Here is a 56,834-nt window from a genome sequence, read left to right on the forward strand (position 1 = left end):
AGTATGCGGAAGTAGTTCAGTGGTAGAACACCACCTTGCCATGGTGGGGGTCGCGGGTTCGAATCCCGTCTTCCGCTTATGTAGTAATGATGGCACGAAGGATACACCTGTTCCCATTCCGAACACAGAAGTTAAGCTTCGTAACGCCGAGAGTAGTTAGAGGAACGCCTCTTGCGAGGGTAGGAAATTGCTATATAGATTTAAGGAGCAGATATGCTCCTTTTTTTAATACCATAATATTTTAATTAGTAAATAATAAATATGCAAAAATATATTTTCATATTCATTAAAAAAATCTTTAAAATATTAAGGATATTGACCTTTTTATTAAGGTAACTTATAATTATATATGTCGTTATTTTTAATTTTATTCAAAATTAATTATAAAAAAGACAAAGTGATGTATAAAAAGTTACATCACTTAAGTTTGGAGGAATTTAATTTATGAATTCAGAATCAATGGACAAAGCTTTCTTTGGTCATCCTCGTGGATTATCAACTTTGTTCTTTACTGAAATGTGGGAACGGTTTAGTTACTATGGTATGCGTGCCATTTTACTATTCTATATGTACTATTCCGTATCCGATGGTGGTCTAGGAATTGATAAGACCACAGCTGCTTCTATCATGGCTATATATGGATCGCTTGTATACTTATCTAGTGTTATTGGTGGTTTCATAAGTGATAGAATTTTAGGAAGTCGCCGTACAGTATTTATCGGTGGTGTATTAATAATGCTAGGTCATATTGCGTTATCAACACCATATGGTAAGGGAGCTTTGCTCTTATCAATTATCTTGATTGTTTTGGGTACTGGCTTATTAAAACCTAATGTATCAGAAATGGTTGGTAGTTTGTATTCTTCAAATGACCCTCGTAGAGATGCTGGGTTTAATATTTTTGTTTTTGGTATTAACGTTGGTGCCTTGGTTTCACCAATTGTTGTTGGGCAATTAGGATTTAACGTTAACTTCCATTTAGGTTTTTCTTTAGCAGCTATTGGTATGTTCTTTGGTTTATTACAATATTGGTTAGATGGTAGAAAATACTTATCAAAAGATAGTTTATATCCTACAGATCCAATTGAATCTGATGAATTAAAAGGTTTACTTACAAAAACAGTTATTGGTATTGCTGCAATTGCATTAATATTAATAATTATGAATTTATTGAATGCACTAAATATTACTAATATTATCAATTTAATTTCTATTATTGCTGTATTAATTCCAATTTACTATTTTGTGTTAATGCTAAGTAGTAGAAAAATAACTAAGGTAGAACGTTCACGTGTATTGGCATATATACCTTTATTCATTGCCTCAGTTTTATTCTGGTCAATTGAAGAACAAGGTTCAGTTGTTTTAGCTTTATTTGCTGGTGAACAAACAAGATTATCATTGTTTGGATTCCACTTTGCACCTAGTTTATTCCAAAGTATGAATCCATTATTCATTATCATCTACGTACCATTCTTTGCATGGTTATGGGTAAAATTAGGAAGCAAACAACCATCATCACCAATGAAATTCTCAATAGGTTTATTCTTCGCAGGGTTATCATTTATGTGGATGATGTTACCAGGAATGTTATTTGGAACTGATAAGTTAGTTAGCCCATTCTGGTTGATTATTAGTTGGGCTTTAGTAATCATTGGTGAAATGAATATCTCACCAATTGGATTATCAGTAACTACTAAATTGGCACCTAAAGCATTCCAATCACAAATGATGAGTATGTGGTTCTTAGGTGATGCTGCAGCACAAGCTATCAATGCACAAATAGTTAAATTGTATAGTCATGGTACAGAAGTTATGTATTATGGTGTAGTTGGTGCTATTACAATTGCATTTGGTATTATTTTGTTATTCTTTGTACCTAAGATTGAAAAGTTAATGTCAGGTGTTTTATAAAATTAGTTTAGAAGAGTCTAGTAAATATGCTAGACTCTTTTTTACTGGAATAAAAAATTATTATTTTTTTTGAATATTCTCTTGCTTTTTTATCAAAAAACATGTATGATAATTAAGTCGGATATGTGATGTACATATTCAAGAAATATGGAAGGGTAGCGAAGTCTGGCTAAACGCGGCGGACTGTAAATCCGCTCCTTCGGGTTCGGTGGTTCGAATCCACTCCCTTCCACCATATTGGGGTATAGCCAAGCGGTAAGGCAACGGGTTTTGATCCCGTGATGCGCTGGTTCGAATCCAGCTACCCCAATTCTAGCGCAGATCATGTTGATGATTTGCGTTTTTTTATTACATTTATTATTACTGTAAAGCAAAGGATGGTTGAGATTATGAAGATTGGTTTCATAGGTGTAGGGAATATGGCAAAGGCCATAATTGAAGGTCTAATGAGTAAGGGTGTAGAAGCAAGGAATATTTTTATTCATAGTGCACATAAATCCAATTATGAAGTATATAGTCAAGAAACTGGAGTATCTGCTTGTGAAAGTAATAGTGAAGTTATTGAAAAATCAGATGTTGTTTTCTTAGCAGTAAAACCAATTGTAGTAGAAAAAGTATTAAAGGAAGTAAAAGATTCAGTTCTAACTCACAACCCAGTCCTAGTATCTGTTGTAACAGGTGTATCTGTAGCTGAGTTAGAGGATACACTAGGAAGTAAAGATGTAAAAATAGTAAGAACAATGCCTAACGTTAATGTAGAGATAGGTGAAGGAATGACAGCTTTACATAAGAATGATAATGTAAGTGATGAAGATTACCAACTTGTAAGAGAATTATTCGAAAAGATAGGTAAAGTTGCGGAAATTGAAGAAAAAGACTTTAGTACATTTGTAGCTTTAGCTGGAAGTTCTCCAGCCTTTGTATACTTCTTTATTGATAGTTTAGCACGTTCAGGTGTTAAATATGGATTAAATAAGCAAAAAGCAACTCAAATTGCTGCACAAGCTGTTTTAGGAAGTGCATTAAAAGTGTTGAAATCAGATAAAACACCATGGGAATTAGTAGATGATGTTTCCTCTCCTGGTGGAACAACAGTAGCTGGATTATTAGCAATGGAAGAAGCTGGGTTTATGACTTCTATTGTTAAAGGAGTAGATGCAACAATTTCAAAAGATAAAGGATAGAGAGGGGGATATAAGATGGTATCACCTGTTTATATACAGATTCATAATCAAATAAAAAAAGATATAGAAGCTGGCAAGTGGAAAATAGGAGAAAAGATTCCATCAGAAAGAGAATTAGCTGAAAATTTTTCTGTTAGTAGAATGACTTTACGTCAAGCTATTCAAACTTTAGTGGACGAAGGAATCCTTGAGAGAAAAATTGGCTCAGGAACTTTTGTAGCAAGAAAAAAAGTTCAGGAAAAAATGTCTGGAATTACGAGTTTTACAGAAATTACAGAAGCTCAAGGAAAAGTACCAACTAGTAAAACCGTCTCTTATTTAATTACTATTCCCTCACTAAGTGAAAGTGAAAAATTGAATTTAGATGATAATCAGAAAGTCTTAAGGATGGAAAGAATTAGATTTGCTGATGATGTGCCTATTTGTTTTGAAGTGGCCACAGTACCATTAGAATTGGTAAAGGATTATGACAAAACTCAGATTACTTCATCTTTATATAGAACTCTAGAAGAAAATGGGTTAATTATTGGTCATGCTCAACAAACGGTATCTGCTATGTTAGCTTCAGAAAGAATAGCGGACTTTTTACAATTAAAGAAAGGTGATGCTATTTTAAGGTTAAGACAAGTTTCTTTCTTACAAGATGGAAGTCCTTTTGAGTATGTACGTACCCAATATGCAGGTGATAGGTACGAATTTTATTTAGAAAAATAGTGTAGCAATAAAATAATGGCTTAGAATCAATGTTGTGAGTAACATGATTTTAAGCCATTTTTAGTATACTAACTTATTTTTTTAAGAATTTTTCTCTGTATATGAGTAACATGTATTTAGGTAGAGCCATCATTCTAATTATTCGTTGAGGTTCTTGAAGAAGACGATAAAACCATTCTAAATGATGTTTTTGCCAAAAAATTGGTGCACGTTTTGAGTATCCGGCTAGGACATCGAAACTACCACCGACTCCCATCCAAATAGAATCAGAAATATGGCGATACTTGTTAATAAAAAATTCTTGCTTAGGAAATCCTAGTGCTACAAAAATAATATCTGGGTTACTATTCTTTATTGTTTCGACAATATAGCTATCATCTTTAAAATAACCATCATTGATTCCAGCAATATGGATTCCTGGGTAAGTTTCCTTAATTTTTGAAGATAATGTCTGTGCAACTTCAGGTTTAGCACCTAAAAAATAAATTTTCTTATGTTCTTGATTTGCCCAAGAAAGTAGTGAAAGCATAGTATCATAACCTGTAACTCTTTCAGGAAGAGGCTTTTTAAGAATTTTAGCTCCTTTAATAATTCCAATGCCATCAGCAACAACATAGTCTGCAGAATTTATAATACTAGCATATTCTTTATCTTTTCTAGCAGCAAGTACAATCTCAGGATTAGCAGTAACTACAAAACGATTCAAGTGAAGATTAGAGTCAGTTTTTAATTGATCTACAAACTGCTTGTTAGTTATTGACAGAAAATTAATTCCTAAGATATTTACGAGTTTTGATTTATTAAACATAGAATCCTCTTTCAAATAGAATTTAAATTAATTATACAATATTTTTAGACGATATTTACTAAAAGTGATAAAATAAAAGTTAAATTACTAATTCGTACATTTTGTATGAAAATATAACCCAGTTCATAGTAACTGAGGAGGACATAGAGTTATGAAAAAAACATTACCAGATGATAGTTATACTTTACATACTGATTTGTATCAATTGAATATGATTGAGACATATTGGAGAAAGGGTATTGACCAGAAAAAAGCAATTTTTGAAGTTTTCTTTAGAGATTTGCCTTTTGATAATGGTTATGCTATTTTTGCTGGTTTGGAACGACTTGTTTCCTATATCAATAAGTTGAAATTTACTGAGACAGATTTGGAATACTTACGGGATGAAGTTGGTTACAAAGATGATTTTATTGATTATCTTAGAAATTTCAAATTTACTGCTACAATTCGTTCTGTTGTTGAAGGAGAAGTCGTTTTTAACAAAGAACCATTAATTCAAGTTGAGGGTCCTTTGGTAGATTGTCAGTTAGTTGAGACTGCTATTTTAAATATTGTAAATTATCAAACTTTGATAGCAACTAAAGCTGCTAGAATTCGTTCTGTAGTTGGAAATGATGCTTTAATGGAATTTGGTACTAGACGTGCTCAAGAACTAGACGCAGCCATCTGGGGAACAAGAGCAGCTTATATTGGTGGTTTTGATGCTACAAGTAATGTACGTGCAGGAAAGATTTTTGGTATTCCTGCTAGTGGTACCCATGCTCATGCACTCGTACAAGCATATCGTAATGATTATGAAGCATTTAAAGCATATGCAACTACACATAAAGATTGTGTATTCTTAGTAGATACATATGATACATTGAAGAGTGGTGTTCCAAATGCTATCAGAGTCGCTAAAGAAATGGGCGATAAGATTAATTTCTTAGGTGTAAGAATAGACTCTGGTGACATGGCTTATATATCTAAACGTGTGCGCGAACAATTAGATGAAGCAGGATTTAAAGATGCTAAAATATATGCTTCAAATGACCTAGATGAAAAAACAATCATGAACTTGAAAATGCAAGGTGCTAAGATTAGTGTTTGGGGTGTAGGTACTAAGTTAATAACAGCTTATGACCAACCAGCCTTAGGTGCGGTATATAAGATGGTAGCCATTGAAGATGAAAATGGTGAAATGGAAGATACTATTAAGATTTCAAGTAATGCTAGCAAGGTTTCTACACCTGGTCGTAAGCAAGTATGGAGAATTAATAAGAAGGCTGATGGAAAGTCTGAAGGAGATTACGTTGCTTTATGGTATGAAGATCCACGTAATGAAGAAGAATTATACATGTTCCATCCTCAATATACTTACATTAACAAGAAAGTCAAAGATTTTACTGCAAGACCTTTATTAAAAGATATTTTTGTTGATGGTGAACAAGTATATGACTTGCCATCCTTGAATGAAATTAAACAATATGCCCATGAAAGATTGGATAGTTTGTGGGAAGAATATCGTCGAGAATTGAATCCACAAGAATATCCTGTTGATTTATCTAAAGATTGTTATGATAATAAGATGAAGATAATCCATGATATTCATGAAAAAATTAATAGTGGTAAAATTTAAAAGAGAAGAAGGTTTAATTATGCGCCCTTTACAAGAGAGAATTATCAATGAATTGAAAGTAAAGCCAGAAATTAATGCGGAAGAAGAAATTCGTCGTTCAGTAGATTTTCTAAAAGATTATTTGAAAAAACATCCATTTCTAAAAGCATTAGTGTTGGGAATATCTGGTGGACAAGATTCTACCTTAGCTGGAAAGTTATCTCAAATGGCGATTTCTGAATTGCGTGAAGAAACAGGCGACGATGTTTATCAATTTATTGCTGTACGATTACCTTATGGAGATCAAGCTGATGAACAAGATGCTATGGATGCAATTGAATTTATGCAAGCTGATAAGACTGTTAGAGTAAATATAAAACAAGCAGCTGATGCAATGGTTCAAAGTATCGAAGAAAATGGACTTGAAATTAGTGACTTTAATAAGGGTAATATTAAGGCACGTGAAAGAATGATTGCTCAATATGGAATTGCTGGTGCTGTTTCAGGAGCAGTGGTAGGTACAGATCATGCAGCTGAAGCAATTACAGGTTTCTATACTAAGTATGGTGATGGTGGTGCAGATATTACTCCACTTTGGCGTTTAGATAAACGTCAAGGAAGAGCGATGTTAGAATTATTGAATGCACCTGAACATTTATACAAGAAAGTTCCAACTGCTGATTTGGAAGAAGATAGACCAGCCTTACCTGATGAAGTTGCCTTAGGTGTTACTTATAACGATATTGATGATTATCTAGAAGGTAAAGAAGTAGCTAATAATGTAGCAGAAAAAATTGAAAATTGGTTCTTAAAAACAGAACATAAACGTCATATGCCAATTAATGTATACGATACATTTTGGAAATAGATGTTTTTTAAAAGTTAGGTAAGTTCTAAGACAAGCCTAACTTTTTTATTATGAGAAAGGAAAGTATCGATGGATAAAAAAGTTTTAAAATTAACTAATGCTGAATTAAAGTATAATCCTAAAAAAATAGAAAAAGTAATTGAATTGCTAGAAGAAGGAAATACTATTCCTTTTATAGCTAGATATAGAAAAGAACTAACTGGAAGTTTAGATGAAGTCCAATTAAGAGAAATCCAAGTAACTTATCAAAGAAATGAAAAGATAGAAACACGTAAGAGTGAAGTTCTTAAGAAAATTTCAGAACAGAATAAACTTACAGAAGATATAAGAAATAAAATAAATAATGCAAGTACTCTTCAAGAGGTCGAAGATATTTATTTACCTTATAAGAAGAAAAGAAAAACTAAAGCACAAAAGGCAGTTGCAAATGGATTAGAACCATTAGCTAAGTGGTTATTGAGAGTAAATAGCGATGTGCCAATGGTAGAAGCTAAGAAGTATCTTAATAAAGAAGTACCTAATGAAGAAGTTGCCTTAAATGGTGCTGTTGATATTTTAGCAGAAGCATTTGGTGAAGAAGCACAATTAAGAGATTGGGTTCGAAAGCAAATGTCTAGAAAAGGAGTATTAATTGCTAAGGAAAAAGATAGTGAGAAAGATGAAAATGGCACCTATGAAGATTACTATAATTTTGAACAAGTAGTATCTAAATTAACATCATATCGAATTCTAGCAATTAATCGCGGTGAAAAAGAAGGAATTTTACGAGTAAAAATAAATACAGATGACGATTATGCGCTAAGATATTTACATTCTAGAATAATTGGTAGTAAGAAAAGTACAAGTAATGACTATGTAGAAAGGGCATATACTGAAGCGTATAAAAAATTTATCAAACCTGCCATTGAAAGAGAGCTTCGAGCAACTTTAACTGAAAAAGCTGAAAATGAGGCTATTAAAGTTTTTGGTGAGAATTTGTATAATTTATTAATGCAAGCCCCTTTGAAAAATAAAATTATTTTAGGAATGGATCCAGCATTTAGAACTGGTTGTAAGTTGGCGATTATTGACGAGACTGGAAAATTTTTAGTTAAAGATGTGATTTATCCACATGAAAAGCATAAAGGCGAGAAACCAAATCCTGAATTAAGAAAAGAAGCTGCTGAAAAATTAGAGACATTGATAAATAGATATAATGTTGACATGATAGCAATTGGGAATGGTACAGCAAGTCGAGAATCAGAAAAATTTGTAGCAGAAGTTTTAAAGAAGATAGATAAAGAAGTATATTACGTAATTGTAAATGAATCAGGAGCTTCTGTATATTCAGCAAGTGAAATAGCAAGAGATGAATTCCCGGATTTTAACGTAGAAGAACGTTCGGCTGTAAGTATAGCTCGAAGATTGCAAGATCCTTTAGCAGAATTAATAAAGATTAATCCTGAATCAATTGGTGTGGGACAATACCAGCATGATTTACCACAAAAGCAACTAGATAGCGAAGTTGAAGCGACTGTTGAAACTGCAGTTAATAAAGTTGGTGTGAATTTGAATACAGCTAGTATCCAATTATTAACCTATATTTCTGGATTGAATAAAACAACAGCTCAAAATATCATTCTTTATCGTGAAGAAAATGGAAAATTTCAAAATCGAAAAGAGTTAAAAAAGGTTCCTAGATTAGGTCCTAAAGCTTATGAGCAGGCGGCAGGCTTTTTAAGGATTATTGATGGGAATGAGTCTCTAGATAATACAGATATACATCCAGAAAGTTACACGCTAGCAGAAAAATTGATAAAGGATCTAGGCATTACTAAAGAAGATATGGGTACTAACACTATAAACGATAAGTTAGCGAAATTTAATGTTGAAAGATATGCAATAGATAATGAATTAGAAGTAATAACTGTTAAAGATATTGTAAAAAGTTTGATGAAACCAGGGCGTGATGGTCGAGAAAGTATGCCAATGCCTTTATTGAAATCAGATATTTTAAAAATAGAAGATTTAAAAGCAGGAATGCAACTAGAGGGTACGGTAAGAAATGTTGTTGATTTTGGAGCATTTGTTGATATTGGTGTAAAACAAGATGGACTAGTGCATTTATCAAAACTAAGTAAGAAATATGTTTCTAATCCACGAGATGTAGTTGCGGTAGGACAGATAGTTACTGTTTGGGTTGAAGATGTTGATCTAAATAGAAAGAGAATTCAATTAACAATGGTAAATCCAAATGAATAATAGAGAACTATTAGAACTAACTCGAAAAATTTCTAATTCTTATTTTAATAGAGAATTTAAGCACGAAATAAAGTTTAATAGTAGGTTGAGGACAACTGGGGGACGGTATTTTTTAAGTAATCATAATATAGATATTAATCCTAGGATGTTAACAGAATGTGATATGGATACTTTGATAGGTGTCATTAAACACGAACTATGCCATTATCATCTCCATATTAATGGTTATGGGCATCAGCATAGGGATAAAGATTTTAAAATATTATTGAAAAAAGTTGGAGGTTTAAGATATGCTCCAACTTTAAAGGCAAGCTATAAAAATATTTATGTTTGTCAAAATTGTGGAAAAAAGTATTATCGACAAAGGCAAATAAATACTAGCAAATATGTATGTTCTCATTGTCACGGGAAATTAAAATTAATTGAATAAGCACTTGCTAAATAGGGTTAAACTTGATATAATTATCTCTGTTGTCGCGGGTATGGCGGAATTGGCAGACGCGTCAGACTAAGGATCTGGTGGGCATTATTGCCCGTGATGGTTCGAATCCATTTACCCGCATACAGAGGTGAGCATAGGAGTCTATATTGGCTACTATGCTTTTTTATTTTATAATATATTTTGATGATTAAAAATAAAGTGAGGTTCTTTATGAATAAGGGAATAAAAATGGTATCTATAGCAGGTTATCTACCTGATAATGTTGTGACAAATGATGACTTGAGTAAAATTATGGAAACATCTGATGAGTGGATTCAAAGTCATACAGGTATTAAGCAAAGATACTATGCTTTTAATGAAAATACGTCAGATTTAGCTACTGAAGTAGGAAAAAAACTTCTAGAAAGAGCAAATCTTAAGTCAGAGGACATGGATTTATTAATAGTATCAACTATCTCTCCAGATGCAATTACACCATCTACAGCAGCTATTGTAGAGAAGAAGTTAAATTTAAAGTCAGCTTTTGCCTTTGATATTTCTGCAGCTTGTGCTGGGTTTATCTATGCTTTAAGTACAGCCCATAAATTTTTAGTTTCAGGTTTATATCGTCGAGCAATGGTAATTAGTGCTGAAACAAATTCTAAAATGATGGATTTTAAGGATAGAACATCAGCTGTTTTCTTTGGCGATGGTGCTGCTGGAATGATTGTAGAGGCGACTGATGATGAAAAAGAAAACATTTATTTATCTGAGAAATTGGTTACGGTAGGAAATGAGGAGGTTATTCATAGTGGTAGAATTGCTCCTCTTAAGGAAATATCTAGTGATAATTATCCAAGTATGGACGCTTTTTATCAGAATGGAAGAGAAGTTTATAATTTTGTAACAACAGATATAGTTAAGCATATTAAGAGATTTTTAGAGACAAATAAAGTAAACTCCAAAGATTTGTCGTATGTTGTAACTCATCAGGCTAATTTACGATTGATAGAAATTATATCAAAAGAGATTGAAGTTCCTCTAAATAGGGTGGCAACTGATGTTAAGGAATGCGGTAATACTTCTTCTGTTGGAATACCATTAGCCTTGGCTAGAAAGTTTGAGGATGAAAATATAACAGGTAAGGTTCTATTAACAGGTTTTGGTGCTGGTTTAGCTTATGGATCTATTCTTTTAGAATTTGGTGAATAATTGATGATAATTGTATGTTATACTATTCATTAATTAAGGATAGAGAAAGAGTGATTAGATGGCAGTATTTTTCCAGAGTATCTCCGGTGTATTAGTAATCTTGGTAATGATTGCTGTGGGATATTTTTTAGAGCAAAAGGGATGGTTTGATGATAAATCAACCAAATTAATTGCTAAAATCGTTACCCAAGTATCATTGCCTTGTTATATGTTGGGGACAATTGTTAGTAAATTTTCAGCTAAAGAATTATTACGAATGATACCTGATTTGAGATTCCCGGTAACTTCGATGTTAATTTTGATGGGAATTGCTTTTGCCGTTGTTCATATTTTTAAAATCCAAGATAAACATGCGGGTTTATTTACTTCAATGTTTTTTAACTCTAATACAGTTTTTGTAGGTTTACCGATTAATATGGCCTTATTTGGTAATAAAAGTATCCCCTATGTATTAATTTATTATATGGCTAATACAACATTTTTTTGGACAATTGGTACTTACTTAATCCAAAGAGATGGTGATAAGAAAACAGCTTTTGATTTAAAAAGAACATTAGGTAAAATATTTTCACCTCCATTGTTGGGATTTATAGTCGGAGTTATCTTTGTATTGTTAAAAGTGAAATTACCGACATTTGTTAACTCAGATTTATTATATCTAGGTAATTTGACAATACCATTGTCTATGATTTTTATCGGTATTTCGATTTCTAAAGCAGGACTTAATAGAATCTCTATTGGAAAAGATAATCTTTTGTTGTTATTAGGAAGATTTATTTTAGCTCCTCTAATGATGTACATACTAGTTACACCTACTAATATTCCTTTGTTAATGAAACAAGTATTTATTTTACAAGCAGCGATGCCAGTTATGACGAATGCTCCTGTTGTAGCTAACTTATATGGAGCAGATTCGGAATATGCAGCTGTAATGGTTACAGAAACCACGTTAACATCATTAATTGTTGTTCCAATATTGATGGTAATAACGCAAAATATCTGATAGATAAGAGAGTGATGAATTTTGGTTAAGCTTGTATTGCTTAGACATGGGGAAAGTACGGCTAATGAGGCAAATATTTATACTGGTTGGTCAGATGTTCCATTGACAATTAAAGGTTGTGAACAAGCTAAAGTTGCAGGAAAAAAATTAAAAGAAGAAAATATTACTTTTACTAAAGCTCATACTTCTTTGTTAGAGAGAGCTATAAAAACGGGAATGATTGTATTAGATGAAATTAATCAGTCATGGATACCACTTGAAAAGACTTGGAGATTAAACGAACGTCATTATGGAGCATTGAGGGGATTAAATAAAGAATTTACAAAGCGTAAATATGGAAAACACCAAGTTGCTTTATGGAGACGATCGTTTGATACCGTTCCTCCTATGTTGGATGAAAGGATAGAAGAACCTAAATATAAGAAATATCCTTCTACAATTATTCCACGTGCAGAAAGTTTAAAGGATGCTTACAATCGAATACTACCATATTGGGTTGATGAGATAGCACCTGAGTTATTACATGGAAATAATCAAATTGTGATTGCTCATGGAAGTACGTTAAGAGCAATGATTAAATATATTGAAAATATTAGCGATGAAGGAATTGATGGCGTAGAAGTTGCTAATGCTGAACCAATTATTTATGAATTAGATAATAAACTTCGAGTAATCTCAAAGAAAATATTAAAATAAAAAATTAACGTGAATATTGAATATAGTTGACTAATTTTTTGTTGTTAGGAAAAAAGCTCTATGAGGAACTAGTAGTTTTCATAGAGCTTTTTATACTTAGAAATACAAAAAGACAACTTCATTAGAATATGAAGTTGCCCTAGTATTAACGATAATTAAAATTCTTCAATTAATGACGAGGAATTTCTTCGAAAATGCTATAGAATTGAGATTTAGCAGAGTAGTCAGCCATATAGACACCATTTAAACCAGCTCTTTGTCCCAAGACGCCAATATCAGCAATTAATTTTTCTTCATTAGTTGGAAAGTGAATTCGTCCAGCTAAAGCTACACTACGAATGTAATTAACCAATCGATTAAGTAATGCTTCAGGATTTTTAGTTTCAGGTAATTTACGATAAACTTGTGCTAAAACATCAATAATATCTAACAATTCAGATTGTTTTTTTTTCATAATTATTGAGTATCCTTAATAATTCTTTGATATCAGTTTGCGCTTGGTTAATAAGTTTTGTTCTTTCCATATCCTATACCTCATTTACATTGAAGTAACAATTGTTGTAACAATATCCATAAATTTTTATGTTTATGTGATATTGATTGTTAAATCATTTTTATTAATACTTATATTAACGATAAAATTAAAAATATGTAAAAAGGTGATCAAAAATTTAATGATCACCTTTTTTGTTGTCAAATAAATTTCTTACAATAATTATTTATTTTGAATTATTGATTAAGCTAATGAACCCATTGGATCCCATGGAGCTAAGACTTTAGGTTCTTCAGTAAGAACTTTTTGTAATTCTTCAGGTAAGAATTTCTTGTTTACAACAACTTGATAACAATATTCTTCCATCCAGTTATTACTCATAACGAAGAATCCTTTAGTACCAACTTTATCTCCCCATGAGTTTTCAACTTTCCATTTAGTTGGAGTGCCATTAACTAGATCTACACCAGTTAATACCATAGCGTGAGTCATTAAACTTTCACTATAATCTAAGCGTTCAGCTTTAGACATTGAAAAGTCAACATCGAATAGTTCATCTTTGTGATACAATTCAGTATCCATGATACCTTTCTTACGATCAGATTCTTGACCAACATCACAACCAAACCAAACACTTTCACCAGATTCAAGTTGCTTAATTGCTACTTGACGGAAGGTGTTCATATCAACGTTTAAATGTCTTACTTCACGTTCGCCTAGGACATTACCAAGCATTTCGATAGTGTACATATGATTATATGGCTTGTCATCAGTAGGTGCGTTAATAATTGATACATAGTCGTCAAGATTCCAATTTACGTATTTTTCAAAGAAAGTTTGAGGAGTTAAATCTTGATCGATATGATAGTTATTATCAGAATCACGATATTCAAAGTCAAATTTAACAGGTGGTTCACCCAATGTATAAACTAAGATACGATAAATTTCAGCAAGTTTCTTTTCCTTGAAAGAAGCAACTTCTTCAGAACTAGCGTTACTATTAACTAATTCACGTAAATCAACAGCATCTTTACGCAATTTTAGATTAAGAGTAGAATTTAATTCATTTGATTTTGAAGAGTTATAACTTTCAGGCATTACACTCTTAGGAACTACACCATATTTTCTGATAATTGCAGTAATCATATCCCATTGACCACCATCTTGTTGAGGTGTTGTCATTAACCAAGATACTTTACGATCAGAAGTTGGAAGAGAAGCTGTTTTAATAACATTTTCATAGAAATAATTGGATTTTTCTAGCTTATCCCAGAAAAATGTATAACTTTGAGATAGTTCAAAGTCCTTAGCTACACCAAAACGATTCTTTAAATCATGGCGCATAGTATTAAGAGCAGCAAACATCCAGCAACGGCCAGATTGTTTTTGGTTTGCTACATCTCCTGTATCAAGATCAATTGAAAAGACAGGATCCATATTAACTTCAGAGTGGAAATCAGCACTTGTAGCTAAAATTCCGTTTTTAGAAACTGCACGTTCTAAAACTCTGGATTTTGGATCATCTTCAATTAATTGATGAAATTTTGATAATTGTTCACTGCTAATTGCTTCAGACACAGTGATCACCCTCCTTAAGATAAGTTAATTTAATTGTAAGACAGTTTAGCTAAAAGATAAATAATAATGTTAGAAAAAAATTAGAAAATTATTTTTTAGCTAATAAATCTGCATACTCAGGATGCTTTTGCATAAATTTATTAGTGTATGTGCAAAGTGGTAATAATTTTTTACCTTCTTCTTGGACTCTTGTAATAAATGTAGTGGTAATTTTACCTGCAATTCCTTGACCTCTGTAAGCATCGCTAACCCATGTTCGTTCAACAACGTATGTGTTGCCATCATCAATAGTTGAAAAACCAATTTCTGCGACTAGAGTATCACCATCATGAAGTGATAAAGTGTCATTATTCCATATATAGTTCATAAGAAACCCCTCCCAATGAAAGTATAGCACACGAAAAAATTTAAGATGGAATAAATTTATTAATTAAAATGAAATTTATTGTTAAATACGATAATTTTTAATAAATGACCTTAGCTAATATTTAATTTTAAGAATAGTTAAGAAAAGCCTATTAAATCAACGTTCTTTGAATATTGATTATAGATATTTTTAAATAATCAAGAATAAAACAGACTGCATTACAGACTGTCAACAGACTATTATTAGACTGCAAATAGACTTAAAAAAGATACCCTACTCATACAAGAATAGACTTGTGGTATAATGGTATTATTGAGTATATATATTAGGCGTTGCATCGCTGCAGCTCCTTTTATTTTTAGTATGTTATAATGTCTAATGTTTAGTACTTTTATATATCAGTCTCTTAGCTCTTTGCCTTAGTGGCAAGGGGCTTTTTTGTTGTCTGAATAGGGGGTACTTTAGAGTACGGCTTTATTTTGAGCTTTCCTATTTTCTTATTGAGCTTAATTTTAAGGGTATTCTAAAAATGACTTATCCTTGAGCTTGGTTTTAAGCTCTTATTCAAAAAAGATTAATAGCCTTTTTAAAGCCTGACAAATCTGCCCTAACAGTCTTTTAGCTCCTGTATAGCAAGGCAATTTTAATCTTTTTAAGCCTGTACAATCTGCCTTTTGAAAGTAGTAAAAAGTAGTAATTGAGGTTTTATGAGGTAGTAAATGTTAAGTTTTGATAAGTTCTAACCTTTGGAAACCTTAGTAATTCTTAGCATTCTACCAAGTTTTACCAAGTAATTAATTTCCATTGCTTTCTTGCTTGTATCGCTTGCAATCATCTATATAACGGCTTTTGAGCTTATTTTTTTATTTTTAAAAAGTCTTAAAATTAGGAAATTTTAGGAAATAATTACAGTGTTCAATTTATTAAGTAAAAGATACGTCCAATTTTGGATAAATCTTTTTATTTTGGATATTAAAAAGGGTCTAAAATTGCTTATTATTGCTTTTGCTAAATCAATGTATTACTTGATGTAATAGTCTTTTAGCTCCTGCATAGAAAAGCAATTTTATTTTTTTAAGTCTGCACAATCTGACTTTTGAAAGTAGTAAAAAGTAGTATTGATGTTTTCTGATGTAGCAAATGTTAGGTTTTTATTGATGTGGCAAATGTTAGGTTTTTATGTTTATCATCTAACCAAGTTTTACCAAGTAATTAATTTCCATCGCTTTCTTGCTTGCATCGCGTTCAATCATCTATATATCAAGGGTCTAGCTTATTAACTCATCTTAAAAAAGCCATCAAATACGGAAATTTTTGGAAATAATTACAGTGTTCAATTTGCATCCATCCTCTATATTGATATTTAAGCTAGTTATTAATTTATAGTTTCCTGTATTTGATAAAAAACATGCAAATAACAACCTTAAATATATCTTGAGTGTAAATTATACTGGATAGGGGTTAAATGTCTTAAAACGTGCTTATTTGGCTCTTGTCATGTTAATTCTAAGCAAATGTAATTATAGTTACGCTTGTAATTGTATTAGTGGATTGAATAAGGGCGTATCTAAGCAATAAAAAAAGCATGCTACCAAGTGGCAACATGCTAAAGTCAATGAATGAAAAGCCAAGCTATTACTCAATACACTAATTATACCATTATCACAAAATAAAAACATTTATTAAAAACGTTCTTTCAGTTGTTCATTAGCAAACTCGATAATACTTTCTATATCCTCTTTAGTGGCAACTCTTAAAAAGCTCCGTGCTGTACTTCTCTTACTAAGGTATCTTTTATGTTCTCTGTTCTTCTCATACCATTTTTTATTATAAGCAACTTGCTTTTTCATTTTGTCAGTAGTTTCTTTTGTCATCTTGCATCGCTCCTCTAAGGATTTTACTTTACTTTTAAATCTATTACATGTATTATTGTATATGAATAAAGGGCAAACAGTTGCGACCTGTTTACCCTTGAGCGTGGATGTTTAAAACATTGTTATGATTGAGCTAACTTTTAACGGTTAGCTTTTTTTATTATCATGTAAGCTCGTGCAATAGCTATGACAATTCTATCAAGTCTAAGCACTAATAACGCTAGTACATAATACATAACGCCGTTTATCTCCTTGTTAGAGTTCATAAAATCCCTCCTAGCGTATGTTTATTTTTGAATAGGGGTCTTTTATGTTCTAACAATCCACTAAGCTAATAAATAGGGTAGCTAGTCCTATTTGATAGCCTGTACATATTATATAATACATGTATTAATGATACAAGATAAAATAAAAAGGGTAGTACTTGACTACTCTTTTTTTATTGCTCCTTGTAAGATATTAAATCAATATCAGTAACCAATTTAAGAATACTAGCAAATTCACAACAAGCCTCATTGATTGAGTCATATATCCTTGTCTTTTCATAATTGGTTAATTCCATTATTTCCGTTACTTTTCTATGTTCTATTAGTCTGTACGTTAAGGCTTGAGCTTTTAAGGGTTCAAGGCTATTGATACATTCATGAATTGCCTTAAGGTATTCTTTAGCTTGTAATTGTCTTACTCGTATAGTTTCTACACTGTTATTAGGCGATGTATTAACTTTAGTACTGCCATAATCTACTGCCTTAAGCGTGGATATGTTAGTTAGTGCCAATAGGCTATTATATTTAGTATCAAAGAATTTTTTGACGTTCTTAATTGTCTGTTTCTCGTCTACTTCTTTATTATCAAATAAAAAGTCTAGTGTTTCCATAAATCATCGCCCTTAGTAATTTTTTTAATAGTTTGAATGTGCTGCAGCTTTTTTTAATTGTTGCTTAGGTTACCTTTTGTAAAGTAACAAAATGACCTATGTTAGATTTTCCATGATAGGCTTTTAGCATCTTGAGCGATGCAAAGTATCAAAATGATACAATGCAAGGTACAAAATGATACAACGTAACTTTAATAGGTAGGTGCTTAAAACGTTGATATATCAATGTTTTTATAGTTACCCTATTAAGATTACACTATTATATAATATATATACTATATAAATTGAACGTACTACTAGTATATATAGGGTAGTAGTTATTAGTATTAGTAGTAAGCTGCAGGGGAGGGGTCTATTCTACTCTTCTCTAATCTTATCTACTCTAATCTATTCTATTCTGCGTATACAAGATGTTTCCATAATGTTTACAAGATGTATACAAGATGTTTCCAAGATGTTCACAAAAAACACTAAAAAATTCTATCTAGCATGATTTTGTAAACATTCCGTATACATTATTTTTACAACCTGTAAACATTCCGTATACAAGATGTTTCCAAATGAATTAATGTTTGTCTTGCTCCTGTTCTTCTGGCTCTCTTAATTCATATATTTTATTTTCGCTTTCTTCGTCATAAATAATGTTATTGTCTAAAAATTCTTTATAAATGCTTTCTTTGTATCTATCATTAGGTATCTTGTTATTATTCAGTAGCCAATGTCTAATCAAATACACGCCATTATTAACCTTGATTAAGTAACCTAATGTAACCAATTCATTAATCACTGAAATGTTAATCCCTAGCATTCTACAAGTCATAAGGGCATTATTTACAAAGCCGTCATCATCAGCATTTAAATTAAGATGTAAATATAACGCTTGTGCATCTTTGCTTAAACTGTAAAAATTATCTGTTTCTATTACTTCTCTTGAAAGCATTCTTTTTCTAGCCATTTAAATAGCCTCCTTAATTATTTTTAATATGTTTGAATGTAATTATATTGATTTTAGTTAAAACGTCTTACAAGCTAATTTATTAAGGTTAAAATGAATGTTACTTCTTGCATCGCCTCCAGTTAAATAATTGATTGATTTTGTATTTGAGCCGTACTTTAAAAGGGGGCTGTAATGATTTATTTTTATCCTTGATGTTTGCTTGTAATTTTCTAAATATTTGTATATCAAGGTCTGGATAGTTATTTCTTAAATCCTCATCGCTTACTTTATTCATTGTCTTAAGTATCTTGCTTGTTTCCTGCCATAAAATAATAAGGTTCTGTTTATGTAGGGCAAGTAGTTCATTGTATGAGATTGCATTCATATCGTGGATTTCTTTCAGTCTCTCAAGATGAAAATCATTTGTATCAGTCTTTTCTAATCTGTTTATTTGTTCTCTTAAGTCATCTATTTCTTTGTCTAAGTCTTTTAATGTTTCTACATTGTTATAGCAATAGTCAAAGTCCATAATGTAGTTATTAATATCTTTACTTAGTTCTAGTATTTCTTTTTCTTGCATCGCTGCAGCTCCTCTCTTAAAAAAAGAGTGTATTTAATTACACTCTGTTTAGGTTTATTCATGTATGTTATAATCAAAAAGCACAAATGAATTAATATTTGTTTGTAGTTATTTAAGGTATTTTATTCTTGAGCTTATTCAGTCTCTAGCTGCATAAGCTCTTTTTCTTTTGCTCTCAATCAAAAAAATCACCATTTTTAATTGCTCTTACAATTTCATTAAGAATGTATCCAGTACTAACAGACAAGGCAATTAATACGATGTATTGAGCGATGTTAAGCGTGTAACTAATCATGGTTATTGTTCCTCCTTGTTCCAGTTGGTAAAGTTTTCTTTTAGCTTGTTTACTCGTCTAAGTTCTTCTTTACCTTGTGCCAATATTGGCAAATAGATAGCTTTTAACTCTTCTTCTGTCTTGGCGATGAAATAGCCTGCGTTTTGTGTTCGTGTAGTTCCTGCAGGTATTCCATAATCAAAAACAAGCCTATTAATTCTATCTCTGATAGTTCTTTCATTTAGTCCTGTAGCTGCCTTTAGGTAAGATGTTCTAATTGGCTTTTCTAGGGTAGCATTTAATAATAAATTGTAAATAGCAATTATATTTTTATCTGATGTAGGTATTCCGTTAATTATCATCAGTCATCGCCTCCTGTTAGTTTTGAACATAGATTATACAACTGTTCTGATATATCCTTGATGTAGTCATTTAAAAAGTAAAGTCTTTCTTGCTCCTTGCTCTTGGATATGTCAGAATTGCCTAAATTAATAGTTATAAGCTCGTTTATGCTGTCTAATTGGATTGAGTATCGTATTAATTCATCTTCTAAGATTGCTATATTATCTATTTTTTTCATGGTTCTAAGCTCCTTTTACTGTTTGAATTTCATCGTCAATCTTTTCACTTAAAAGAATAACGGTATTAAATAGTTTTGTGATTTCATCGTTATAAGGTATGTCTGTTGTCTTGGCATCAAGTAAGCATAACTTTTCAGACAATAAGTCATTTAAGATACTGATGTTGTTGATTGTGTTTTGTAATTGTTCTTCTTTTTTCATGGTTTTAGTTCCTCTCTATCCTAAGTTTTCTCTTGATTTCATAAAATCTATATAACTTTGCTTTCCATATCTGACTGACCCTAAAGCATAGGATACTGGTAAGCCTTTAGCTCTTAGCTCGTTTACTGTTGCTACGCTTTCGCCTATCCATTGAGCAAAGTCCTTTTGCTTTAAGTAGGGGGCTTTCAAATTGTCATTTGCTATTTCTTCTTTTACGATTGCTCTAATTAAATCTTCACTAATGTTGGCACTTAATACCTGCTTTAGCTCCTCAAATTGAACGTCTGTAAGATATACCTTAATGAGTGGCATCGCTGCTTGTTGTGGCTCTTGTATTGCTTGCATCTTTATCGCTCCTTTATGAGTATATTTTTTATATCTGACAAATATGACTATGACTTTTTAGAACTGCAAAAACTGAATATAATTCTGTTCTTGAATGAGTGGGGTATCAGTTTATTATTTTGATGTTTTAATCTCTTGCTTTAATGTTTGCTGCCAATAAGCTAATATTTACGTCTAAATCATCTATATCTTTTCTTAAAAGCTCGCTTAGCTCCTTAGGTAGTGAATTATATTGTTCTAGGTTGTGAATTGTAGTAGCTAAGCTAGTATAAGACTTAAATATCTCTTTAATTAATTGTGAGTTTGTCATCTTGCATCGCTCCTTGATATATGAATTTAATTTCTTTGCCTGTTAGTAGGGCTTTTATTAGTTGATAATCAAAATTAGCCTCAATATAGGCAATTACTTTTTGTTCCAGTCGCTTATATTTCTCTTGTTCCTGCGATGTTAGCAAGTCTAGGGCTGCTTTTGCATCGCCTCGCTCTTTCTTAAGTGCTTTAATGCTTAATCCAGTAGCACCCTTGATTAATAGTCTGTTGATGTTGCTATAAGCGTGTTTACTGGTATATTTCCAGTTTTTGACGCTTTCCATTAGAGTCTTTTTAACTGGCTTTTCTATCGCTCTGTTAATGTTTCTCTTGGTTAGCTCGTCTCTCATCTCATAGAATTGTTTGACTAAGGCAACCTTAAATAATTCAACTTGTGGCGTATTATCCAAGAATGTAATTAATAAGGTCGCTTGTTGTTCGTTCAAGTGATAGATTTTTCTAGGTCTACCACGTCCATTTAATTTAGCCATTTCAAATGTCAAAATTCCAAAACGTTCTAAATGTTTTTTCTTGTATCTGACTAACTGATTAACTGACTTTAAAGAATTTCCTGTATTAGCTGCAATCACTTCTGGCGTTGTGTATGGTTCAGCTTTTAACGTGTTATCAGTGTAAAAGACTAAATCTAGCATGTTTAAGCCTCCTTACTGTTTACATAGTGCGATGTCATAAAGGCATCTAAATCGCTCTTTTTAATACGTTTTGAATTAGCAACCTCAATTACTGGCAAGCCTGCTTTAATGTAAGCCGTCAAGGTCTGATAGCTGCTTAATCCTAGAATTTCCATAGCCTTTTTATAGCTAAGGTATTCAGTTTGTACTTTTTCCATGTTTAAACCTCCTTAAAAATTAGTACTGTACACAAATGAGTACAATTTTATAAATGTACAATATAACAAAATGTAATAACTTTATATCTCAAATGAGATATATATTTATTTGTACTTTTTTTATACTTTTTATTTTATGGATTAATAATATAACATATTTAAAAAGATTTCAAATAAACGGGGGTTAATAGTACGTTTTTTAAAGAAAAAGTACATTATTTTAGTTGTACTTGTGTTATAGTTAAATTGTGATAATGGAGTTGATTAAATGAAAATTGATAAAAAAGGCGTTGGCTTGAGACTTGCTAAGAGTAGAAAAGAGAAAAATCTTACTCTAAATGATGTGGCTAGTTTTTTAAGTGTTGGTGGAAAAACTACGGTAAACGCATGGGAAAAAGGGCGTTCCTATCCTAAAAAACATATTAAAGAATTGGCAAAATTATATAGTATAGATGAAAATTATTTGAAATATGGTTCTCTAGATGAGTATGTAAAGCAAATCCTTTTTGATGAATATAAAAAAGATATGTCCAATGTAAAATCATGGATATTTGAGTACTTTAGAAAATTTTATGATTATAACCAAGCTGTACATGGTTTTCATCTTGATAAAAATGGAAATTACATTACTAATCAAGATGAAGATTTAGAATGGATAAAGGGTTATGAAAGAGAATGTTTTGACAAGTTCCTCAAAGATAACTTAGATAATATCGTTAAGGAAATTAAGAAAAATAACATAGGATATGACGATACTAAAATTAAGCAGCTTATAATTAGTTATATAACTACCTTAACTTTAAAAAAGAAAAGTGAATTTATGACAATAACTAAAGATATAATTTACAAATTAGGTGAAATAGATTTTAATGATATAAATGTTTGGGGGCTAGAGTATAGTAATATAAGTGATGTACCTGATAGATTAGCCAAAACAGTGGAAGAAAAAAAGGAAGTATTCTTTAAATTGAAATTGTCAAATATGATTACGGATTTTAATAATGAAATTCGTGATTTAGAAAAAGAATATTCAGAAACTGATATAAATAATTAATAAATAGCCTTTTAAGTCCTCTGTTTTCTCTGTTTCATCGCCTGCAGCTAAGATTACAATTCTGTTTTTGTATGAGTAGGGTATCAGTACAAAAAGGATTGATTATAATGACTAAAATAATTAGATATACAAACAAGGATAATGAAACACTGTATAAATTCCGTTACTATGCAGGATTAGATGAATTAACTGGAAAACAACGTTATATAAGGCGTCAAGGGTTTAAGAGTGAAAAAGAGGCAAAGACTGAGCTATTAAAGATTGAGTATTTAGTTTCTACTAACCAATATTTTAAGAGTGTTAAAAGTGGTAAATTTGGCGATGTCCTAGATGAATGGTTAGAATTGCATAAAACAAGGGTTAAGGCATCAACGTTTTACAATATAAAAGTAAGGGTAAATAAATATGTACGTCCTTATTTTAAAGATATGTATGTAGACAAGATAACCTTAAGGCATTGCCAAGATTTTACTAATAAAACTTTTAAAACTGCTCCTAAATCTTATGTATATTCAATTAGCATTGTTAAAAATATACTTGATTATGCTCTAAGGTTAGGTATGATTGAAAGCAATCCAATGTTATATGTGATTAAACCTAAGTTAATGCAGCAAGTACAAGAAAAACATGCTAATTTTTATAGTCGTGATGAATTAAAAAAGTTCCTCGATACTGCTAAAAATGATTTTGACTTAAAAAAATACGCTCTATTCCGTCTACTTGCTTATTCTGGCATGAGAGTAGGCGAATGCTTGGCTCTAACGTGGCATAACTTAGATTTTAAGAATAATATTCTCGATATTAATAAAACTCTTGCATCTACTGAAAAAGGTCTTGAAATTCAAGTGCCTAAGACTAAAGCAAGCGTTAGAAAAATAAGCCTTGATGTTGAAACAATTCAAGTATTAAAAGAGTGGCAACTTGAGCAAAGAAAACAATTATTAAAGCTAGGCATTAATTCAATGAATAAGCATCAGTTAATTTTTAACAGTAATAAGAATGGTTTTATATTTAACTCTGTAATAGCATACGATATTAAGCTAATAGCAAAAAAAGCCGGTATCTATCCTATAACTACTCATGGTTTCAGGCATACTCATGCTACGTTACTTTTTGCCTCTGGTATGGATATTAAGCAAGTACAAGCTAGATTAGGTCATAGCAACGTACAAACAACACTTAATATATATACTCATGCTATGAATGATAAACAAAACAAGATAGGCGATGAATTTGCTAGATATATCAATTTAAATTAGCTACAGACTGCATTACAGACTGTCAAGAGTAGTTGAGGGGTAAAAGGTAGCTATATAAAGGCTTTTAGTGGGTTTTGTATAATTTTTAATAATTAATGGTATGATAAAATAGAAAGTATATTAGTTAGAGAGGATTAACAAGAATGAAAAGAGGATTTGAAGTAGTAAGTAAATATAAAGACCGTGGAGTAAAACTTCCAGTCAGAATGACAAAGAATGCTGCAGGATATGATTTTTTTGCTGCAGAAGATTTTTTATTACCTAGTATTTGGAAATTTAATTTTTTGAAAATTTTATATGCATTGCATAAACAAAAAAATATAACTGAAATAGAATTATTAGAAGGACAAAAATGTTTAAAACCTTTTCTAGTTCCTACTGGAATTAAGGCATACATGAAAGATGATGAGTTCTTAATGTTAGCTAATCGTTCTAGTAGTCCATTGAAAAGAAGTTTAATTTTACCTAATGGTGTGGGAATAATAGATGCTGATTATTATAATAACCCTAATAATGAGGGTGAAATTTTTGTACAATTAGTTAATTTTGGACTAAAAGATCAATTAATAAAAAAAGGTGATCGAATAGGTCAAGGTATATTCTTACCATATTTAGTAGCTGACAATGATGAAGGTGGAAAGGAAACTAGAACTGGTGGATTTGGATCTTCTGGAAAATAGTTTGGAAGGTGAATGTATTGGCGAAAACTAAGACAAGATATGTTTGTCAAAATTGTGAATATATCTCTCCACGTTATTTAGGACGTTGCCCTAATTGTGGTTCTTGGAATAGCTTGGTAGAGGAAATAGAGAAAAAGGAAAGTCCAACTAAAGCACAACCTAGAGTTAGTATCTCTGGTACAACAGTGAAACCTAAATTAATTGATGATGTTTCTACTGTAGAAACTCCAAGATTTAAAACTAATTTAGAAGAATTGAATCGTGTTTTAGGTGGCGGAATTGTTCCCGGATCTTTAGTGTTAATTGGTGGAGATCCAGGTATTGGCAAGTCTACATTATTACTACAAGTTTCTGGACAATTATCTACTCTCGGGAAAAAGGTTCTTTATGTTTCTGGGGAAGAAAGTGCAACTCAAATTAAATTACGTGCGGATCGTTTAGGAGTTCATGGAACTGAGCTATATTTATATCCTGAAACAGATATGGATAGTATTAGAAAAAATATTGAACTTTTAAAGCCTGATTTTGTTGTAATCGATTCGGTGCAGACAATGCAGGAGCCAGAAATGACAGCCGCAGTTGGAAGTGTTTCTCAAATTAGAGAAGTAACTGGAGATTTGATGCAAATTGCGAAAACTAATGGGATAACTGTCTTTGTTGTAGGACATGTTACTAAAGGTGGAGCAATTGCAGGGCCTAAAATTTTAGAACACATGGTAGATACTGTTCTTTATTTTGAGGGAGATCAACATAGAACATTTAGAATTTTACGAGCTGTTAAAAATAGATTTGGTTCAACTAATGAAATTGGAATCTTTGAAATGAAAAATGGAGGATTAAGCGAAGTTGCTAATCCATCAGAAATTTTTCTAGAAGAAAGATTAAAAGGAGCTACGGGATCAGCTGTCGTTGCTTCTCTTGAAGGAACTAGACCCATATTGGTAGAATTACAAGCACTAGTAACACCGACTGCATTTGGAAATGCTAAGCGAACAACAACTGGTTTAGATCACAATCGAGTTGCATTACTGATGGCAGTACTTGAAAAAAGAGCTGGTTTGTTATTGCAAAATCAGGATGCTTATTTGAAGGCTGCTGGTGGAGTGAAGTTAGATGAGCCAGCAATAGATTTAGCCATTGCTGTTAGTTTAGTTTCTAGTTATCGCGATGCAGAAACAAGACCAACTGACTGTTTTATAGGGGAAGTGGGATTAACTGGTGAAATAAGACGAGTTAATCGTATTGAACAGCGTGTTGTTGAGGCTGCTAAGCTAGGATTTAAGCGAGTATTTTTACCAAAGAACAACTTAGATGGTTGGATGCCTCCAAAAGAGATTGAAGTAGTAGGCGTAAGTACACTAAATCAAGCATTAAAACTAATTTTTAGTTAAAAATTGATAGAAAGGATGTGCTTAAATGCGAAAAAGAATCATAGGATTAATATTAGCTATTTTAGGTGTAGGTGCAGGATATACATTTCTACCAGAGCTATGGAGCTTGATAGGACTTGGAAGTAATCGCTGGTTAACTAATGGGTTGGTTAATGCTATTATTGGTTTGATTATTATGGAGATACTAGCGATTTTCTTAATAGATGCTATTGAGCGAGTAATCATAAAAATAGAGAAAAATTTGATTAGACAAAAGCCCGAAGTAATTATTTCAACGAGCTTGTCAATCACAGTGGGATTAATTGTAGCAGCTTTAATTTCAACGATATTTAATCGATCACATGTATTCTTCATCAATACCATTTTGCCGATTGTATTAATGATTTTATTAGGGTATCTGGGATACGTTGTTGGGAAAGAAGGCTTTGGAAATTTAAAGAGATTATTTAATTTACGACAAAGAAAAGTGGAAGATGATAAAGCTCAGATTTTAGAAAGAAAAGTTGGCGAAAATTTCCACAAATACAAGTTGTTAGATACTAACATTTTGATAGATGGGAGAATTTATGATCTAGCAAAAACTGGTTTCATTGAAGGTACATTAGTAGTTCCTAATTTTGTATTATATGAACTTCAATATATTGCTGACTCAGGAGATAGTATTAAACGAGTTAGAGGACGTAGAGGTTTGGACATTCTAAATAAACTACGTTCAGAAAAAATTGTTCCTGTAAAAATGTATGAGGGAGATTTTGAAGATATAAAAGAAGTTGACAGTAAGCTTATAAAATTAGCAAAGGTTTTAGATGCAGTCATAGTAACAAATGATTACAATCTAAATAAAGTTAGTGAATTTCAAAATGTACAAGTTTTAAATGTAAATGCTTTGGCTAAATCATTAAAACCACGTGTTATTCCAGGGGAAAAATTAACCGTTACAGTTATAAAAAATGGTACAGAAAGACAACAAGGTGTTGCATACTTAGATGATGGAACAATGATAGTGGTTGAAGATGGACGTTATTACCTTAATAAACCTATTGAGGTAGAAGTAACTAGTGCATTGCAGACGGATGCTGGAAGAATGATTTTTGCAAAGCCAACACATTCTAAAAGAGAATTACGTGAGAAAAACTAAGAATAAATACCATGGAATAGTTTATTTTTTACAGTAATCATTGTAGAATGGTAAGAGTATGAGTTATGATATTATTCCTATAATCATAATGTTATTAATAGATAATTATTAAAGAAAGAAGTGCTTTAAAGTGGCAAAAAACAAGATACGTGTACGTTATGCTCCAAGTCCAACTGGACATTTGCATATTGGTAACGCAAGAACAGCTTTATTTAACTATTTATTTGCAAGACATAATAAAGGAACTTTTGTATTAAGAATCGAAGATACTGATACAAAGCGTAATATTGCAGATGGTGAAAAGAGCCAAATGGATAACTTGGAGTGGCTTGGTATTGATTGGGATGAAGGTCCTGATAAGCCAGGTAAGTACGGACCATATCGTCAATCTGAAAGAAAAGATATTTACAAGCCATTAATTCAAGAATTATTAGATAAAGATTTAGCTTATGAATCATTCATGACAGAGGAAGAATTACAAGCTCAACGTGAAGAACAAAAAGCTAGAGGAGAAGCTCCTCGCTATGTCTATGAATATGAAGGCATGTCTAAAGAAGAAATCAAGAAGGCTCAAGATGAAGCACGTGCTAAGGGATTAAAACCAGTTGTTCGTATTCGTGTGCCACACAACAAGACATACGAATGGGATGACATTGTAAAGGGAAAGATTAGCTTCTTATCTGACACAATTGGTGGAGATTTCGTTATTCAAAAACGTGATGGTATGCCTACATACAACTTTGCTGTTGTAGTAGACGATCATTTAATGGAAATTACTCATGTATTACGTGGGGATGATCATGTTGCTAATACACCAAAGCAATTAGTTGTATATGAAGCATTTGGTTGGAAAGCACCTGAATTTGGTCATATGTCCTTAATTATTAATACTGAAACTGGTAAGAAGTTAAGTAAACGTGACGAAACAGTGCTTCAATTTATAGAACAATATCGTGAACTAGGTTACTTACCTGATGCAATGTTTAACTTTATTACCTTATTAGGTTGGTCTCCTGTTGGCGAATCAGAAATCTTTAATAAACAAGAATTCATCAAGATGTTTGATGCAAAACGTTTGAGCAAATCTCCAGCAGCATTTGATGGTAAGAAATTAGAATGGATTAATAACCAATATGTAAAGGCTGCTAAAGAAGATGAAATTATGGATTCTTCATTACGTCAATTAATTAAGGCTGGTAAAGTACAAGCTGATCCAGATGCTTATACAATTGAATGGGCTAGAAAGCTGATTAGTCTTTACAAACAACAAATGTCTTATACAGGACAAATTGTAGAAATGGCAGATGTATTCTTTAATGAACCACCTGTTTTAAGTGAAGATGCTAAAAAAGAATTAGCTGATGAATCAGCTGCAATTGTACTAAAAGAATTTGCTGAACGTGTTAAAGATTTACCAATCTTTGATGCTGTTGAAATTCAGAATACAATTCGTTCTATTCAAAAGGATACAAAGATTAAGGGACGTAAACTCTACATGCCTATCCGTATCGCAACAACACGCGAAATGCATGGCCCAGAATTGGCACCATCAATCGAATTATTAGGTCGTGAAAAGGCATTGAAACATCTAAAGCAAACTTTAGAAGAAATGAACTAATCGTGTAGATATAGTATAATTAAAATGAGACAAGGTTGAGGCATATTTTTGTCGCAACCTTTTGTTTTATGTTTTATTATTAAGTTAAGAGTTAAGAAAAACGTTAATTGTGATATATTATTACGTTTTAATAGATTAGGAGTGATGAATTAGATGTTGCAATTGTATAATACATTAACTAATCAAAAAGAAAAATTTGAACCATTAAATCCTGGAAAAGTGACAATGTACGTCTGTGGCCCAACAGTGTATAACTATATTCATATTGGTAATGCTAGAAGTGCGGTTGCTTTTGATACAATCAGACGTTATTTAGAATATCGTGGTTTTGAAGTAAACTATGTTTCGAATTTTACAGACGTTGACGATAAAATCATTAAAGCAAGTCAAGAAATGAATCTTTCAGTTAAAGAAATAACTGAGAAATTTATTAATGCGTTTTATGAAGATACAAGTGCTTTGAATGTAAAGAAAGCTACATTGAATCCTCGAGTAATGGATAATATGGATGATATTATCAAGTTTATTGAAGTTTTAGTGCAAAAGGGATATGCATATGAATCTGCTGGAGATGTATATTATAAGACTAGAAAGTTTAAAGATTATGGTAAACTATCTGGACAATTAATAGATGATCTAGAACAAGGTGCTAGCAGTCGAGTTGAAGATATCGATCAAGATAAAAAACAAGATCCATTAGATTTCGCTCTTTGGAAAAAAGCAAAGCAAGGAGAAATATCTTGGGATTCTCCTTGGGGACAAGGACGTCCAGGGTGGCATATTGAATGTTCAGTAATGTCTACTAAATATTTAGGAGATACAATAGATATTCATGCTGGAGGACAAGATTTAGAATTCCCACACCATGAAAATGAGATTGCACAAAGTGAAGCAAAGACTGGCAAAAAATTTGCTAGATATTGGTTACATAATGGATTTGTAACAATTGGTGAAGAAGATCAAAAAATGAGTAAATCTTTAGGAAATTTTGTAACAGTACATGATTTACTAAAGAAAGTAAACCCTCAAGTTATTAGATTCTTTATGTCAACAACACAATATCGTCGACCTATCCGATATAGTTCTGCTAATTTAGATGAAGCAAAAGTCAATTTAAATAAATTGCAGACAGCTTATGAAAACTTAAGTTATCGTTTAAAAGATAGTGTAGAAGGAAACGATAAAGAAGTAGAATCTAATTTTGCTAATCTTGAAAAAGATTTTGTTAAAGTTATGGATGATGATTTTAATGTACAAAATGGGATTTCTGTTGTTTATGAAATGGCTAAACAACTAAATGTCTATTCAGAAAAAGAAAAGGTATATACTGATACTATTAATAACTTAATTAACACTTATAAGAAAGTCGTAGAAATTTTTGGTATAAGTTTTAATGAAGAAAAAGAATTGTTAGATGATACGATTGAGCAACTTATCCAAGAAAGAAATGAAGCAAGAAAAAATAAGAACTTCAAACGTAGCGATGAAATAAGAGATCTACTAAAAGAACAAGGAATAATTTTAGAAGATACAGCACAAGGTACAAGGTGGAAGAGAAATGATTAAAGAAGATGTAGACTATAATCAAATGAATGGGATTGCATTAGCATATATGGGCGATGCAATTTATGAAATTTATATTCGAAGACACTTACTAGCTAAGGGTTTAACTAAACCGACAAAGCTACATCACAAGGCTACGCATTATGTATCTGCAAAGTCACAAGCTTTTTTAATCGAAAAAATGCAAGAGCAAAATGTTTTGAATGATGAAGAGTTAGAATTCTTTAAGCGTGGTAGAAATGCCAAAAGTCATACTTCTGCAAAAAACACTTCAGTTGTAACTTACAGAATTTCTACAGGCTTCGAAGCATTATTTGGTTATCTATATCTAAGTGATCAAATCGAAAGATTAGAGGAATTAGCAGATTGGTGTATTAATACAGTAGAGAAAGAAGGGAAATAATGAAAGAAGAGCAAAAAGATTTTATTATTGGACGTCATCCTGCTATGGCGGCTTTAAAAAAGAAAGATAGCAATATTAATAAAGTTTTTGTTCAAGAAGGATTAAAGGCGGATGCTATTCAGGAAATATATACTTTAGCTAAAGCCCGAAAGTTAGTAGTTTCTAGAGTCCCTAAAACTAAACTTGATAATTTAGTAAATGGACAAAATCACCAAGGTGTAGTGATTGCTATAGCATCATATAGTTATGCTACAATTGATGATTTGTTTGAAAAAGCTCGTAGTAAAAATGAAGATCCTTTTTTCTTGATTTTAGATGGAATTGAAGATCCACATAATTTAGGTTCAATTATGAGAACCGCAGATGCAGCAGGGGTTCACGGAATTATCATTCCCAAAAGACGTGCAGTGCAGTTGACTTCAGTTGTGGCAAAAACGTCAACAGGTGCTATTGAACATGTACCTGTTGTGAGAGTTACCAATTTAGTGCAAACTGTTAAAGAATTAAAAGAACAGGGAGTATGGATTTTTGGAACTGATATGGAAGGAACTGATTTTAGAAAGTGGAGTGCTAAGGGAGCAACAGCTTTGGTAATAGGCAATGAAGGTAAAGGGATTTCTCCACTTTTGAAGAAAACTTGCGATGAAATGTTAACTATCCCAATGATAGGACATGTTCAAAGTTTAAATGCAAGTGTAGCTGCTAGTCTGTTAATATATCAAGGATTTACTTCAAGAGGAAATTAGTATGAAAAAAAATATCTTGATTGTTGATGCATATAACATGATAGGAAATTGGCCTCAATTAGATAAATTAAAGAAAAGTGATAGACTAGAGGATGCTAGGGATTTACTTTTGAAAATATTATCTAATTATCGTAAACAGGCTAATACTGAAATTATTGTAGTATTTGATGCGATGTATGTACCTGGTATGACTAAACAATATGAACAATATGATTTACAAGTTGTATGGACAGCGGAAGATCAAACAGCAGATACTTATATTGAATCATTGGCTGGAAGATTACAAACACCATTGACACAGGTAAGAGTAGCAACAAGTGATCAAGCTGAACAATGGACAATTTTTTCTCAAGGAGCATTGAGACTTCCAGCGTGGGAATTATATCAGGAAATAAAAAGATCCAAAAAAGAGGTTAGACAACAGGCAAAGATATATCAAAATCAAAAAGCCGCAAGACGTTTAACTTGGAATGATGATCAATTAGAAAAATTAGCTGAGTATCGGGATAAATTAATGGGAAAAGAAAAATAGTGTGATTGACATTTTAGGATATATCATGATAGAGTTTATTTGATTCAGTGTAAAGGAGTAATTTATGGCTAATAAGAAAAAAGTAGCACTTGCTTGTTCTGAATGTGGTTCACGTAATTATACAATTACTGAAAATCCAAATCGTACAGAAAGACTAGAAGTACAAAAGTTTTGTAAGTATTGTGGTAAGCATACGTTACACAGAGAGACAAAGTAATTGCTGAGGAGTGATTTAATTGAAGTTTCTAAAGAATGTTATTAAAACTATGAAAGATACAACATGGTTGAATGCAAAGGAAACAAGAAGGGATACAACTACTGTTATTATTTCTTCATTGCTATTTATAGGCTTTTTTGCCGTTGTGGACTGGGTTATTCAATCAGCCTTATCATTACTTGTATAGTTATTTGATATTATATCTAGCAATAAAAGAAAACATTTGCTATAATTACGAAAGAAAGCCCCGGGATTCGTGGAGGCTTTTTTATTTTCAATAAATTTAGAAAGGAATGGAAAAATGGCACATACAGTAGAATCAGTTGAAAAGAAATGGTATGTTTTACATACTTATGCAGGATACGAAAACAAGGTTAAAGAAAATTTAGAATCAAGAGCAACTTCAATGGGGATGGAAGATTACATTTTTAGAGTAGTTGTTCCTGAAGAAGAAAAGCATGAAACTACTAAAACAGGGAAAGAAAAAGTAGAAAAATTAAAAACATTCCCAGGATATGTATTAGTAGAAATGGTAATGACTGATCAATCATGGTATGTTGTTAGAAATACTCCTGGCGTAACTGGATTTGTAGGTTCACATGGATCAGGAAGTAAGCCAGCACCACTATTAGATGAAGAAATTAATCATATTCTACATGAATTAGGAATTAGTTCACGTCATTCTAACTTTGATGCTGAAGTAGGGGATGCAGTTACTATTATTGATGGTGCATTTTCTGGTTTAGTTGGTAAGATTACAGAAATTGATACTGAAAAGATGAAATTAAAAGTTGATATTGATATGTTTGGCCGCGAAACAGCAGCTGAATTGAATTATGATCAAGTAGATAAATTAGTATAATAAATACTTGCATGGATGAAATACAAATGATATAATTCATAAGTATGATTTTTATCATACAAGTGGGAGGCTAAATTTTTTATAGCCATCCGTACCACACACGGAAAGAGGAGGTTTTTACCGTGGCAAAGAACGTAGTAAACGTTGTTAAATTACAAATTCCTGCTGGAAAAGCAACTCCAGCTCCACCAGTTGGTCCTGCATTAGGTCAAGCAGGTATCAACATTATGGGATTCACAAAGGAATTCAATGCTCGTACAGCAGATCAAGCTGGTATGATCATTCCTGTTGTGATTAGTGTATACGAAGATCGTTCATTCGACTTCGTTACAAAGACACCACCTGCTGCTGTATTACTTAAAAAAGCTGCTGGTGTAGAAAAGGGATCTGGCGAACCTAACATGAAGAAAGTTGCTACTGTAACTAAAGATCAAGTTAAGGAAATCGCAGAAACAAAGATGCAAGATCTAAACGCTGCAGACGTTGAAGCTGCAATGCGCATGATTGAAGGTACTGCACGAAGCATGGGCTTTGTTGTAGAAGACTAATTTCTACGGCCACGCTTCTCAGACGGATACTCTATGAAAGTAGATGTATCAAGTGGGAGGTTTATCCGATAGACCACATATTGCAAGGAGGAAATTTCACTAATGGCTAAGAAAAAAAGTAAAAAGTATTTAGAAGCTGCTAAGCAAGTTGAAGAAGGCAAGTTGTACAATGCTTCTGAAGCATTTGGCTTAGTAAAGAAGATTGATTTTGCAAACTTTGATGCTACTATCGAAGTTGCATTCAACTTAAACGTTGATACAAAACAAGCTGATCAACAATTACGTGGTGCTATGGTTTTACCAAATGGTACTGGTAAAGATCAAACAGTTGTTGTATTTGCTAAAGGTGCAAAAGCACAAGAAGCTAAGGATGCAGGCGCAGACGTTGTTGGTGACGACGACTTAGTTGCACGTATCCAAGACGGTTGGTTGGACTTTGATGTTGCTATTGCAACACCAGATATGATGGCACAAGTTGGTCGTTTAGGTCGTGTATTGGGACCTAAAGGCTTAATGCCAAACCCTAAGACTGGTACAGTTACAATGGATGTAACAAAGGCTGTTACAGATGCTAAGTCTGGACAAGTTACATACCGTACAGACCGTGACGGTAACGTACATGTTCCATTGGGTAAAGTATCATTTACAGAAGAAGCACTTGAAGGTAACTTCAAAGCTGTTTATGATGTAATTGCTAAGGCTCGTCCTGCATCTGTTAAAGGTGTTTACATCAAGCATGTTTCTGTTGCTTCTACATTTGGACCAAGTGTTACATTAGATACAACAGCACTTTAATTTAAATAATGAGGTGGGAAGATAAATTCTTCTCACTTTTTTATTATTTTTTCTTGACACTTATAATAGGCTATGGTAACCTATTAAAGGTCAAGTTAATAATTCTACCTAAGACTCAGGTGGCTAACGCCTTAAATTTATGCCTGCCGAGGAGTAAACGTATCTCTCTCTGTGTCTTGGTGTGGACATAGAGCTTTTTATTTATAAAAAGCTTTTGACACAATGACTAGGAGGTGAATTAATAATGAGTAAGGAAATTATCGCAAAGAAAGCTGCTATCGTTGAAGAAGTTTTTGAAAAATTCCAAAGTGCTTCTTCTGCTGTAGTTGTTGACTACCGTGGCTTAACTGTTGAAGAAGTTACTGATTTACGTAAGCAACTTCGTGAAGCTGGTGTAGAAATGCGTGTTATCAAGAATACATTCTTGAAGCGTGCAGCTGACAAGGCAGGTTATGAAGGTTTAGATGATACATTCTCTGGCCCTACTGCTGTTGCATTTGGTGGTGAAGACATCACTGCACCTGCTCGTATTATGGCTAAATTTGCAGAGGATCATGAAGCTTTAGAAATTAAAGGTGGTATGATCGAAGGTAAGATTGCTTCTCTTGAAGAAATCAACGCTCTTGCTAAATTACCAAACCGCGACGGATTACTTTCAATGCTATTATCTGTATTGCAAGCTCCAGTTCGCAACTTTGCTTATGCAGTTAAAGCTGTTGCTGACAGCAAAGACGAAGATGCAGCATAATTCTAAATTATTAGTTGCATAAATTACAATTAACAAAAAAAGAATTTTATCTATGTATGGAGGAAAATAAAATGGCATTAGATACAGAAAAGATTATTGCTGACTTAAAAGAAGCTAGCATTCTTGAATTAAACGACTTAGTAAAAGCTATCGAAGAAGAATTTGGTGTTTCCGCTGCTGCTCCAGTTGCAGTTGCAGGTGCTGCAGGTGCAGACGGTGCTGCAGAAAAGGATTCATTTGATGTTGAATTAACAGATGCAGGTTCTGCAAAAGTTAAAGTTATCAAGGCAGTTAAGGATATCACAGGTCTTGGTTTGAAAGATGCTAAGGGCTTAGTTGATGGTGCTCCTTCCGTAATTAAAGAAGGCGTTGCTAAGGACGAAGCAGAAGAATTGAAGGCTAAACTTGAAGAAGTTGGCGCAAAGGTAACATTGAAATAATTTATTTTAATTTTACTTTTAGAGATCAGTTTAACGACTGGTCTCTTTTTTCATATATAAGTAATTATCTTATCCAGGAAAGAAGGTGGAATAGGTGAGTACTTTAGATAATATGGCTCATGCAAGTAACGAAAGAAGAAATCAAAATATAATGAAGTTACGTCAAGCATTTAATGATGAAAAATATAATACGATAAGTCAAGCTGCTAAAGGTACGGGATATACGTATCAAACTGTAAAAAAATGGGCTATTGATGGAGATATTCCACTCCTTGATGAGAATGGAACTTCAATAGTTAAAATCACTGAGGATAATCAAAGAAATGTAAATGAGAAACGTAGAATTGAGCATATAAACAAATTAAATGAAATATTTCATAAAAAAGAAGCTATAACTGTTTCTGCGTGTGCTAGTAAATTAGGTTATCCAGAGGAAACAATAATTTCATGGGCGAAACAAGGAGAAATACCATTGTTAATGGCAAATAATGAATTAGTAGTTCCATTTAACGAGTACAATCGTCCGTATTGGTTAGATAGTGATGATTTTCTTTAGGATTTAGTAATTTTTAATTTCCTTTACAATCTTGATTAATTACTACGTATTAGTGATAATAGAGAGAGGGATTGGAGGATGTAACATGAAAAAAGTTAAGGATTTTATCAAACAAAAATCCACAATTTTACAATTAATGTTTGTAGCTTCAGTATTAATATTAGTTTTAGTGGAAATTAGTAAAATTATTAGGGATGTTGACTGGAATCAGGTTAGTGATGGCTTGCTTAGTCAGTCAATTTTTTCAATTATTATGATGCTAATTCTAGGAATGTTTTCTGTTACTCCAATGCTGATTTATGATATTTCGATAACTTCTTTTTTATCAGAAAAGTTTAATTGGAAATATATTTTAAAGAGTGGTTGGATAACAAATACTTTCACTAATATTGCAGGTTTTGGGGGGATATTAGGAGCTACATTAAGGGCTAGTTTTTATGGTAAAAAATCTAGTAAAAAACAGGTTTTGTATGCTATATCTAAGATTGCTCTATTTTTATTAGCAGGATTATCAATATATTGCTGGGTATCGTTATTTATAATCTTTGGTTTACATATAGGTGTAGGGTTAACTAAATATTGGATTTGGTTAGTCGGTGGGGGTCTGTATTTTCCATTGTTATTTAGCATTACTAAATTCAAAAACAATGCCTTCTTTGGTGATCTTACGTTAAAAAAAGAACTATTTTTAATAATGGGTTCTTGTTTGGAATGGGCAGGCGCAGGTCTATTTTTCATATATATTGGATTAGTTTTAGGGGTAAAATTCAATATACTTGAAATATTTGCTTTGTATATTATTGCGTCCGTTTTTGGGGTTATATCAATGGTTCCTGGTGGATTAGGTTCATTTGATGTTTTTATCATCCTAGGAATGGAAAGTATAGGCATAGGTAATGCCGATGTAATTGTATGGTTGCTATTTTTCCGTATATTTTACTATATTGTGCCATTTTTTGTAGGTACTATTTTATTTGTGCATACTTTAGGTAATAAAGTGAATGAGTACTTCGATGGTATTCCAAGTGCATTATTACAAAAAACGGCTCATATATTAATTACAATTTTTATGTATGCATCTGGCATAATAATGTTAATAGAAGCAGCTGTTCCAAGTTTTGCTTTTTCTAACTTTATTCTGGTCAAGTTATATCCATTAACATTTTTATTCTTACATCAAATGACAGACGTGATATTTGCTTTCTTGCTAATTGCAATGGGTAGAGGTTTTGAATCTAGAGTTAAAAAATCATTTTGGCCAACGATAATAGTTTTAGGAATAGGAATTGTTAATACTTTATGGAGGGTTTATACTCCAGGTTTAGCATGGTTTTTAATCTTTATTATGGCTTGTGTGATCCTCTCAAGAAAAGAACTTTATCGAGAACAATTACGTTATTCATTTGGAAAAATGTTTGTAGATGGTGGAATATTTACAGTAACATTTTTGTTGTATTTGTTAGTTGGATTCTTGAATTTCAGACCAATAGGACATAAAAGTATCCCAGTACCAGAAGTTTTAATTTTTCAAGGACAGCAAATATGGTTGTCAGGTTTTATGGGAATGATTTTAGCTGGCATAATAATGTTAATAATTATAACTAGCTTTACATCAGATACTGATCCGTTTAGAAAGATGAATTTCGATAAAAAGAGAATTAAAAAAATTATAGATAATTATTCTGGCAATGAAGTTAGTCATTTAGCCTTTTTAAGAGATAAAAATATTTATTATTACAGAGTTAATGGTGAAGATATAATGTATTTCATGTATCGCAGGAAAAATGACAAGTTAATTTTTATGGGAGAACCTGTGGGAAATATGGATTATTTAAAAGATGCCATTAAGGAACTAATGACACAAGCAGATTACTATGGCTATGAATTAGTTTTCTATGAAATAAATTCTAAATTAACCATGTTGTTACATGATTTAGGCTTTGACTTTATAAAGAATGGTGAAGAAGGATATGTAACTTTGAAGGACTTTTCACTGTCAGGTAAGAAAAAACGTGGTGAGAGGGCATTAATCAACAAATTCGAGCGTGAAGGATATACTTTTGAAATGATAGAACCTCCGTTTTCTAAAGAGTTGATTCAAGAGTTAAAACAAGTTTCTGACAGTTGGTTAGATGGTCAGTTAGAGAAGGGCTTTTCATTGGGTTTTTTTGATGAATATTACCTAAATCAAGCTAATATAAGTATTATTAAAGATGCTGATAATAAAATTGTTGCATTTGCTTCAATGATGCCTATGGATGATAAGACTTTATCAATAGACTTAATGAGACATAGTAAGCAAGCCCCTTCTGGAATAATGGATAAAATTTTCATTACCTTATTTGAGTATGGTAAAGAAAATGGTTATGAACGTTTTGATATGGGAATGGCACCATTAGCTAATGTAGGGACTTCTCAGTATAGTTTTATTGAAGAAAGAGCTGCACATTTTATTTATGAGTATGGATATTCATTTTATGGTTTCCAAGGCTTAAGAGATTACAAAGATAAATATGTCAGTTATTGGTTGCCTAAGTATACTGCTTATAGAAAGAGAAGTTCAATTATCTCTACAATGCTAGAAGTAACAAGCGTTGTTAATAGTAAGAGAAGAGAACAATTTAGAAGAGAGATTTCATTTTCAAGATTCTGGTCATAAAAATTATTAATTTAATATAGTATAAAAAATATCCTCGTCAATTTTCAGATCGATTGACGAGGATATTTTTATTTATCTATTTATCAGAGTTATCATCAAAGTTAAATAAGTAATCAGAATCTTCCATTGCTTCAACGTCACCAAGGAGATATCCATTACCAACTTGAGAGAAGAAGTCATGGTTAGATGTAGAAGTTGAAATACCATTCATAACGACTGGATTAACATTTTGTGCATATCCATCAGCAAATAGTGGATCCATACCTAAGTTCATTAATGCTTTATTAGCATTATAACGAAGGAAAACTAATACATCATCAGTCCAACCAACTTTGTCATAAAGTAAGTGAGTATATTTTTCTTCATTTTCGTATAACTCATAAAGCAAATCGTACATCCAAGAAGTAAATTCTTCTTGTTCATCATCAGATAGTTCATTAAAGCCTAATTGAAACTTATATCCAATGTAAGTACCATGAACCGATTCATCGCGAAGAATTAGTTTAATAATTTCTGCTACGTTGGCTAATTTATTATGACCTAACCAATATAGTGGAGTATAGAATCCTGAATAAAATAAAAATGTTTCTAAAAATACAGAAGCAACTTTCTTTTGTAAAGGACTACCGTTTTGATAAATTTCATTGATACGATTAGCTTTATATTGCAAGATTTCATTAGAATTTGTCCAATCAAAGATTTCTTCAATTTCCTTAGGAGTATTTAATGTAGAAAAAATTGAAGAATAACTTTTAGCATGAACTGATTCCATAAATTCAATGTTATTCATAACAGCTTCTTCGTGTTGTGTACGAACATCTTTCTTCAATGAAGACATACCATCTTGGGATTGAAGTGTATCTAATAAAGTTAAACCACCGAATACTTTACCAACGACGTCTTTGTCATCTTCATTAAATTCACGCCAATCAGATAAGTCATTGGATAAAGGAATACGTGTATCTAACCAGAATTGTTCAGTAAGTTTTTCCCACGTAGCTTTATCAATTTCATCTTCTAAAGCATTCCAATTAATAGCGGTATATGATTTAGTCATTATCTAATTCTTCCTTTCTAAATTGAACAACTTTCGCATTCATTTGCACCAACTTCAGATGCATCATCAGTAAAAGTACGTACATAGTAAATAGATTTAACACCTTTATAATGTGCATAATTGCGAAGAATAGATAAATCTCTAGTTGTCATTTTATCAGTTCTTCCATTCTTCCACTCATATAAACCTGCTGGAATTGTTGAACGCATAAATAATGTTAAACTCATACCTTGATCAACATGTTGTTGAGCTGCTGCATAAGTATCGATAACTTTACGCATATCAGTATCGTATGCTGATTTGTAATAAGGTAAAGTTTCATTTGACAAGTAAGGTGCAGGATAGTAAATCTTTCCAATTTTTCTTTCTTGACGTTCTTCAATTCTATTGATGATAGGGTGTAGACTAGCTGTTGTGTCATTGATATATGAAATAGAGCCATTAGGTGCTACAGCTAATCTGTTTTGATGATATAAGCCGTATTTCATAACATTTTCTTTAAGACTAGTCCAGTCAGATTTTGTAGGTATAAAGATACCATCAAATAATTCTTTAACACGTGCATTTTTTGGTGCAAATTCTTGATTTAAATAAGTATCAAAGTAACTACCGTCAGCATATTTACTATTTTCAAAATTATCAAAAGTAACTTTTCTTTCTTTTGCAATTTTGTTTGAAGCTACTAAAGTCCAATAGTTTAGTAACATGAAATATACACTAGTAAATTCAAGAGCTTCAGGTGATCCATATTCAATTTGATTTTTAGCAAGGTAAGCATGTAACCCCATAGCACCTAAACCGATAGTATGAGCTAATCGATTTCCATGTTGGATTGATGGAACAACATCAATATCCGATTTATCAGTAACAAAAGTTAAAGCTCTAGTCATAACTTCAACAGATTTACCGAAGTTAGGTGATGCCATAAGATTAACAATATTAGTAGAACCTAAGTTACAACTAATATCTGTCCCTAGAACTTCATATTCTTGACGATTATTAATTACTGAAGCACGTTGAACTTGTAAAATTTCGGAACATAAATTACTCATAACAATTTTTCCAGAAATAGGATTTACTCTATTAGCAGTATCTATGTTAATAACATAAGGATATCCAGATTCTTGTTGTAACTTAGAAATTTGTTCTTCTAAATCACGAGCTTTAATAACTTTCTTAGGAATATTTGGATTAGCAACCATATTATCATATTCTTTAGTGATATCCACATAAGAAAATGGTTTGTGGTAAACACGTTCAACTCCCCAAGGATCAAAAAGATACATGTCTTCATTTTTAGCTACTAATTCGTAGTATTTATCTGGAACTACTAATCCTAATGAAAGGGTCTTTACACGAATTTTTTCATCAGCATTTTCTTTTTTAGCAGATAAAAATGCTTCTATATCAGGATGGAAGACATTTAAATAAACAGCACCAGCACCTTGACGTTGACCAAGTTGGTTTGAATATGTAAAGCTATCTTCAAGTAACTTCATAACAGGAACGACACCAGATGCAGCTCCATGAATTCCTTTAATAGGAGCACCAGCACCGCGTAAATTGGAAAGATTAATACCAACACCACCGCCAATACGTGATAATTGTAGGGCAGAATTAATATTTCTTCCGATTGAATTCATGTCATCAGTCATTTGGATTAAGAAACAAGATACCAGTTCTCCACGACGTTTACGACCGGCATTCAAGAAACTTGGAGTAGCAGGTTGATATCTTTGATGGATTAATTCATCGGCTAATTCTAAAGCTAATTTTTCATCTCCATCACCAAAATAAAGAGCGTTAGTAGCAACTCTATCTATAAAGTTTTCTAAATAGTAGGCATTATCGTCAGTTTTTAAAGCGTACTGAGCATAAAATTTATATGCTGCCATAAAAGTTTTAAAATGAAAATCTTCTTTTTTTAGGTAATCATATAATTTTTCGATAAATTCAAATGAATATTTAGAAATAAATTCTTCTTCATAGTAGTTATTTTGAATTAAATAATTAATTCGTTCCTTAATCGAAGAAAATTGTTTAGTATTAGGCTTAACATTTTCATTTAAAAAGGCTTCAAGAGCCTCTTTATCTTTTCCTAATTGGATTTGACCATTTACAGGAATATTTATTTCATTATTTAAATCAAAGTAAGTAACTTTACTAATATCAATGTCCTTTAGACTCAAGTTCCTTCACCGCTTTCTTAAAATTTGAAACATCAGTAGGAGTTCCATTAAATTCAAATGCATAAATTAATGGAACGTGATATTCGTAAGATAGATTCTTTGCTGTAAAGATAAATAATTCAGCAAAGTTACGATTACCAGTTCCAACAATTCCTTTAAGATAATGACTATTATTTTGATACTCTAAAAAGTCATTTATGGGTTCTGTTATCTGTTTATCATAAGTAGGTGTAATTAATACAAAGGGATCATTTACTTCAAAAAAAGGATTGGCAGCATCTATTTCAAAATATTCATAGTTGCTGCCTAATTTTTTGATAAATCTTTTTGTTTGTCCAGTTACCGTGAAGTAAACTATTTTCATTGAGCAATCAACTTCTTCAATAAGTCTGGACGGAAACCATTTACGATAGGGGAATCATTTTCTTCCAACACAGGTACAGCTTGGAAACCCTTGTTCTTTAAATAGTCAATATATTCAGGATTTTCGGAAATGTTGTGTTCTTTAAACTCAACGTTATGTTGTTTTAAAAATTTTTTTGTCATTTTACATTGAATACAATTGTTTTTAGTGAATAAATCTAATTTCATAAAAACTACCTCCGTAACTTCTTCGTGTATTTAGTATACAATATATAGAGAAAAATTCAAGTCTAACTACACCATATATTGTGGATTTTTAATGATAGTGTCCGACATGTTGTGTTAATGGGAATTTTGGTAAAAACAATAATTTGCTAAGGTAGAAAAAAATGCGTATTATTATAGATATAAATTACAGGAGAAAAAGACAATGACTAATTATTATTATTCTTCAAACCCAGACGTAGAACATAAAGAAAAAAAGTGGAATTTCGAATTGCTGGGAAATAACATACATTTTACAACAGATAATGGAGTTTTTTCAAAAAATACGGTTGATTTTGGTACAAGAGTACTATTAGAAACTATTGATGCTAATTTAGATTTAGATAATAAAAAAATACTAGATATGGGTTGCGGCTATGGCCCTATTGGATTGTCAATAGCAAAAGCATATCCAAATAGTCAGGTAGATATGGTAGATGTCAATGAACTAGCCCTTGAATTAGCCAAGAAAAATGCAGCAAATAATAATATAAATAACGTTAAAATTTTTAAATCTAGTCAATATGAAGATATTAATGAAACTGATTATGATTTGATAATTACAAATCCACCTATAAGAGCGGGAAAAGATGTTGTTCATGGGATTTTAGCAGGATCAAAGCAACATCTAAATCTTGGTGGCAGTATTGTAGCTGTAATTCAAAAGAAACAAGGTGCACCTTCTGCAATAAAGAAATTAAATGAAGTATTTGAAAATTGTCAAACCTTAAATAAGAAGAAAGGATATTTTATTTTACAAAGTGAAATGATTAAATAGCGAGGTGATTTTCTTGCCATTGACTGATGAACAAAAAGTGAAATTTATGAAAGAAGCTTTATTTGAAGCAAAATTAGCAGCTAAGATTGGAGAGGTGCCAATTGGCTGTGTAATTGTAAAAGATGGAAAAATCATTGGGAGAGGGCATAACTTAAGGGAACATAGTCAGAATGCTACACTACATGCAGAGATGTTAGCCATTGAGGAAGCAAATGAAACAGTTAATAGTTGGAGGTTAGTCGATACTCAACTTTTTGTAACATTAGAACCTTGTCCAATGTGCAGTGGAGCGATTATTAATTCAAGAATTCCTGAAGTATATTATGGTGCATCTGATCCTAAAGCAGGAACTGTAGGAACATTGATGAATTTACTTGAAGATAGCAGATTTAATCATCAATCATTTGTAGAAAAAGGAATTTTAGAAAATGAATGTGCTTCTATTCTGAAAGATTTTTTTAAATCAATTAGGAAAAAAATGAAGAAAAAAAGAAAAAATCGAGTGAAAGACTAGATATTTTTGACTAATTCGTGTATCATAGTATTTGCCGCAAGGCCTTGAGGCAATGTTGTCTTTGTGAAGCGTGTCAGGTCCGGAAGGAAGCAGCACTAAGCAGAGTTCGCATGTGCCTTAAGTTAATATGAAATGTTAACTCTCGGTTTTGTTCTTGGAGCAACCGAGAGATTTTTTTTGATGAATTTTGGAAGGAGGAGTCTCTTTGAGTTATCAGGCTCTTTATCGAGTTTGGCGTCCACAAAGATTTATGGATCTAGTTGGTCAAGAAATGGTGACCAAAACTCTGAAAAATGCAATTATAACTCACCAAACCTCGCATGCTTACTTATTTACTGGTCCTAGAGGAACTGGTAAGACATCTGCAGCAAAGATTTTTGCCAAGGCTATAAATTGTCGCTTTTCAAAAGAAGGTGAGCCTTGTAACGAGTGTGAAACATGTAAGGCCATTACGGAAGGGCGTTTAAATGACGTTATTGAAATAGACGCGGCTTCTAATAATGGTGTAGAGGAAATTAGAGATATTAGGGATAAAGTAAAGTATGCGCCCACAGAAGCTGATTATAAAGTATACATTATTGATGAAGTTCATATGTTATCAACTGGTGCATTTAATGCTTTGTTAAAGACCCTTGAAGAACCTCCAGCAAATGTAGTCTTTATCTTGGCTACAACGGAACCGCATAAAATCCCAGCAACTATCATCTCAAGAACGCAGAGATTTGATTTTAAGAGAATAACTGCTGAGTCTATTTTACAAAGAATGATTTATATTTTAGATCAAAAAAATGTAGATTATGATGATAAAGCTTTAAAAGTAATCGCTAAAGCTGCTGAAGGTGGAATGCGTGATGCTTTAAGTTTACTAGATCAAGTAATCTCTTTTGGTGATAATAATGTTACTTTAGATAACGCATTATTAGTAACGGGGAGTGTTACACAAGAAAGTCTATTTAATTATCTGAAATTTGTACTATCTAAAGATACGACTAATGCTTTAAAAGAAATTCAGCAGATTGTAGAACAAGGTAAAGATGCCAATCGCTTAATTGAGGACTTAATTAATTATTGTAGGGATTTACTATTATACCAACAAGCACCAGAAATGGTTTCTGATGGCGAATTAGGTTTATTAGATGATAAATTTAAGGAATTATCTCAACAAATAAATGTTACTCAAATTTACCAAATCATAGATGAATTAAATAAACAGCAAGAGAATATGAGATTCAGTTCTCACCAATCTATTTATTTGGAAGTATTAACTGTCAAACTAACGCAATTAAGTACGAATAGTGAAGCTGATAGGATATCGAATGTTGATTTGAGCCAAATTGAATTATTAAAGCAAAAAATAGAAAACTTACAACGTAAAGTGGATAGTTTATCCAGTAATACAATTCAAATTGAAAAGAATAATGAACCTAGAAAGCAAGTTAGAAAAAATACAACAAAGGGACAAAAAAATGTTAAAATTAATTTGTCACAAGTTTATAGTGTATTAAACAATGCTACAAGGCAATCACTAAATGAATTGAAACAAGTTTGGCCAGATTTAATGAATATGTTATCTGTTACTCAAAGAGCAATTATGCATGTTAGTGAACCTGTTGCAGCTAGTGAAAATGGTGTTGTTGTTGGCTTTGAATATGCATTTTTATGCCAAAAAGCTCTTGAAGACCAAGAGTTGATAGATACTCTGGAAAATGGATTAGATAGACTAATTGGAAAGGTTCCAAGTTTAGTATTGATTCCAGTAGAAAATTGGCCTGAAATAAGAAGTAACTATCTTAAACAAAGAAAAAATGGGGCAGTAGTTATTGCTGATGATACAAATGAACAATCTCAAGATAATGATGATCAATCTACTCCAACTCAACCAACTATTATACAAAAAGCTGAGGAACTATTTGGTACAGACATTGTTGAAATAAAAAATGATTAATTGAAAGGATATGATGAATGATGATGCGTGGTATGAACATGCAAAGTATGATGAAACAAATGCAAAAACTACAAAAGAATATGAAAAAGGATCAAGATGAGCTAAATGCAACTATTTTTGAAGGTCATGCAGCTGATGATGCTGTAGTAGTAAAATTTACTGGTGATCACAAGATGACAGATATATCTATCAAGGAAGAAGCTGTTGATCCAGATGACGTAGATATGTTACAAGATTTAGTACTTATGGCAGTTAATGATGCTATGAACAAGATTGATAAACAAACACAAGAAACAATGGGTAAATATTCTCGTAATATTCCAGGACTATAATTTTTCTAGAAGGAAGGGGTTATTAGATGCAATATCCAGAACCTATTTCTAAATTAATTGATAGTTATATGAAATTACCAGGAATTGGTAGTAAAACGGCAACTAGATTAGCATTCTATACAATTGATATGCAAGAGGATGATGTGACTGAATTTGCTCAATCTCTGATCTCTGCTAAAAGAGATTTAAGTTATTGCAGTATTTGTGGCAATATTACTGAAAGTGATCCTTGCATGATTTGCGCTGATAAATCGCGAGATAATAGTAAGGTTGTTGTTGTTGAACAACCAAAGGATGTGATGTCATTAGAAAGAATGAATGAGTATCATGGTTTGTATCATGTACTCCATGGTGTATTATCTCCAATTGAAGGAAAAGGTCCTGAAGATATAAATATTGCTTCTCTTTTAAGAAGACTGCAGAAAAATGAAGCAATAAAGGAAGTTATCATTGCTACTAATGCGACCCCTGAAGGAGAAGCAACTGCTATGTACATTGCTCGTTTAGTAAAACCAGCTAATATAAAGGTTACTAGATTAGCACATGGATTAGCTGTAGGTAGTGATATTGAATATGCAGATGAGATGACATTATTTAAAGCTATTGAAGGACGACAAGAAATTTAAGGTGGTGGGTATTCTGTTCGGTAGAAATAAAAAGAAATTACGCAAAGAATACGATGAAGAACTACTTTATTTAATAGATCAGGCTAAAAAAAATTGGGATCACGCTAGACAAACAGAACAAGCTGTATATGAAGTAGATGAGGAATTAGTGGCTGAAACTCAGCTTGCAAAAGCTAAATATCAATTTTTATATCAAGAAGCTAAGTTGCGAAATGTCAGGGGACATATTCAATCCTCTGTAATAGATCATTAATTAAAGAAAGAGGAATTGTAATTTAAAATAGCAGTTCCTCTTTTTATTTTTTGCAATTAGACATAAAGAAAAAATTAAAGTAGAATTGAATTAATATTATATGCAATGAGGTTTTTTTATTGGAAGGAAAATTTATAACATTTGAAGGTATTGATGGTTCAGGTAAAACAAGTGTATTAAAGGGTGTTATAGAGCATCTAAATGGTAAGAAAATAGATAATTATATTTGGACCAGAGAACCCGGTGGAAATAGAATATCAGAAGCTATCAGAAAGATCATTTTAAATGTTGAATATACGGAAATGGATGCAAGAACAGAGGCATTGCTATATGCGGCAGCTAGACGACAACATTTAGTTGATACAGTACTACCAGCTTTGAATGAAGGGAAGTTAGTCCTATGTGATCGTTTTGTTGATAGTTCTGTAGTATATCAAGGAGTAGCTAGGGATATAGGTGTAGAGCCAGTTATTAAATTAAATGAGTTTGCTACTGAAAATCTCAAACCAGATTTAACTTTATACTATGATGTTGAACCAGAGATAAGTTTGAAGAGAATTAGCAATAATCGTCAAAATCAAGTAGATAGATTAGATAAAGAATCTATGGACTTTTATCATAAGGTAAGACAAGCTTATTTATCATTAGCTGAAAGCAACAAAGAAAGAATTAAAGTTATTGATGCAAGCCAAAATTTAGATAAGGTTATAGATGATACATTAGCTATTTTAAATAATTTTATGTAATTTCCATAGTTAGAATTAGAGGTATCCAACTAAAATGAAAATATCTATAACGGAAAGACAACCGTTTTTAACGAAACATTTTGCAAAATTGATTAGAGAAAACAAGCTGGTACATGCATATTTACTATCAGGAGCTGAAGGTACTGGAAAAATAGAATTAGCAAAGTGGGTTGCTAAGGGGATATTCTGTTTAAATTCACAAAATGGAGTACCTTGTTTAAAGTGTTCTGAATGTAATAGAATTGAGAATAATAATCACCCAGATGTAGTTACTATTATGCCGGACGGATTATCAATAAAAGTTGATCAAATAAGATATTTGAAGTCGGAATTTAATAAGAGTGGGGTAGAAAGTGATAGGAAAGTATTTATTATCCAAGATGCTCAGAAAATGTCAATTGGAGCTGCAAATAGTTTGTTGAAATTCCTGGAAGAACCATCTGGAAATATAACAGCTTTTCTATTAACATCTGAACCACAAAAATTGTTACCAACTATTATTTCAAGGTGTCAAGAAGTCGAAATGCAACAACTTACTTCTGGACAATTGGAGCAAGAATTAATTTCAGAAAGCATTTCTGAGAAAAATAGTCATATTTTAGCCAATCTTGCTCAAAGTGTAGTTGAAGCTAAAAAAATTAATGATAATGAGAATTTTGATAAGATTTTAGCAACGGTCAATAATTGGTATCGAAAATTGTTAAGAAAAGATTTATTATCATTTGTAATGATTCAATCAAAAATTATCGGACTTATTCAAAATAAAGAAGATCGAAATCTAGTATTACAAGTTATAATATTAACTGTACGTGATACAGTTTTAGAACGTTTTGGATTGACAGAAGAGATAGTCTTTAAAGAGAATATAGATTTCATCCAACAAAATACTACGCAGATAACAAACGATAAATTGGTTAATGGCTTAAATTTGGTGGTAGAAAGCAATAGAAAGTTGGCAAGTAATATCTCTATGCAAAATATGCTAGAAACTTTAACGTTAAATTTGTTTGATTGCTATTTTAATAAATAGGAGTGGTACTGTGAATAAACGAGAACTATATGATAGTTTTGAAGAATTGGAGAAACAAACAAAATTTACATTATCTCAAATTGAACGGATAAAAGCTGAGATGGGTAAAGTAATTGAAAAAAATGCAGAGTTAGAAATTGAAAATCAACATTTAAGAGAACATTTGCATGAAATTGAGCAAAAACAAAAAGGCAACAAAGAAGGAACAGAGCTCTCTAAATCTAGAAAGAATTTAGAAAAATTGTATGAGGAAGGATTTCATGTCTGCAATGTAGATAATATGTATGGTTCACGAAGAGTTAATGATGAGCCGTGTGTATTTTGCCAGGATGTGATATATGGTGATAGGCATTAATGGTATTACAAGTAATTAGTAGTTTTAAGGGACAAACTTCAAATGGAACTTTATATTTGGTTCCAACTCCTATTGGAAATTTGGGAGATATGACACCTAGAGCGATAGAAGTTTTAGGTGAAGTGGATTTAATAGCAGCAGAAGATACTAGAAATACCCAAAAGCTATTAAATCATTTTAATATCAGTACTAAACAAATTAGTTTTCATGAACATAACACTCAGGAAAGAATACCCAAGTTAGTTGAAAAGTTAAAGACAGGTATAAATATTGCACAAGTTAGCGATGCAGGTATGCCATCTATAAGTGATCCTGGACATGAATTGGTTGAGGCATGTATTAAAGAAGATATACCAGTTGTACCACTACCAGGAGCTAATGCAGGTATAACAGCATTAATAGCTTCGGGATTAATTCCACAACCATTTTATTTCTATGGTTTCTTACCACGAAAAAATAGTGAACAAAAACAAGAGTTAACGAATTTAAAAGGACATACTAGCACAATTATTTTCTATGAAGCTCCACATCGATTGAAAAAAACTTTAAAGAATATGTCAGAAGTGCTTGGAAATAGAAAAGTTGTATTATGCCGAGAATTAACTAAAAAATTTGAAGAATTTATTAGGGGAAATTTGGAAGAAGTAATGGAATGGGCAAATACTTCTGAGATTCGTGGAGAATTTGTAATAATACTAGATGGTAATCATGATGAACAAGCAGAAAAGAGTAAGGTAACTACGGATTTAAGTATTGAAGAACAAGTAAGGAAATTGATTGAAAATAGGAATTTAAAACCTAATCAAGCAATTAAAGAAGTAGCTAAAGAAAATGGACTGAAAAAACAGGAAGTATACAATTTATATCATCATTTGGATTAGAGGTAATATAAATGGTAGCCAAGAGATACAATGAGAAACATCGGGTAGTTTTCTACGAAACTGATGTAACTAAGAATATAAATATCGGAATGTTAGTTGATTTGATGATGTTAGCATCGGAAAATCAAAGTGAGCAATTAGGTATAGGAACAGATAAAGTAAATGGTCTAGGATATGGATGGGTTATTACTCAACATGTTTTGGAGATTGAACGACTTCCCAAGATAAATGAGGAAATTAAAATTTGGACAGGGGCAGATTCTTATAATAAATATTTCTGTTATCGTGAATTTGGAATAGATGATTTGGATGATAATCCGTTAGTAAGAATGCATACAATCTTTGTATTAATGGATTTTGAAAATAGAAAAATTTCTCAGATTGTACCAGAACTTATTATACCCTTTGGGGCAACTGAAACTCCTAAGGTGAAACGATATAAAAATGTTAAGAAGATAAAGGAAATAGACAATCATAAAAAATATCAAGTTCGTTTTATGGATATAGATTCAAATCATCACGTTAATAATGTACACTACTTTGACTGGATGTTAGATACGTTAGACTATGATTTTCTCAGCAAACATACGCTAAAGAAGATAAATATTCAGTATAAACAAGAAATTACATATGGTGATATAGTAACAAGCAATGTCCAAATAATAAATAGTAATGATACAATTACTACTTTACATGAAGTTAAGAATAATGATAAAATGTCATGTTTAGCTGAATGTGAGTGGGTATAAACGAAAAGGCACTGACAATAGGTAGAGTAATAATTCTATTGTCAGTGCTTATTTTATACTTATTATGAGATTGCATCGCTAACAAAATTAGCTAAATCTTTACCTTTCAAGCCGGCACTAATACCAACTAATAATTTTATTCGAGCTTTTTGACCATTTAATCCTTGGCAGAATATGACTCCCATCTCCTTTAACTGAACACCGCCACCTTCGTAAGAATAAACATCTTCAGCGATGCCATTAAAACATCTAGAAACTAAAACGACAGGAATATTTTTATCAATGATTTTCTTTAAACTAGGAAGTACGTGTGGTGGAAGGTTTCCAGCACCAAGAGCTTCTATAACTAAACCATTAGCATTACTTGTATCGCTAGCAATGAAATCAAAAAGTTCATTATCCATACCAGCGTATGCCTTTAATAAATACACATGATTTACAACATTTTGGATAGGCAAGGCAGTATGTCTAAGTAACTCTTCAAAAAATGAAACTTTATGTTTAGATACTAAACCAATTGGTCCAAAAGTTGGAGTTCTAAAAGTTGCAACATTGGTTGTATGAGTTTTTGTAACATATCTAGCAGTATGAATTTCATCATTCATTACTACTAAAACACCTTTACCATGAGCTTCATCACTAGCAGCAGTTTGAATAGCAGTTTGAAAATTATGTAGACCATCAGATCCAATTTCATTTGCGGATCGCATTGCACCAGTAATAACGATAGGGAATTTACTAGGAATGGTTAAATCCAAAAAATAAGCAGTTTCTTCAAGAGTATCTGTACCGTGAGTGATAACAACACCATCAATATTTTCATCAGCAGCACGTAAAATTCTTTTTTCCAGTAGAAGCATTTGTTTAGGTCCAATATGTGGAGAAGGATAATTGAAAATATCTTCAGTAATTAAGTTTAATTTTCCAGCAAAAGGATTAGCAAATTGATTAAGAGGATTAGAAGAATCGGGAGATACAGCACCATTTTGATCTTCAGACATTGCAATTGTTCCACCAGTATGTAGTATTAATATGTTTTTCAAATTAAACCACCTCATAAGAATAAATATATGTAAGCTAATTATAACTACCTAAAAAATGAATGTCGAGAAAGAATTAAGATAACAGATTTTTAATCAATAAGTTAGTGTGATAAAATTATACGAGTAAAACTCAAACGAGGTGAATATAATTATGAAAATATTGGCAATAGATACGTCTAATAGACCTCTAAGTGTGGCAATATTAGAAGATAAAAGATTGTTAGCAGAAACTACTACTAATGTTTTAAGAAATCATAGTACTACACTTATGCCAATTGTAGAAGATTTATTAAAAAAAGCTGCAACAACGATTCAAGAAATAGATAGATTTGTTGTTGCTAAAGGTCCAGGCTCATATACAGGTTTAAGAATAGGAGTTACTACGGCAAAGACTTTTGCGTTTACTTTAAATAAAGAATTGGTGGGGGTTTCTAGTTTAAAAGTATTGGCGGCAAACTATAAAAATACTAATAGGATTATTGTTCCTTTATTTGACGCTAGAAGACAAAATGTTTTTGCTGGGGTATATCGTTGGAAAAATGGAGAATTGGTTAATGTAATGCCTGATGGACATATTTCTTTAGAGAAACTTCAAGAAAAATTAAAAGGCAATGAAATTGTCTTTGTTGGTGAAGATGCAATTAAGTTAGAAAAAGAAATTGGTGAATTCTTTACTGGAGAAGACTATATTTTTGCTGAAGGAAAAAATAATTATCCGTCAGCAATGGTGTTAGGTATTTTAGGACAGAAAGAAAGCGTAGTAGAAAATATTAACGATTTTATTCCAGATTATTTGAGATTAACACAGGCTGAAAAGCAGTGGCTAGATAAGAATAGTGATGAAAAAATTAAGTACGTTAAAAAATTTAATGACCAATTATAAAACAATGTTTAAACAATATAAGAAAGTTTATTCTTTTAAGGAATGTTTATATCAAAATAAAATTACTTTAAGGCAAGCTATAGTTACAGATATTAATAGTTTTCTACAAATTGAAGAAGACGTTTATGATGGAAAAACACCATGGAATCATACAGCATTTTTGCAAGAAATGTTAAATAATAGACGTTCGATTTATATATCTGCAGTAGCTAAAAATGAAGTTATTGCATTTATAGGTGTAGATTTTTATCCGTTAAAATGTGAAGCACATATTACTAATTTTGCAGTTGCTACCCCATATCAAGGACAAGGACTAGCAAAGTTTATGATGAAAAAAATAATGGATTTTTGCAAAGATGAAGGCTATAAAGTAATTTCTTTAGAAGTGAATAATAATAACATTATTGCGAAATCATTGTACGCTAAAATGGGTTTTGAAGAAGGAAAATTCTTGAAAAATTATTATACTGAAACTTTGGAAGATGCAATAGAAATGTACGTTTATTTATAATTTAAAATTTAAGGTGGAGAATAATGGATAAAAAAGATAATATAATTTTAGCTTTTGAATCTAGTTGTGATGAGACAAGTGTAGCAGTAGTAAAAAATGGAAATGAAATCTTGTCAAACATAGTTGCAACTCAAGTGGCTAGTCATCAAAGATTTGGTGGGGTTGTTCCAGAAGTTGCTTCAAGACATCACATTGAACAGATAACATATTGCATACAAGATGCTCTTGATGAAGCTAATGTAGATTACGAGGACTTGGATGCGGTAGCAGTGACTTATGGTCCAGGGTTAGTGGGTGCTTTATTAGTAGGTGTAGCTGCTGCTAAAGCCATTGCATTTGCACATAATTTACCATTAATTCCAGTAAATCATATGGCTGGACATATCTATGCCGCAAGATTTATAGGAGAGATAAAATTTCCAGCTTTAGCTTTATTAGTATCAGGAGGACATACTGAATTAGTATATATGCCTGAGGAAAATAAATTCCAAATAATTGGCGAAACTCGTGACGATGCAGCTGGAGAAGCTTTTGATAAAGTAGGTAGAGTAATGGGAATGAAGTATCCGTCTGGTAAGGAAATCGATGAATTAGCTAAAACTGGGAAAGATACTTTTAATTTTCCAAGAGCGATGGAGAAAGAAGATAACTTTGATTTTAGTTTCAGTGGTTTGAAGAGTGCGTTTATTAACACTGTACATCATGCTAGTCAAATTGGAGAAAAGCTTGATAAAGCAGATTTAGCTACAAGTTTTGAACAAAGCGTAGTTGATGTATTAAGTAGTAAAACCGTCAAAGCATTGAGACATTTTAAGGTAAAACAATTAATTCTTGCTGGAGGCGTAGCCGCTAATCAAGGATTAAGAACAAGATTAGATAAGGAATTAACAGCATTTAAAGATGTAGAATTGTTGAAAGCACCTTTGAAATTATGTGGTGATAATGCAGCGATGATAGGTGCTGCTGGATATGTGGCTTTCAAGCATGGTGTTCGAGCTGACATGACATTGAATGCTGAACCAAGTCTAGAATTTGAATGGATGGTAGAAAAATAAAAAGATGTGAGACTTAGTATGACTAGAGTGAGCATAACTCTGGTATTAAGTCTTACATCTTTTTTATTGTAATCCTTCTAATTCTAAACTTAGTTCAGTCCATTTACTTTCGGCTTCATTTAAATCATTTGTTGCCTTAGATAGCTTTGTGTGTAACTCATCCATTTTTTGTGGATCATTGAAATTATCAGGTAGTGTCATTTCTTGCTCTATATTGGCTTTTAATTCTTCAAGACGTTCCATTTCAGATTCAGCATTATCAACTAAACGTTGTAATTTACGCTGTTGTTTTTGTAATTCTTTACTTTTCTTATAGTCAAGTTGCTTTTGAGAAGTTTTTGAAACTTGTTGATCATCTTGAGATTGTTCTGCCTCTTTAGCTGCTTCAATTGCTTCTAATTCAGCTTTTTTCTCTAAATAATAATCATAGTTACCAAGGTATAAGTTACTTCCCTCTGGAGTGATTTCAAGAACGGTATCAGCGACTTGGTTGATGAAGTAACGGTCATGAGAAACAAATAAGATGGTTCCTTCAAAATCAATTAAAGCACTCTCTAATACTTCTTTACTATCTATATCTAAATGGTTAGTTGGTTCGTCGAGCATTAAGAAATTATCTTCTTGTAAAGCAAGTTTTGTTAATGTTAATCTAGCCTTTTCCCCACCAGAAAGATTATGTACTACTTTTTTAACATCATCACCGACAAATAAGAAACTACCTAATAATGAGCGAACATCTTTTTCTAACATATTAGGATGATCATCCCAGATTTCATTTAGGACAGTTTTTTTATCATGTAGGTTTTGTTGTTCCTGATCGTAGTACCCAGTTTGAACATTAGTACCAAAAGTAGCAGATCCATGGATGAAAGGAATATTTCCTAAAATACTCTTTAGTAAGGTGGATTTGCCAATTCCATTAGGTCCGACAACAGCCATTGCATGATGTTTACGTAATTCGAAAGTGATAGGATTTGAAATAACTTTTGAATCATAGCCAATAGCAGCATCTGTGACCTTTAAAACTACATTTCCACTTTCCTTGCTAGCATGAAATTTAAAATGAGGTCCTTTTTCTTCACCTTCAGGACGCTCTAATCTATCCATTTTCTCTAATTGTTTTCTTTTACTTTGAGCTCTTTTAGTTGTAGAAGCTCGAACTAAGTTTTTATTAACAAAATCTTCTAATTTTTGAATTTTCACTTGTTGCTTTTCATATTCTTTCCATTGAGTACGCAAGCGAGAAGCTTTTTCTTCAATATAATGAGAATAATTTCCAACATAGTGACTAGAATGTTGATGACTTAATTCGTAAACTTCGTTGACAACTTTATCTAAGAAGTAGCGGTCATGTGAAACAATTAAAAGGGCACCGGTATAACCTTGGATATAATTTTCTAACCAAGTCAAAGTTTCAATGTCGAGGTGGTTAGTAGGTTCGTCAAGAATTAACAAATCACGTTTTTCTAAAAGTAATTTAGCTAAAGCTAAACGTGTTTTTTGTCCACCAGATAAGTCAGAAACCATTTTTCCATAGTCTTCTTCAAAAAATTGGAAACCATGTAAAACAGCTTTTACTTCATTTTCATAACCATAACCATTATTTTCTTGGAAGTCATGTTGTAATTGATCATATTGATTTAATAATTGTTGATATTCCTTAGATTCATGTGGAATTGACGGAGAAGCAATCTTTTCTTCAAGTTGATGAATCTTAGCTTCCATCTTTTGCAAGGGTTCAAAGACACTTAACATTTCATCTAATACATTTTTAGTAGATTCTAATCCTGTATGTTGTGCTAAATATCCAATAGTTAAATCTCGTTTAGTAACGATTTTTCCTTCATCTGGAAGTGATTCACCGATTAACATTTTTATTAGTGTAGATTTTCCTGCTCCGTTGCGACCAACAAGTGCGATCTTGGAATTATCTTTTATATCAAGATTGACATTCTCAAAAAGGATATCTGCTCCAAAATGTCGGGCAACTTGCTGTGCTTGTAAAAGTAGCATAAAATCACCTTTTCTATTAATTTACTGTATTATAACACTAAGACGATTTATAGTGTAACATAGAAATTTCACAAATAAAAACGTTAAAGATGATAATTAAGCCAATATATTGTA

63 protein-coding genes, 4 tRNA genes, 1 rRNA gene, 1 other RNA gene, 1 pseudogene and 1 other annotated feature are annotated in these 56,834 nt (G+C 31.9%); of the genes and pseudogenes, 49 read left to right on the forward strand and 21 right to left on the reverse strand.

From position 1 onward, the window contains the following. The first annotated feature begins 5 nt into the window (after positions 1-5). The 7 genes from NOU10_RS00005 (at position 6) to NOU10_RS00035 (ending at position 3,812) form a co-directional block, all read left to right on the forward strand. A tRNA-Gly gene (locus NOU10_RS00005) sits at positions 6-77 on the forward strand. 2 nt (positions 78-79) lie between these two features. Next, positions 80-196 (forward strand): 5S ribosomal RNA (rrf, locus tag NOU10_RS00010). Between the two features lie 248 nt (positions 197-444). After that, positions 445-1,914: a peptide MFS transporter gene (locus NOU10_RS00015; RefSeq protein WP_003700706.1), complete on the forward strand. Its 1,470-nt coding sequence runs from the start codon at positions 445-447 to the stop codon at positions 1,912-1,914. A gap of 149 nt (positions 1,915-2,063) precedes the next feature. Beyond that, a tRNA-Tyr gene (locus NOU10_RS00020) sits at positions 2,064-2,149 on the forward strand. A gap of 3 nt (positions 2,150-2,152) precedes the next feature. Beyond that, positions 2,153-2,224 (forward strand) — tRNA-Gln (locus NOU10_RS00025). Positions 2,225-2,303: 79 nt separating this feature from the next. Next, positions 2,304-3,098, forward strand: a complete 795-nt coding sequence (gene proC, locus NOU10_RS00030) for a pyrroline-5-carboxylate reductase (RefSeq protein WP_161022525.1) — start codon at positions 2,304-2,306, stop codon at positions 3,096-3,098. 15 nt (positions 3,099-3,113) lie between these two features. Next, positions 3,114-3,812, forward strand: a complete 699-nt coding sequence (locus NOU10_RS00035) for a GntR family transcriptional regulator (RefSeq protein WP_003702624.1) — start codon at positions 3,114-3,116, stop codon at positions 3,810-3,812. Between the two features lie 73 nt (positions 3,813-3,885). On the opposite strand, the gene NOU10_RS00040 is transcribed toward NOU10_RS00035, so the two are convergent. Beyond that, on the reverse strand, positions 3,886-4,620 hold the full coding sequence (locus NOU10_RS00040; protein WP_160995968.1) for a WecB/TagA/CpsF family glycosyltransferase: 735 nt from the start codon (positions 4,618-4,620) through the stop codon (positions 3,886-3,888). A 151-nt stretch (positions 4,621-4,771) separates the two neighbouring features. Here NOU10_RS00040 and NOU10_RS00045 point away from each other — a divergent pair, with 151 nt between their 5' ends. From NOU10_RS00045 to NOU10_RS00080, 8 genes are all read left to right on the forward strand, one after another. Beyond that, a complete protein-coding gene (locus NOU10_RS00045; protein WP_011476240.1) occupies positions 4,772-6,238 on the forward strand; it encodes a nicotinate phosphoribosyltransferase in 1,467 nt (488 codons plus the stop codon). A 19-nt stretch (positions 6,239-6,257) separates the two neighbouring features. Continuing rightward, the gene (gene nadE / locus NOU10_RS00050) at positions 6,258-7,085 is read left to right on the forward strand and encodes an ammonia-dependent NAD(+) synthetase (protein ID WP_255905717.1); all 828 of its coding nucleotides are present in this window, start codon (positions 6,258-6,260) and stop codon (positions 7,083-7,085) included. 69 nt (positions 7,086-7,154) lie between these two features. Further along, complete coding sequence (locus tag NOU10_RS00055) at positions 7,155-9,326, forward strand: Tex family protein (protein WP_255905718.1); 2,172 nt, start codon at positions 7,155-7,157, stop codon at positions 9,324-9,326. Beyond that, the gene (locus NOU10_RS00060) at positions 9,319-9,756 is read left to right on the forward strand and encodes a SprT family protein (protein ID WP_255905719.1); all 438 of its coding nucleotides are present in this window, start codon (positions 9,319-9,321) and stop codon (positions 9,754-9,756) included. The genes NOU10_RS00055 and NOU10_RS00060 overlap by 8 nt, the downstream gene beginning before the upstream one ends. Before the next feature lie 46 nt (positions 9,757-9,802). Beyond that, positions 9,803-9,888, forward strand: a tRNA-Leu gene (locus tag NOU10_RS00065). A gap of 90 nt (positions 9,889-9,978) precedes the next feature. Continuing rightward, positions 9,979-10,959, forward strand: coding sequence for a beta-ketoacyl-ACP synthase III (locus NOU10_RS00070; protein ID WP_255905720.1), 981 nt, complete (start codon positions 9,979-9,981; stop codon positions 10,957-10,959). Between the two features lie 58 nt (positions 10,960-11,017). After that, entirely contained in the window at positions 11,018-11,962 is a 945-nt protein-coding gene (locus NOU10_RS00075; protein WP_160944262.1) for an AEC family transporter, read from the forward strand. Between the two features lie 21 nt (positions 11,963-11,983). Next, entirely contained in the window at positions 11,984-12,658 is a 675-nt protein-coding gene (locus tag NOU10_RS00080) for a 2,3-diphosphoglycerate-dependent phosphoglycerate mutase (RefSeq protein ID WP_003706506.1), read from the forward strand. A gap of 169 nt (positions 12,659-12,827) precedes the next feature. Here NOU10_RS00080 and NOU10_RS00085 read toward each other — a convergent pair. The 14 genes and pseudogenes from NOU10_RS00085 to NOU10_RS00150 all read right to left on the reverse strand — a co-directional run bounded on the left by NOU10_RS00085 (position 12,828) and on the right by NOU10_RS00150 (position 21,924). Beyond that, positions 12,828-13,182 (reverse strand): annotated as a pseudogene (locus tag NOU10_RS00085) (bacteriocin immunity protein). Positions 13,183-13,394: 212 nt separating this feature from the next. Continuing rightward, complete coding sequence (locus NOU10_RS00090; RefSeq protein ID WP_003706508.1) at positions 13,395-14,729, reverse strand: aminopeptidase C; 1,335 nt, start codon at positions 14,727-14,729, stop codon at positions 13,395-13,397. 88 nt (positions 14,730-14,817) lie between these two features. After that, the gene (locus tag NOU10_RS00095) at positions 14,818-15,096 is read right to left on the reverse strand and encodes a GNAT family N-acetyltransferase (RefSeq protein ID WP_003702618.1); all 279 of its coding nucleotides are present in this window, start codon (positions 15,094-15,096) and stop codon (positions 14,818-14,820) included. A 1,682-nt stretch (positions 15,097-16,778) separates the two neighbouring features. After that, positions 16,779-16,970 carry a hypothetical protein gene (locus NOU10_RS00100; protein ID WP_255905722.1) on the reverse strand — a complete coding sequence of 64 codons (192 nt, stop codon included), beginning with the start codon at positions 16,968-16,970 and terminating at the stop codon, positions 16,779-16,781. A gap of 439 nt (positions 16,971-17,409) precedes the next feature. Then, positions 17,410-17,847, reverse strand: a complete 438-nt coding sequence (locus tag NOU10_RS00105; RefSeq protein ID WP_255905723.1) for an ArpU family phage packaging/lysis transcriptional regulator — start codon at positions 17,845-17,847, stop codon at positions 17,410-17,412. A 565-nt stretch (positions 17,848-18,412) separates the two neighbouring features. Next, positions 18,413-18,802, reverse strand: coding sequence for a hypothetical protein (locus tag NOU10_RS00110; protein ID WP_087250851.1), 390 nt, complete (start codon positions 18,800-18,802; stop codon positions 18,413-18,415). A gap of 100 nt (positions 18,803-18,902) precedes the next feature. Further along, complete coding sequence (locus tag NOU10_RS00115; RefSeq protein ID WP_255905724.1) at positions 18,903-19,364, reverse strand: hypothetical protein; 462 nt, start codon at positions 19,362-19,364, stop codon at positions 18,903-18,905. Positions 19,365-19,661: 297 nt separating this feature from the next. Then, positions 19,662-20,000, reverse strand: coding sequence for a hypothetical protein (locus NOU10_RS00120; protein ID WP_255905725.1), 339 nt, complete (start codon positions 19,998-20,000; stop codon positions 19,662-19,664). After that, the gene (locus NOU10_RS00125; protein WP_255905726.1) at positions 20,000-20,218 is read right to left on the reverse strand and encodes a hypothetical protein; all 219 of its coding nucleotides are present in this window, start codon (positions 20,216-20,218) and stop codon (positions 20,000-20,002) included. Before NOU10_RS00125 ends, NOU10_RS00120 begins: the two co-directional genes overlap by 1 nt. A gap of 4 nt (positions 20,219-20,222) precedes the next feature. Continuing rightward, positions 20,223-20,420 (reverse strand): hypothetical protein, encoded by a 198-nt coding sequence (locus NOU10_RS00130; protein WP_087367102.1) that lies wholly within the window; start codon positions 20,418-20,420, stop codon positions 20,223-20,225. 15 nt (positions 20,421-20,435) lie between these two features. Continuing rightward, the gene (locus NOU10_RS00135; RefSeq protein ID WP_255905727.1) at positions 20,436-20,765 is read right to left on the reverse strand and encodes a hypothetical protein; all 330 of its coding nucleotides are present in this window, start codon (positions 20,763-20,765) and stop codon (positions 20,436-20,438) included. A gap of 127 nt (positions 20,766-20,892) precedes the next feature. Beyond that, positions 20,893-21,075 (reverse strand): hypothetical protein, encoded by a 183-nt coding sequence (locus tag NOU10_RS00140; RefSeq protein WP_179219822.1) that lies wholly within the window; start codon positions 21,073-21,075, stop codon positions 20,893-20,895. Continuing rightward, positions 21,053-21,727, reverse strand: a complete 675-nt coding sequence (locus tag NOU10_RS00145; protein WP_255905728.1) for a Rha family transcriptional regulator — start codon at positions 21,725-21,727, stop codon at positions 21,053-21,055. The genes NOU10_RS00140 and NOU10_RS00145 overlap by 23 nt, the downstream gene beginning before the upstream one ends. Positions 21,728-21,729: 2 nt before the next feature. After that, complete coding sequence (locus NOU10_RS00150; protein WP_255905729.1) at positions 21,730-21,924, reverse strand: helix-turn-helix domain-containing protein; 195 nt, start codon at positions 21,922-21,924, stop codon at positions 21,730-21,732. Positions 21,925-22,192: 268 nt separating this feature from the next. On the opposite strand from NOU10_RS00150, the gene NOU10_RS00155 reads away from it, so the two are divergent. The 19 genes from NOU10_RS00155 to mprF all read left to right on the forward strand — a co-directional run bounded on the left by NOU10_RS00155 (position 22,193) and on the right by mprF (position 39,133). Next, entirely contained in the window at positions 22,193-22,978 is a 786-nt protein-coding gene (locus NOU10_RS00155) for a helix-turn-helix domain-containing protein (protein WP_255905730.1), read from the forward strand. A gap of 107 nt (positions 22,979-23,085) precedes the next feature. Then, a complete protein-coding gene (locus NOU10_RS00160; protein ID WP_255905731.1) occupies positions 23,086-24,237 on the forward strand; it encodes a tyrosine-type recombinase/integrase in 1,152 nt (383 codons plus the stop codon). Between the two features lie 143 nt (positions 24,238-24,380). Beyond that, positions 24,381-24,917, forward strand: a complete 537-nt coding sequence (locus NOU10_RS00165; protein WP_255905732.1) for a dUTP diphosphatase — start codon at positions 24,381-24,383, stop codon at positions 24,915-24,917. 17 nt (positions 24,918-24,934) lie between these two features. After that, positions 24,935-26,308, forward strand: coding sequence for a DNA repair protein RadA (radA, locus tag NOU10_RS00170; RefSeq protein ID WP_250200494.1), 1,374 nt, complete (start codon positions 24,935-24,937; stop codon positions 26,306-26,308). Positions 26,309-26,333: 25 nt separating this feature from the next. Then, on the forward strand, positions 26,334-27,446 hold the full coding sequence (locus NOU10_RS00175) for a PIN/TRAM domain-containing protein (protein WP_003700688.1): 1,113 nt from the start codon (positions 26,334-26,336) through the stop codon (positions 27,444-27,446). 130 nt (positions 27,447-27,576) lie between these two features. Next, entirely contained in the window at positions 27,577-29,064 is a 1,488-nt protein-coding gene (gene gltX / locus NOU10_RS00180) for a glutamate--tRNA ligase (protein WP_003700687.1), read from the forward strand. 153 nt (positions 29,065-29,217) lie between these two features. Continuing rightward, positions 29,218-30,630, forward strand: a complete 1,413-nt coding sequence (gene cysS, locus NOU10_RS00185) for a cysteine--tRNA ligase (RefSeq protein ID WP_250200493.1) — start codon at positions 29,218-29,220, stop codon at positions 30,628-30,630. Continuing rightward, positions 30,623-31,030, forward strand: a complete 408-nt coding sequence (locus NOU10_RS00190; RefSeq protein ID WP_255905733.1) for a Mini-ribonuclease 3 — start codon at positions 30,623-30,625, stop codon at positions 31,028-31,030. The genes cysS and NOU10_RS00190 overlap by 8 nt, the downstream gene beginning before the upstream one ends. Then, entirely contained in the window at positions 31,030-31,776 is a 747-nt protein-coding gene (rlmB, locus tag NOU10_RS00195) for a 23S rRNA (guanosine(2251)-2'-O)-methyltransferase RlmB (protein ID WP_160944266.1), read from the forward strand. Before NOU10_RS00190 ends, rlmB begins: the two co-directional genes overlap by 1 nt. Position 31,777: 1 nt before the next feature. Then, a complete protein-coding gene (locus NOU10_RS00200; protein ID WP_003700683.1) occupies positions 31,778-32,308 on the forward strand; it encodes an NYN domain-containing protein in 531 nt (176 codons plus the stop codon). A 64-nt stretch (positions 32,309-32,372) separates the two neighbouring features. After that, on the forward strand, positions 32,373-32,525 hold the full coding sequence (rpmG, locus tag NOU10_RS00205; RefSeq protein WP_003700682.1) for a 50S ribosomal protein L33: 153 nt from the start codon (positions 32,373-32,375) through the stop codon (positions 32,523-32,525). Between the two features lie 19 nt (positions 32,526-32,544). Next, positions 32,545-32,712, forward strand: coding sequence for a preprotein translocase subunit SecE (gene secE / locus NOU10_RS00210; protein WP_003700681.1), 168 nt, complete (start codon positions 32,545-32,547; stop codon positions 32,710-32,712). A 114-nt stretch (positions 32,713-32,826) separates the two neighbouring features. Further along, positions 32,827-33,387, forward strand: coding sequence for a transcription termination/antitermination protein NusG (nusG, locus tag NOU10_RS00215; protein WP_003702631.1), 561 nt, complete (start codon positions 32,827-32,829; stop codon positions 33,385-33,387). 122 nt (positions 33,388-33,509) lie between these two features. Next, positions 33,510-33,935, forward strand: a complete 426-nt coding sequence (gene rplK, locus NOU10_RS00220; RefSeq protein WP_003700679.1) for a 50S ribosomal protein L11 — start codon at positions 33,510-33,512, stop codon at positions 33,933-33,935. Positions 33,936-34,037: 102 nt separating this feature from the next. Continuing rightward, positions 34,038-34,730, forward strand: a complete 693-nt coding sequence (gene rplA, locus NOU10_RS00225) for a 50S ribosomal protein L1 (protein WP_003700678.1) — start codon at positions 34,038-34,040, stop codon at positions 34,728-34,730. Between the two features lie 89 nt (positions 34,731-34,819). Then, positions 34,820-34,939: a sequence feature (ribosomal protein L10 leader region), on the forward strand. Positions 34,940-34,974: 35 nt separating this feature from the next. Continuing rightward, positions 34,975-35,478: a 50S ribosomal protein L10 gene (gene rplJ, locus NOU10_RS00230; RefSeq protein WP_003706514.1), complete on the forward strand. Its 504-nt coding sequence runs from the start codon at positions 34,975-34,977 to the stop codon at positions 35,476-35,478. A 71-nt stretch (positions 35,479-35,549) separates the two neighbouring features. Further along, the gene (gene rplL, locus NOU10_RS00235; protein ID WP_003702605.1) at positions 35,550-35,918 is read left to right on the forward strand and encodes a 50S ribosomal protein L7/L12; all 369 of its coding nucleotides are present in this window, start codon (positions 35,550-35,552) and stop codon (positions 35,916-35,918) included. Positions 35,919-36,012: 94 nt separating this feature from the next. Beyond that, entirely contained in the window at positions 36,013-36,474 is a 462-nt protein-coding gene (locus NOU10_RS00240) for a hypothetical protein (RefSeq protein ID WP_250200490.1), read from the forward strand. A gap of 85 nt (positions 36,475-36,559) precedes the next feature. After that, positions 36,560-39,133: a bifunctional lysylphosphatidylglycerol flippase/synthetase MprF gene (gene mprF / locus NOU10_RS00245; RefSeq protein WP_250200489.1), complete on the forward strand. Its 2,574-nt coding sequence runs from the start codon at positions 36,560-36,562 to the stop codon at positions 39,131-39,133. A 76-nt stretch (positions 39,134-39,209) separates the two neighbouring features. Here mprF and nrdF read toward each other — a convergent pair whose 3' ends face one another. Genes nrdF through nrdH form a run of 4 tightly spaced genes read right to left on the reverse strand, consistent with a single transcriptional unit; the run spans position 39,210 to position 42,970 of the window. After that, complete coding sequence (gene nrdF / locus NOU10_RS00250; protein WP_003703371.1) at positions 39,210-40,190, reverse strand: class 1b ribonucleoside-diphosphate reductase subunit beta; 981 nt, start codon at positions 40,188-40,190, stop codon at positions 39,210-39,212. Positions 40,191-40,207: 17 nt separating this feature from the next. Beyond that, a complete protein-coding gene (gene nrdE, locus NOU10_RS00255) occupies positions 40,208-42,379 on the reverse strand; it encodes a class 1b ribonucleoside-diphosphate reductase subunit alpha (RefSeq protein ID WP_003703365.1) in 2,172 nt (723 codons plus the stop codon). Further along, on the reverse strand, positions 42,360-42,743 hold the full coding sequence (nrdI, locus tag NOU10_RS00260; RefSeq protein ID WP_003700671.1) for a class Ib ribonucleoside-diphosphate reductase assembly flavoprotein NrdI: 384 nt from the start codon (positions 42,741-42,743) through the stop codon (positions 42,360-42,362). Before nrdI ends, nrdE begins: the two co-directional genes overlap by 20 nt. Beyond that, positions 42,740-42,970, reverse strand: a complete 231-nt coding sequence (gene nrdH, locus NOU10_RS00265; protein ID WP_255905734.1) for a glutaredoxin-like protein NrdH — start codon at positions 42,968-42,970, stop codon at positions 42,740-42,742. The genes nrdI and nrdH overlap by 4 nt, the downstream gene beginning before the upstream one ends. Before the next feature lie 202 nt (positions 42,971-43,172). On the opposite strand from nrdH, the gene NOU10_RS00270 reads away from it, so the two are divergent. The 12 genes from NOU10_RS00270 (at position 43,173) to NOU10_RS00325 (ending at position 51,215) form a co-directional block, all read left to right on the forward strand. Continuing rightward, positions 43,173-43,784, forward strand: a complete 612-nt coding sequence (locus tag NOU10_RS00270; protein ID WP_003703376.1) for a class I SAM-dependent methyltransferase — start codon at positions 43,173-43,175, stop codon at positions 43,782-43,784. Between the two features lie 13 nt (positions 43,785-43,797). Further along, entirely contained in the window at positions 43,798-44,298 is a 501-nt protein-coding gene (gene tadA, locus NOU10_RS00275; protein WP_003703380.1) for a tRNA adenosine(34) deaminase TadA, read from the forward strand. A 41-nt stretch (positions 44,299-44,339) separates the two neighbouring features. After that, positions 44,340-44,425, forward strand: an RNA gene (gene ffs, locus NOU10_RS00280) — signal recognition particle sRNA small type. 78 nt (positions 44,426-44,503) lie between these two features. Beyond that, positions 44,504-46,243 (forward strand): DNA polymerase III subunit gamma/tau, encoded by a 1,740-nt coding sequence (gene dnaX / locus NOU10_RS00285; protein ID WP_250200487.1) that lies wholly within the window; start codon positions 44,504-44,506, stop codon positions 46,241-46,243. 17 nt (positions 46,244-46,260) lie between these two features. Next, positions 46,261-46,575 carry a YbaB/EbfC family nucleoid-associated protein gene (locus NOU10_RS00290; RefSeq protein WP_080550229.1) on the forward strand — a complete coding sequence of 105 codons (315 nt, stop codon included), beginning with the start codon at positions 46,261-46,263 and terminating at the stop codon, positions 46,573-46,575. Positions 46,576-46,601: 26 nt separating this feature from the next. Then, positions 46,602-47,201, forward strand: a complete 600-nt coding sequence (recR, locus tag NOU10_RS00295) for a recombination mediator RecR (RefSeq protein ID WP_003700665.1) — start codon at positions 46,602-46,604, stop codon at positions 47,199-47,201. Between the two features lie 13 nt (positions 47,202-47,214). Further along, the gene (locus NOU10_RS00300; protein ID WP_011476227.1) at positions 47,215-47,454 is read left to right on the forward strand and encodes a YaaL family protein; all 240 of its coding nucleotides are present in this window, start codon (positions 47,215-47,217) and stop codon (positions 47,452-47,454) included. Positions 47,455-47,573: 119 nt separating this feature from the next. Beyond that, positions 47,574-48,200: a dTMP kinase gene (gene tmk / locus NOU10_RS00305; RefSeq protein WP_250200486.1), complete on the forward strand. Its 627-nt coding sequence runs from the start codon at positions 47,574-47,576 to the stop codon at positions 48,198-48,200. A gap of 34 nt (positions 48,201-48,234) precedes the next feature. After that, positions 48,235-49,230, forward strand: a complete 996-nt coding sequence (holB, locus tag NOU10_RS00310; RefSeq protein WP_255905735.1) for a DNA polymerase III subunit delta' — start codon at positions 48,235-48,237, stop codon at positions 49,228-49,230. A gap of 10 nt (positions 49,231-49,240) precedes the next feature. Beyond that, the gene (locus NOU10_RS00315; protein WP_003700660.1) at positions 49,241-49,585 is read left to right on the forward strand and encodes a DNA replication initiation control protein YabA; all 345 of its coding nucleotides are present in this window, start codon (positions 49,241-49,243) and stop codon (positions 49,583-49,585) included. After that, on the forward strand, positions 49,585-50,466 hold the full coding sequence (gene rsmI, locus NOU10_RS00320; protein ID WP_255905736.1) for a 16S rRNA (cytidine(1402)-2'-O)-methyltransferase: 882 nt from the start codon (positions 49,585-49,587) through the stop codon (positions 50,464-50,466). The genes NOU10_RS00315 and rsmI overlap by 1 nt, the downstream gene beginning before the upstream one ends. An 11-nt stretch (positions 50,467-50,477) precedes the next feature. Continuing rightward, positions 50,478-51,215, forward strand: a complete 738-nt coding sequence (locus NOU10_RS00325) for an acyl-[acyl-carrier-protein] thioesterase (RefSeq protein ID WP_255905737.1) — start codon at positions 50,478-50,480, stop codon at positions 51,213-51,215. A gap of 62 nt (positions 51,216-51,277) precedes the next feature. Here the strand turns inward: NOU10_RS00325 and NOU10_RS00330 are convergent, their stop codons facing one another. Continuing rightward, positions 51,278-52,258: an asparaginase gene (locus tag NOU10_RS00330; RefSeq protein ID WP_255905738.1), complete on the reverse strand. Its 981-nt coding sequence runs from the start codon at positions 52,256-52,258 to the stop codon at positions 51,278-51,280. A 151-nt stretch (positions 52,259-52,409) separates the two neighbouring features. Here NOU10_RS00330 and tsaB point away from each other — a divergent pair, with 151 nt between their 5' ends. The 3 genes from tsaB to tsaD are packed head-to-tail and all read left to right on the forward strand — an operon-like array spanning position 52,410 to position 54,707. After that, positions 52,410-53,141: a tRNA (adenosine(37)-N6)-threonylcarbamoyltransferase complex dimerization subunit type 1 TsaB gene (tsaB, locus tag NOU10_RS00335; protein ID WP_250200481.1), complete on the forward strand. Its 732-nt coding sequence runs from the start codon at positions 52,410-52,412 to the stop codon at positions 53,139-53,141. Then, complete coding sequence (rimI, locus tag NOU10_RS00340) at positions 53,128-53,652, forward strand: ribosomal protein S18-alanine N-acetyltransferase (protein WP_241690406.1); 525 nt, start codon at positions 53,128-53,130, stop codon at positions 53,650-53,652. Before tsaB ends, rimI begins: the two co-directional genes overlap by 14 nt. 23 nt (positions 53,653-53,675) lie before the next feature. Beyond that, entirely contained in the window at positions 53,676-54,707 is a 1,032-nt protein-coding gene (tsaD, locus tag NOU10_RS00345; protein ID WP_250200480.1) for a tRNA (adenosine(37)-N6)-threonylcarbamoyltransferase complex transferase subunit TsaD, read from the forward strand. 63 nt (positions 54,708-54,770) lie between these two features. Here tsaD and NOU10_RS00350 read toward each other — a convergent pair whose 3' ends face one another. Then, positions 54,771-56,720, reverse strand: coding sequence for an ABC-F family ATP-binding cassette domain-containing protein (locus NOU10_RS00350; RefSeq protein ID WP_255905739.1), 1,950 nt, complete (start codon positions 56,718-56,720; stop codon positions 54,771-54,773). Positions 56,721-56,834 lie beyond the last annotated feature (114 nt).

The organism is Ligilactobacillus sp. MP3, from assembly GCF_024436335.1.
GTDB classification, from domain to species: domain Bacteria; phylum Bacillota; class Bacilli; order Lactobacillales; family Lactobacillaceae; genus Ligilactobacillus; species Ligilactobacillus salivarius.

What these genes read in the sequence shown, in the direction of transcription:
- NOU10_RS00105 (WP_255905723.1), bottom strand. Translation starts at nt 17,847, where the DNA reads ATGGAAACACTAGACTTTTTATTTGATAATAAAGAAGTAGACGAGAAA.
- NOU10_RS00125 (WP_255905726.1), bottom strand. Translation starts at nt 20,218, where the DNA reads ATGAAAAAAATAGATAATATAGCAATCTTAGAAGATGAATTAATACGA.
- rplJ (WP_003706514.1), top strand. Translation starts at nt 34,975, where the DNA reads ATGAGTAAGGAAATTATCGCAAAGAAAGCTGCTATCGTTGAAGAAGTT.
- nusG (WP_003702631.1), top strand. Translation starts at nt 32,827, where the DNA reads ATGGCACATACAGTAGAATCAGTTGAAAAGAAATGGTATGTTTTACAT.
- NOU10_RS00200 (WP_003700683.1), top strand. Translation starts at nt 31,778, where the DNA reads ATGAAAAAAAATATCTTGATTGTTGATGCATATAACATGATAGGAAAT.
- NOU10_RS00290 (WP_080550229.1), top strand. Translation starts at nt 46,261, where the DNA reads ATGATGATGCGTGGTATGAACATGCAAAGTATGATGAAACAAATGCAA.
- NOU10_RS00055 (WP_255905718.1), top strand. Translation starts at nt 7,155, where the DNA reads ATGGATAAAAAAGTTTTAAAATTAACTAATGCTGAATTAAAGTATAAT.
- nrdH (WP_255905734.1), bottom strand. Translation starts at nt 42,970, where the DNA reads ATGAAATTAGATTTATTCACTAAAAACAATTGTATTCAATGTAAAATG.
- NOU10_RS00155 (WP_255905730.1), top strand. Translation starts at nt 22,193, where the DNA reads ATGAAAATTGATAAAAAAGGCGTTGGCTTGAGACTTGCTAAGAGTAGA.
- NOU10_RS00175 (WP_003700688.1), top strand. Translation starts at nt 26,334, where the DNA reads ATGCGAAAAAGAATCATAGGATTAATATTAGCTATTTTAGGTGTAGGT.
- rplA (WP_003700678.1), top strand. Translation starts at nt 34,038, where the DNA reads ATGGCTAAGAAAAAAAGTAAAAAGTATTTAGAAGCTGCTAAGCAAGTT.
- nadE (WP_255905717.1), top strand. Translation starts at nt 6,258, where the DNA reads ATGCGCCCTTTACAAGAGAGAATTATCAATGAATTGAAAGTAAAGCCA.
- cysS (WP_250200493.1), top strand. Translation starts at nt 29,218, where the DNA reads ATGTTGCAATTGTATAATACATTAACTAATCAAAAAGAAAAATTTGAA.
- NOU10_RS00070 (WP_255905720.1), top strand. Translation starts at nt 9,979, where the DNA reads ATGAATAAGGGAATAAAAATGGTATCTATAGCAGGTTATCTACCTGAT.
- rlmB (WP_160944266.1), top strand. Translation starts at nt 31,030, where the DNA reads ATGAAAGAAGAGCAAAAAGATTTTATTATTGGACGTCATCCTGCTATG.
- tsaD (WP_250200480.1), top strand. Translation starts at nt 53,676, where the DNA reads ATGGATAAAAAAGATAATATAATTTTAGCTTTTGAATCTAGTTGTGAT.
- NOU10_RS00325 (WP_255905737.1), top strand. Translation starts at nt 50,478, where the DNA reads ATGGTAGCCAAGAGATACAATGAGAAACATCGGGTAGTTTTCTACGAA.
- rimI (WP_241690406.1), top strand. Translation starts at nt 53,128, where the DNA reads ATGACCAATTATAAAACAATGTTTAAACAATATAAGAAAGTTTATTCT.
- proC (WP_161022525.1), top strand. Translation starts at nt 2,304, where the DNA reads ATGAAGATTGGTTTCATAGGTGTAGGGAATATGGCAAAGGCCATAATT.
- NOU10_RS00060 (WP_255905719.1), top strand. Translation starts at nt 9,319, where the DNA reads ATGAATAATAGAGAACTATTAGAACTAACTCGAAAAATTTCTAATTCT.
- NOU10_RS00015 (WP_003700706.1), top strand. Translation starts at nt 445, where the DNA reads ATGAATTCAGAATCAATGGACAAAGCTTTCTTTGGTCATCCTCGTGGA.
- NOU10_RS00140 (WP_179219822.1), bottom strand. Translation starts at nt 21,075, where the DNA reads ATGACAAACTCACAATTAATTAAAGAGATATTTAAGTCTTATACTAGC.
- nrdI (WP_003700671.1), bottom strand. Translation starts at nt 42,743, where the DNA reads ATGAAAATAGTTTACTTCACGGTAACTGGACAAACAAAAAGATTTATC.
- mprF (WP_250200489.1), top strand. Translation starts at nt 36,560, where the DNA reads ATGAAAAAAGTTAAGGATTTTATCAAACAAAAATCCACAATTTTACAA.
- rsmI (WP_255905736.1), top strand. Translation starts at nt 49,585, where the DNA reads ATGGTATTACAAGTAATTAGTAGTTTTAAGGGACAAACTTCAAATGGA.
- NOU10_RS00075 (WP_160944262.1), top strand. Translation starts at nt 11,018, where the DNA reads ATGGCAGTATTTTTCCAGAGTATCTCCGGTGTATTAGTAATCTTGGTA.
- NOU10_RS00130 (WP_087367102.1), bottom strand. Translation starts at nt 20,420, where the DNA reads ATGAAAAAAGAAGAACAATTACAAAACACAATCAACAACATCAGTATC.
- NOU10_RS00115 (WP_255905724.1), bottom strand. Translation starts at nt 19,364, where the DNA reads ATGCAAGAAAAAGAAATACTAGAACTAAGTAAAGATATTAATAACTAC.
- rplL (WP_003702605.1), top strand. Translation starts at nt 35,550, where the DNA reads ATGGCATTAGATACAGAAAAGATTATTGCTGACTTAAAAGAAGCTAGC.
- NOU10_RS00035 (WP_003702624.1), top strand. Translation starts at nt 3,114, where the DNA reads ATGGTATCACCTGTTTATATACAGATTCATAATCAAATAAAAAAAGAT.
- NOU10_RS00040 (WP_160995968.1), bottom strand. Translation starts at nt 4,620, where the DNA reads ATGTTTAATAAATCAAAACTCGTAAATATCTTAGGAATTAATTTTCTG.
- NOU10_RS00145 (WP_255905728.1), bottom strand. Translation starts at nt 21,727, where the DNA reads ATGCTAGATTTAGTCTTTTACACTGATAACACGTTAAAAGCTGAACCA.
- NOU10_RS00150 (WP_255905729.1), bottom strand. Translation starts at nt 21,924, where the DNA reads ATGGAAAAAGTACAAACTGAATACCTTAGCTATAAAAAGGCTATGGAA.
- NOU10_RS00110 (WP_087250851.1), bottom strand. Translation starts at nt 18,802, where the DNA reads ATGGCTAGAAAAAGAATGCTTTCAAGAGAAGTAATAGAAACAGATAAT.
- rpmG (WP_003700682.1), top strand. Translation starts at nt 32,373, where the DNA reads ATGGCTAATAAGAAAAAAGTAGCACTTGCTTGTTCTGAATGTGGTTCA.
- recR (WP_003700665.1), top strand. Translation starts at nt 46,602, where the DNA reads ATGCAATATCCAGAACCTATTTCTAAATTAATTGATAGTTATATGAAA.
- tsaB (WP_250200481.1), top strand. Translation starts at nt 52,410, where the DNA reads ATGAAAATATTGGCAATAGATACGTCTAATAGACCTCTAAGTGTGGCA.
- NOU10_RS00190 (WP_255905733.1), top strand. Translation starts at nt 30,623, where the DNA reads ATGATTAAAGAAGATGTAGACTATAATCAAATGAATGGGATTGCATTA.
- NOU10_RS00135 (WP_255905727.1), bottom strand. Translation starts at nt 20,765, where the DNA reads ATGCAAGCAATACAAGAGCCACAACAAGCAGCGATGCCACTCATTAAG.
- NOU10_RS00100 (WP_255905722.1), bottom strand. Translation starts at nt 16,970, where the DNA reads ATGACAAAAGAAACTACTGACAAAATGAAAAAGCAAGTTGCTTATAAT.
- NOU10_RS00120 (WP_255905725.1), bottom strand. Translation starts at nt 20,000, where the DNA reads ATGATAATTAACGGAATACCTACATCAGATAAAAATATAATTGCTATT.
- NOU10_RS00095 (WP_003702618.1), bottom strand. Translation starts at nt 15,096, where the DNA reads ATGAACTATATATGGAATAATGACACTTTATCACTTCATGATGGTGAT.
- nrdF (WP_003703371.1), bottom strand. Translation starts at nt 40,190, where the DNA reads ATGACTAAATCATATACCGCTATTAATTGGAATGCTTTAGAAGATGAA.
- NOU10_RS00350 (WP_255905739.1), bottom strand. Translation starts at nt 56,720, where the DNA reads ATGCTACTTTTACAAGCACAGCAAGTTGCCCGACATTTTGGAGCAGAT.
- NOU10_RS00270 (WP_003703376.1), top strand. Translation starts at nt 43,173, where the DNA reads ATGACTAATTATTATTATTCTTCAAACCCAGACGTAGAACATAAAGAA.
- NOU10_RS00160 (WP_255905731.1), top strand. Translation starts at nt 23,086, where the DNA reads ATGACTAAAATAATTAGATATACAAACAAGGATAATGAAACACTGTAT.
- NOU10_RS00045 (WP_011476240.1), top strand. Translation starts at nt 4,772, where the DNA reads ATGAAAAAAACATTACCAGATGATAGTTATACTTTACATACTGATTTG.
- holB (WP_255905735.1), top strand. Translation starts at nt 48,235, where the DNA reads ATGAAAATATCTATAACGGAAAGACAACCGTTTTTAACGAAACATTTT.
- NOU10_RS00165 (WP_255905732.1), top strand. Translation starts at nt 24,381, where the DNA reads ATGAAAAGAGGATTTGAAGTAGTAAGTAAATATAAAGACCGTGGAGTA.